53 protein-coding genes (2 of these 53 only partly in view) are annotated in these 56,500 nt (G+C 73.7%); 18 read left to right on the top strand and 35 right to left on the bottom strand.

Annotation, left to right across the window (positions count from 1 at the left end):
• Window positions 1-247, top strand: partial view of an ABC transporter permease subunit gene (locus tag DQ244_RS14995; RefSeq protein WP_113812276.1) — the end only. It extends 767 nt beyond the left edge of the window; 247 of the gene's 1,014 nt are visible here — the last part of the coding sequence; its start codon lies beyond the left edge, outside the window; the stop codon is at window positions 245-247.
• 4 nt (window positions 248-251) lie between these two features.
• Here the strand turns inward: DQ244_RS14995 and nusB are convergent, their stop codons facing one another.
• The 15 genes from nusB to DQ244_RS14920 form a co-directional block, all read right to left on the bottom strand.
• Window positions 252-659, bottom strand: a complete 408-nt coding sequence (nusB, locus tag DQ244_RS14990; RefSeq protein WP_113812275.1) for a transcription antitermination factor NusB — start codon at window positions 657-659, stop codon at window positions 252-254.
• Between the two features lie 16 nt (window positions 660-675).
• The gene (efp, locus tag DQ244_RS14985; protein WP_113812274.1) at window positions 676-1,236 is read right to left on the bottom strand and encodes an elongation factor P; all 561 of its coding nucleotides are present in this window, start codon (window positions 1,234-1,236) and stop codon (window positions 676-678) included.
• Window positions 1,237-2,349: a Xaa-Pro peptidase family protein gene (locus tag DQ244_RS14980; protein ID WP_113812273.1), complete on the bottom strand. Its 1,113-nt coding sequence runs from the start codon at window positions 2,347-2,349 to the stop codon at window positions 1,237-1,239.
• Window positions 2,346-2,780, bottom strand: coding sequence for a type II 3-dehydroquinate dehydratase (aroQ, locus tag DQ244_RS14975; protein ID WP_113812272.1), 435 nt, complete (start codon window positions 2,778-2,780; stop codon window positions 2,346-2,348). The genes DQ244_RS14980 and aroQ overlap by 4 nt, the downstream gene beginning before the upstream one ends.
• Window positions 2,777-3,838 carry a 3-dehydroquinate synthase gene (gene aroB, locus DQ244_RS14970; protein WP_113812271.1) on the bottom strand — a complete coding sequence of 354 codons (1,062 nt, stop codon included), beginning with the start codon at window positions 3,836-3,838 and terminating at the stop codon, window positions 2,777-2,779. The genes aroQ and aroB overlap by 4 nt, the downstream gene beginning before the upstream one ends.
• Complete coding sequence (locus tag DQ244_RS14965) at window positions 3,835-4,368, bottom strand: shikimate kinase (protein WP_113812270.1); 534 nt, start codon at window positions 4,366-4,368, stop codon at window positions 3,835-3,837. Before DQ244_RS14965 ends, aroB begins: the two co-directional genes overlap by 4 nt.
• Window positions 4,365-5,543, bottom strand: a complete 1,179-nt coding sequence (gene aroC, locus DQ244_RS14960) for a chorismate synthase (protein WP_113812269.1) — start codon at window positions 5,541-5,543, stop codon at window positions 4,365-4,367. Before aroC ends, DQ244_RS14965 begins: the two co-directional genes overlap by 4 nt.
• A gap of 45 nt (window positions 5,544-5,588) precedes the next feature.
• Window positions 5,589-6,242: a prepilin peptidase gene (locus tag DQ244_RS14955; protein ID WP_113812268.1), complete on the bottom strand. Its 654-nt coding sequence runs from the start codon at window positions 6,240-6,242 to the stop codon at window positions 5,589-5,591.
• A gap of 7 nt (window positions 6,243-6,249) precedes the next feature.
• On the bottom strand, window positions 6,250-7,053 hold the full coding sequence (locus DQ244_RS14950; RefSeq protein ID WP_113812267.1) for a shikimate dehydrogenase: 804 nt from the start codon (window positions 7,051-7,053) through the stop codon (window positions 6,250-6,252).
• Complete coding sequence (gene mltG / locus DQ244_RS14945) at window positions 7,050-8,765, bottom strand: endolytic transglycosylase MltG (protein WP_113812266.1); 1,716 nt, start codon at window positions 8,763-8,765, stop codon at window positions 7,050-7,052. Before mltG ends, DQ244_RS14950 begins: the two co-directional genes overlap by 4 nt.
• 71 nt (window positions 8,766-8,836) lie before the next feature.
• Window positions 8,837-9,352 carry a Holliday junction resolvase RuvX gene (gene ruvX, locus DQ244_RS14940; protein ID WP_233491539.1) on the bottom strand — a complete coding sequence of 172 codons (516 nt, stop codon included), beginning with the start codon at window positions 9,350-9,352 and terminating at the stop codon, window positions 8,837-8,839.
• A gap of 191 nt (window positions 9,353-9,543) precedes the next feature.
• The gene (alaS, locus tag DQ244_RS14935; protein ID WP_113812265.1) at window positions 9,544-12,234 is read right to left on the bottom strand and encodes an alanine--tRNA ligase; all 2,691 of its coding nucleotides are present in this window, start codon (window positions 12,232-12,234) and stop codon (window positions 9,544-9,546) included.
• Window positions 12,235-12,291: 57 nt separating this feature from the next.
• The gene (locus DQ244_RS14930) at window positions 12,292-12,576 is read right to left on the bottom strand and encodes a hypothetical protein (protein WP_113812264.1); all 285 of its coding nucleotides are present in this window, start codon (window positions 12,574-12,576) and stop codon (window positions 12,292-12,294) included.
• Window positions 12,576-13,001, bottom strand: coding sequence for a DUF948 domain-containing protein (locus DQ244_RS14925; RefSeq protein ID WP_113812263.1), 426 nt, complete (start codon window positions 12,999-13,001; stop codon window positions 12,576-12,578). The genes DQ244_RS14930 and DQ244_RS14925 overlap by 1 nt, the downstream gene beginning before the upstream one ends.
• 57 nt (window positions 13,002-13,058) lie before the next feature.
• On the bottom strand, window positions 13,059-14,399 hold the full coding sequence (locus DQ244_RS14920; protein ID WP_113812262.1) for a replication-associated recombination protein A: 1,341 nt from the start codon (window positions 14,397-14,399) through the stop codon (window positions 13,059-13,061).
• A 36-nt stretch (window positions 14,400-14,435) separates the two neighbouring features.
• Here DQ244_RS14920 and DQ244_RS14915 point away from each other — a divergent pair, with 36 nt between their 5' ends.
• Together DQ244_RS14915 and DQ244_RS14910 are read left to right on the top strand one after the other, a co-directional pair.
• Complete coding sequence (locus DQ244_RS14915; protein ID WP_113812261.1) at window positions 14,436-15,290, top strand: aldo/keto reductase; 855 nt, start codon at window positions 14,436-14,438, stop codon at window positions 15,288-15,290.
• 184 nt (window positions 15,291-15,474) lie between these two features.
• Window positions 15,475-16,344 carry a hypothetical protein gene (locus DQ244_RS14910; protein WP_113812260.1) on the top strand — a complete coding sequence of 290 codons (870 nt, stop codon included), beginning with the start codon at window positions 15,475-15,477 and terminating at the stop codon, window positions 16,342-16,344.
• Between the two features lie 12 nt (window positions 16,345-16,356).
• Here DQ244_RS14910 and DQ244_RS14905 read toward each other — a convergent pair whose 3' ends face one another.
• Window positions 16,357-17,886, bottom strand: a complete 1,530-nt coding sequence (locus DQ244_RS14905; RefSeq protein ID WP_113812259.1) for an APC family permease — start codon at window positions 17,884-17,886, stop codon at window positions 16,357-16,359.
• Window positions 17,887-18,337: 451 nt separating this feature from the next.
• Here DQ244_RS14905 and DQ244_RS14900 point away from each other — a divergent pair, with 451 nt between their 5' ends.
• From DQ244_RS14900 to DQ244_RS14885, 4 genes are all read left to right on the top strand, one after another.
• A complete protein-coding gene (locus DQ244_RS14900) occupies window positions 18,338-20,281 on the top strand; it encodes a primary-amine oxidase (RefSeq protein WP_113812258.1) in 1,944 nt (647 codons plus the stop codon).
• On the top strand, window positions 20,281-20,661 hold the full coding sequence (locus DQ244_RS14895) for a hypothetical protein (RefSeq protein ID WP_113812257.1): 381 nt from the start codon (window positions 20,281-20,283) through the stop codon (window positions 20,659-20,661). The genes DQ244_RS14900 and DQ244_RS14895 overlap by 1 nt, the downstream gene beginning before the upstream one ends.
• 119 nt (window positions 20,662-20,780) lie before the next feature.
• Window positions 20,781-21,131 carry a hypothetical protein gene (locus tag DQ244_RS14890; protein ID WP_147251535.1) on the top strand — a complete coding sequence of 117 codons (351 nt, stop codon included), beginning with the start codon at window positions 20,781-20,783 and terminating at the stop codon, window positions 21,129-21,131.
• A 105-nt stretch (window positions 21,132-21,236) separates the two neighbouring features.
• Window positions 21,237-22,721 (top strand): HNH endonuclease signature motif containing protein, encoded by a 1,485-nt coding sequence (locus tag DQ244_RS14885; protein ID WP_113812255.1) that lies wholly within the window; start codon window positions 21,237-21,239, stop codon window positions 22,719-22,721.
• Between the two features lie 18 nt (window positions 22,722-22,739).
• Here DQ244_RS14885 and DQ244_RS14880 read toward each other — a convergent pair whose 3' ends face one another.
• From DQ244_RS14880 to DQ244_RS14870, 3 genes are all read right to left on the bottom strand, one after another.
• Window positions 22,740-24,440, bottom strand: a complete 1,701-nt coding sequence (locus tag DQ244_RS14880) for an NAD(P)/FAD-dependent oxidoreductase (protein ID WP_113812254.1) — start codon at window positions 24,438-24,440, stop codon at window positions 22,740-22,742.
• Window positions 24,437-25,234, bottom strand: coding sequence for a carbon-nitrogen hydrolase family protein (locus tag DQ244_RS14875; RefSeq protein ID WP_113812253.1), 798 nt, complete (start codon window positions 25,232-25,234; stop codon window positions 24,437-24,439). The genes DQ244_RS14880 and DQ244_RS14875 overlap by 4 nt, the downstream gene beginning before the upstream one ends.
• Before the next feature lie 63 nt (window positions 25,235-25,297).
• Window positions 25,298-25,885, bottom strand: coding sequence for a helix-turn-helix domain-containing protein (locus DQ244_RS14870; protein ID WP_113812423.1), 588 nt, complete (start codon window positions 25,883-25,885; stop codon window positions 25,298-25,300).
• A 134-nt stretch (window positions 25,886-26,019) separates the two neighbouring features.
• On the opposite strand from DQ244_RS14870, the gene speB reads away from it, so the two are divergent.
• Window positions 26,020-26,970, top strand: coding sequence for an agmatinase (gene speB / locus DQ244_RS14865; RefSeq protein WP_113812252.1), 951 nt, complete (start codon window positions 26,020-26,022; stop codon window positions 26,968-26,970).
• A 9-nt stretch (window positions 26,971-26,979) separates the two neighbouring features.
• Here the strand turns inward: speB and DQ244_RS14860 are convergent, their stop codons facing one another.
• The 3 genes from DQ244_RS14860 to gabT all read right to left on the bottom strand — a co-directional run bounded on the left by DQ244_RS14860 (window position 26,980) and on the right by gabT (window position 32,055).
• Window positions 26,980-27,453 (bottom strand): Lrp/AsnC family transcriptional regulator, encoded by a 474-nt coding sequence (locus DQ244_RS14860; RefSeq protein WP_407060696.1) that lies wholly within the window; start codon window positions 27,451-27,453, stop codon window positions 26,980-26,982.
• A gap of 121 nt (window positions 27,454-27,574) precedes the next feature.
• On the bottom strand, window positions 27,575-30,703 hold the full coding sequence (locus tag DQ244_RS14855) for an NAD-glutamate dehydrogenase domain-containing protein (RefSeq protein ID WP_113812250.1): 3,129 nt from the start codon (window positions 30,701-30,703) through the stop codon (window positions 27,575-27,577).
• A complete protein-coding gene (gene gabT, locus DQ244_RS14850; RefSeq protein WP_113812249.1) occupies window positions 30,700-32,055 on the bottom strand; it encodes a 4-aminobutyrate--2-oxoglutarate transaminase in 1,356 nt (451 codons plus the stop codon). Before gabT ends, DQ244_RS14855 begins: the two co-directional genes overlap by 4 nt.
• Before the next feature lie 143 nt (window positions 32,056-32,198).
• Here gabT and DQ244_RS14845 point away from each other — a divergent pair, with 143 nt between their 5' ends.
• Entirely contained in the window at window positions 32,199-33,707 is a 1,509-nt protein-coding gene (locus DQ244_RS14845; protein WP_199580419.1) for a PucR family transcriptional regulator, read from the top strand.
• A gap of 57 nt (window positions 33,708-33,764) precedes the next feature.
• Here the strand turns inward: DQ244_RS14845 and DQ244_RS14840 are convergent, their stop codons facing one another.
• From DQ244_RS14840 to DQ244_RS14825, 4 genes are all read right to left on the bottom strand, one after another.
• Window positions 33,765-34,811, bottom strand: coding sequence for an LLM class flavin-dependent oxidoreductase (locus DQ244_RS14840; protein ID WP_113812248.1), 1,047 nt, complete (start codon window positions 34,809-34,811; stop codon window positions 33,765-33,767).
• Window positions 34,808-36,343 (bottom strand): APC family permease, encoded by a 1,536-nt coding sequence (locus DQ244_RS14835; RefSeq protein ID WP_199580418.1) that lies wholly within the window; start codon window positions 36,341-36,343, stop codon window positions 34,808-34,810. The genes DQ244_RS14840 and DQ244_RS14835 overlap by 4 nt, the downstream gene beginning before the upstream one ends.
• A 140-nt stretch (window positions 36,344-36,483) precedes the next feature.
• Window positions 36,484-37,197, bottom strand: coding sequence for a cache domain-containing protein (locus DQ244_RS14830; protein ID WP_113812247.1), 714 nt, complete (start codon window positions 37,195-37,197; stop codon window positions 36,484-36,486).
• A complete protein-coding gene (locus DQ244_RS14825) occupies window positions 37,194-37,970 on the bottom strand; it encodes a FadR/GntR family transcriptional regulator (RefSeq protein ID WP_113812246.1) in 777 nt (258 codons plus the stop codon). Before DQ244_RS14825 ends, DQ244_RS14830 begins: the two co-directional genes overlap by 4 nt.
• 128 nt (window positions 37,971-38,098) lie before the next feature.
• Here DQ244_RS14825 and DQ244_RS14820 point away from each other — a divergent pair, with 128 nt between their 5' ends.
• The 3 genes from DQ244_RS14820 to DQ244_RS14810 are packed head-to-tail and all read left to right on the top strand — an operon-like array spanning window position 38,099 to window position 41,490.
• Window positions 38,099-39,619 carry a (Fe-S)-binding protein gene (locus DQ244_RS14820; protein ID WP_199580417.1) on the top strand — a complete coding sequence of 507 codons (1,521 nt, stop codon included), beginning with the start codon at window positions 38,099-38,101 and terminating at the stop codon, window positions 39,617-39,619.
• A 1-nt stretch (window position 39,620) separates the two neighbouring features.
• Window positions 39,621-41,183, top strand: a complete 1,563-nt coding sequence (locus tag DQ244_RS14815) for an FAD-binding oxidoreductase (RefSeq protein WP_113812245.1) — start codon at window positions 39,621-39,623, stop codon at window positions 41,181-41,183.
• Window positions 41,170-41,490 (top strand): hypothetical protein, encoded by a 321-nt coding sequence (locus DQ244_RS14810; RefSeq protein ID WP_113812244.1) that lies wholly within the window; start codon window positions 41,170-41,172, stop codon window positions 41,488-41,490. Before DQ244_RS14815 ends, DQ244_RS14810 begins: the two co-directional genes overlap by 14 nt.
• 67 nt (window positions 41,491-41,557) lie before the next feature.
• On the opposite strand, the gene DQ244_RS14805 is transcribed toward DQ244_RS14810, so the two are convergent.
• The 3 genes from DQ244_RS14805 to DQ244_RS14795 all read right to left on the bottom strand — a co-directional run bounded on the left by DQ244_RS14805 (window position 41,558) and on the right by DQ244_RS14795 (window position 45,232).
• Entirely contained in the window at window positions 41,558-42,895 is a 1,338-nt protein-coding gene (locus tag DQ244_RS14805; protein WP_113812243.1) for an NAD-dependent succinate-semialdehyde dehydrogenase, read from the bottom strand.
• A 182-nt stretch (window positions 42,896-43,077) separates the two neighbouring features.
• Complete coding sequence (locus DQ244_RS14800; protein WP_113812242.1) at window positions 43,078-44,514, bottom strand: aldehyde dehydrogenase family protein; 1,437 nt, start codon at window positions 44,512-44,514, stop codon at window positions 43,078-43,080.
• A gap of 106 nt (window positions 44,515-44,620) precedes the next feature.
• Window positions 44,621-45,232, bottom strand: coding sequence for a TetR/AcrR family transcriptional regulator (locus DQ244_RS14795; protein WP_113812419.1), 612 nt, complete (start codon window positions 45,230-45,232; stop codon window positions 44,621-44,623).
• 128 nt (window positions 45,233-45,360) lie between these two features.
• Between DQ244_RS14795 and DQ244_RS19695 the strand changes: the two genes are divergently transcribed.
• The 3 genes from DQ244_RS19695 to DQ244_RS14785 are packed head-to-tail and all read left to right on the top strand — an operon-like array spanning window position 45,361 to window position 48,585.
• Window positions 45,361-45,528 (top strand): hypothetical protein, encoded by a 168-nt coding sequence (locus DQ244_RS19695; protein WP_199580416.1) that lies wholly within the window; start codon window positions 45,361-45,363, stop codon window positions 45,526-45,528.
• Window positions 45,525-46,970, top strand: coding sequence for a cytosine permease (locus DQ244_RS14790; protein ID WP_113812241.1), 1,446 nt, complete (start codon window positions 45,525-45,527; stop codon window positions 46,968-46,970). The genes DQ244_RS19695 and DQ244_RS14790 overlap by 4 nt, the downstream gene beginning before the upstream one ends.
• Complete coding sequence (locus tag DQ244_RS14785; RefSeq protein ID WP_113812240.1) at window positions 46,951-48,585, top strand: amidohydrolase; 1,635 nt, start codon at window positions 46,951-46,953, stop codon at window positions 48,583-48,585. Before DQ244_RS14790 ends, DQ244_RS14785 begins: the two co-directional genes overlap by 20 nt.
• Before the next feature lie 7 nt (window positions 48,586-48,592).
• On the opposite strand, the gene DQ244_RS14780 is transcribed toward DQ244_RS14785, so the two are convergent.
• Complete coding sequence (locus DQ244_RS14780) at window positions 48,593-49,684, bottom strand: alanine--glyoxylate aminotransferase family protein (protein WP_113812418.1); 1,092 nt, start codon at window positions 49,682-49,684, stop codon at window positions 48,593-48,595.
• Window positions 49,685-49,702: 18 nt separating this feature from the next.
• Between DQ244_RS14780 and DQ244_RS14775 the strand changes: the two genes are divergently transcribed.
• Entirely contained in the window at window positions 49,703-50,206 is a 504-nt protein-coding gene (locus tag DQ244_RS14775; RefSeq protein ID WP_113812239.1) for an ASCH domain-containing protein, read from the top strand.
• Here the strand turns inward: DQ244_RS14775 and aspS are convergent.
• From aspS to DQ244_RS14755, 4 genes are read right to left on the bottom strand one after another with little or no spacing between them, the layout of a single operon-like run.
• Entirely contained in the window at window positions 50,203-51,981 is a 1,779-nt protein-coding gene (aspS, locus tag DQ244_RS14770; protein ID WP_113812238.1) for an aspartate--tRNA ligase, read from the bottom strand. The genes DQ244_RS14775 and aspS overlap by 4 nt on opposite strands.
• A 28-nt stretch (window positions 51,982-52,009) precedes the next feature.
• Window positions 52,010-52,990 (bottom strand): aldo/keto reductase, encoded by a 981-nt coding sequence (locus tag DQ244_RS14765; protein WP_113812237.1) that lies wholly within the window; start codon window positions 52,988-52,990, stop codon window positions 52,010-52,012.
• An 8-nt stretch (window positions 52,991-52,998) separates the two neighbouring features.
• A complete protein-coding gene (gene hisS, locus DQ244_RS14760) occupies window positions 52,999-54,252 on the bottom strand; it encodes a histidine--tRNA ligase (RefSeq protein ID WP_233491518.1) in 1,254 nt (417 codons plus the stop codon).
• 9 nt (window positions 54,253-54,261) lie between these two features.
• A complete protein-coding gene (locus DQ244_RS14755) occupies window positions 54,262-54,945 on the bottom strand; it encodes an MBL fold metallo-hydrolase (protein WP_113812235.1) in 684 nt (227 codons plus the stop codon).
• A 150-nt stretch (window positions 54,946-55,095) separates the two neighbouring features.
• Between DQ244_RS14755 and DQ244_RS14750 the strand changes: the two genes are divergently transcribed.
• Complete coding sequence (locus DQ244_RS14750; RefSeq protein WP_113812234.1) at window positions 55,096-55,935, top strand: peptidylprolyl isomerase; 840 nt, start codon at window positions 55,096-55,098, stop codon at window positions 55,933-55,935.
• Between the two features lie 121 nt (window positions 55,936-56,056).
• Window positions 56,057-56,410 (top strand): hypothetical protein, encoded by a 354-nt coding sequence (locus DQ244_RS14745; protein WP_113812233.1) that lies wholly within the window; start codon window positions 56,057-56,059, stop codon window positions 56,408-56,410.
• A 43-nt stretch (window positions 56,411-56,453) separates the two neighbouring features.
• Here DQ244_RS14745 and DQ244_RS14740 read toward each other — a convergent pair whose 3' ends face one another.
• Window positions 56,454-56,500 carry the 3' portion of a bifunctional (p)ppGpp synthetase/guanosine-3',5'-bis(diphosphate) 3'-pyrophosphohydrolase gene (locus DQ244_RS14740; RefSeq protein ID WP_113812232.1) on the bottom strand. The gene runs 2,407 nt beyond the window's last position, so only the last 47 of its 2,454 coding nucleotides appear in the window; its start codon lies beyond the right edge, outside the window; its stop codon occupies window positions 56,454-56,456.

Here is a 56,500-nt window from a genome sequence, read left to right as displayed (position 1 = left end):
CGCGATCCTGGAGAGCGCGCTGCGGGGCTTCGTGGGGCTGTCGGCCGACCGCTGGAGCCTGCTGGTGAACGCCGTCGCCCTCGTGCTCCCGGGTGGGACCCGGATCTACGACTACTCGACCGACTTCGCCACCGAGCCGCCGTCCTACCTGGTCACCAACCTGCACGGTGGGCTGGTCGTCGGCCTGTACGTCGCGGTGGTCGTCGGGATCGGCACCTGGCTGTTCGCCCGCCGCGACCTGCACTGAGCCGCTAGGCCGTGGGCACCTCGGCGGCGAGGATCGCGCCCAGCACGCCGTTGACGTACTTCGGCGACTCGTCGGTGGACAGCGCCTTCGCCAGCTCCACGGCCTCGTCGATGACCACGGCGTCGGGCACGTCGTCGACCCACAGCAGCTCGTAGGTCGCCATCCGCAGGATCGCGCGGTCGACGTCGGGCAGCCGGTCCAGGGACCAGCCCGCGGTGTGGGTCTCGATCAGCTCGTCGATGCGGCCCGCGTGCTCCGCGACACCCTCGACCAGCCGGACGGAGTGCTCGGGCACCGGCGGGTTGCCGTCGGCGACCCGCTCGGCGAGCAGCTCCAGCCGCGCCCGGCCGCGGACGTCGGCCTCGTAGAGGACGTCGACCGCGCGCTTGCGGGCCTTCGTGCGTGCAGCCATGGAGTGGTCCGGGCGATCAGTTGACGCGGCCGAGGTACCGGCCGTCGCGGGTGTCGACCTTGAGCTTCTCGCCGGTGGAGATGAACAGCGGCACCTGGATCTGCGCGCCGGTCTCCAGGGTGGCGGGCTTGGTCCCGCCGGTGGAGCGGTCGCCCTGCAGGCCCGGGTCGGTGTGCTCGACGACGAGCTCCATGGTCACCGGCAGCTCGACGTAGAGCGCGGTGCCGTCGTGCATCGCGACGGTGACCTCGGTGTTGTCGAGGAGGTAGTCCGCGCCGCCGCCGACGGTCTGGGCCGGCACGTAGATCTGGTCGAACGTGTCGCCGTCCATGAAGACGAAGTCGGTGCCCTCCTTGTACAGGTAGGTCATGTTCCGCTTGTCGACGGTGGCGGTCTCGACCTTCGTGCCGGCGTTGAAGGTCTTGTCCACGACCTTGCCCGAGAGCACGTTCTTCAGCGTGGTGCGCACGAAGGCGCCGCCCTTGCCGGGCTTCACGTGCTGGAAGTCGGTGACGGTCCAGAGCTGGCCGTCCAGGTTGAGGACGATGCCGTTCTTCAGGTCGTTGGTGGTAGCCATCTAGAGAACCAGCAGTTCCTTGCTCGTGAGGGTCAACAACTCGGGCGCGTCGTCCGTGACGATCAGGGTGTCCTCGATCCGGACACCACCGTGCCCCGGGAGGTACACCCCCGGCTCGACGGTGACGGCCATGCCGGCGGCCAGACTACCCGCGCCCAGCTGACCGATGCCCGGCGCCTCGTGGATCTCCAGCCCGACGCCGTGCCCGAGACCGTGCGTGAAGTGCTCCCCGTGGCCGGCGGCGACGATGACGTCGCGGGCAGCGGAGTCCACGGCGACGACGTCCGCGCCGACCGCGAGGGCCGCCCGGCCGGCTGCCTGCGACTCGGCGACGAGGGCGTAGATCTCGCGCTGCCAGTCGGCGGCGTGCCCCAGCACGAGGGTGCGGGTCATGTCGGAGTGGTACCCGTCGACGGTCGCGCCGAAGTCCAGCTTGAGGAAGTCGCCGTCGGCCAGGACCGTCGCGTCGGGCCGGTGGTGCGGGATCGCGGAGTTCGCGCCGGTGGCGACGATCGTCTCGAACGACGGCGCCTCGGCCCCCAGCGCCAGCATCCGGGCGTCGAGCTCACGGCCCACCTGCAGCTCGGTGCGGCCGGGGCGGAGCGCCCCCTCGGCGGCGAGCTCGGCCAGCGCCTGGTCGGCGACCGCGCACGCCCGGCGCAGCGCCTCGATCTCGCCGTCGTCCTTGATCGCCCGCTGGGCCTCGACGGCGCGGCGGACCGAGGCCAGCTCCGGCACCGTGCCCCCGGCGGCGGCGTCGGTGAGCACCCGCTCCAGGCCGTGCAGCCCGTCGACCGTGAGGTCGTGGGACTCATAGCCGATCCGCCGGGCGGGCGGGCTACCTGGACGAGAGCGCACCGCCTCCCGGGCCAGCGCGGGCACGGTCGCCCGGTCGACGAGCAGCTCCACGTCGGGCACCTGCGTGCCGGCCTGGGTCGTGTAGCGGCCGTCGGTGCCGAACAGGTCCCCGCCGTCGGTGCGCACGAGAAGCGCCCCGTTGGAGCCGGTGAAGCCGGTCAGGTACCGCACGTTCACCAGGTTGGTGACCAGGACGGCGTCCAGCCCGCGCTCGGCGGCCGTGGCCCGCAGCGCGTCCCGGCGCGCCCTGCTCACGAGAGGCCCTTCAGCACCAGCCACTGCAGCGCCAGCACGTACCCACCGACCCCGAGCCCGGCGATGACGCCGTCGGCCGCACGGGAGACGTAGGAGTGCTGCCGAAACTCCTCGCGCCGGTGGATGTTGCTGATGTGCACCTCGACGACGGGCGCTGTCACCGCAGCGATCGCGTCGTGCAGCACCACGGAGGTGTGCGTCCAGCCGCCGGGGTTCACCACGACCGGGTCGCCGGAGTCGGTGGCCTCGTGGATCCAGCGGAGCAGCTGGCCCTCGTCGTCGGTCTGGCGCACCAGCACCTCGACGCCGAGCTCGCGGGCGGCGGTCTCCAACAGCTCCACCAGTTCCGCGTAGGTCGTCGTCCCGTAGATCTCGGGCTCGCGCGTGCCGAGCCGTCCGAGGTTGGCGCCGTTGAGGACGTGGATGGTCATGGGTGGTCTCCAGATACGGCGGCCCATGCGGCGTCGAGCCAGGCCTGGTCGGGGTCGGTCAGGATCCGGGGGCTGCCGAGCCCGTCGAGGACGACGAAGCGCAGCGACGCGCCGCGGGCCTTCTTGTCCACGCGCATCACCTGCTGCAGCCGGTCCCAGTCCCCGGAGTAGGTCGTGGGCAGCCCCATGGCCGCGACCAGGTCGCGGTGCCGGGCCACCTCGTCCGGGGTCAGCAGCCCGGCCTCGCCGGCGAGCGACGCGGCGAAGACCAGGCCGACGGCGACGGCCTCGCCGTGCCGCCAGCCGAAGTCCTCGATCCGCTCGATGGCGTGGCCGAGGGTGTGGCCGTAGTTGAGGAACTCGCGCACACCGGTGTCGAGCAGGTCCTCCCCCACCGCCCGGGCCTTGACCCGCACCGCGCGCTCGATGAGCTCCTCGGTGTCGGCGCGACCGGTGGGATCGGCGTCGAGCAGCTCGAGGATGCGGCCGTCGGTGATGAAGCCGCACTTGACGACCTCGGCCATGCCGGAGCGGAACTCCGCGTCGGGCAGGCCGGCCAGCAGGTCGGTGTCGGCGAGCACGGCGGCCGGTGGGTGGAAGGCGCCGACGAGGTTCTTGCCGGCCGCGGTGTTGATGCCGGTCTTGCCACCGACCGCGGCGTCGACCATGCCGAGCAGGCTGGTGGGCACCTGGACGACGCGGATGCCCCGGGTCCAGGTGGCGGCCAGGAAGCCGGCCAGGTCGGTGACCGCTCCCCCGCCGATGCCGACGACGGCGTCGGAGCGGGTCAGCCCGAGCCGGCCGAACTCCTCCCACACCTCGGCGGCGACCTGCGCGGTCTTCGCCGCCTCGCCGTCGGGGACGACGACCGCCTCGGCGGCGACCCCGGCGGTCTGCAGGACCTCGACGGCGGACCCCGCCGCCGCGGCCAGCGGCGCGGAGTGGACGACGACCACCTTCGGCGTGCCGGCCAGCACGAGCGAGAGCTCGGTCTGCGCGCCGGCGCCGATGACGACCTCGTAGGGCTGCTCCCCGGCCACGGGGACGCGGCGGGTCACCGGCCCACCTCCGGGGTCAGGACGGCGAGCACCTCGGCGACGACCTCCTCCGGTGTGCGCCCCGCGGTGTGCACCCGCTGGGTGGCCACCTCCGCGTACATGGGGGCGCGTTCCTCCAGCATGGTGCGCAGCATCGCGCGCGGGTTGACCGCCAGCAGCGGCCGGTCCCGGGAGAGCCCGACCCGGCGGGCGGCCGACGCGACGTCGACGTCCAGCCAGACCACGGCGCCGCCGGACCGGCCGTGGGCGACGAGCAGCTCCCGGGTCGCGGGACTGGTCACCGCGCCCCCGCCGAGCGCCAGCACGCCGGCGTGCTCGCCGAGCGCCCGGGCGACGGCCTTCTCCTCGAGCGCGCGGAAGTACGGCTCGCCCTGCTGCACGAACAGGTCGGCGATCGTCGTCCTGGTCTCGGCCTCGACGTCGCGGTCGGTGTCGCGGAACGGCAGCCCGTGGGCCTCGGCCACGGCGGTGCCGACCGTCGTCTTGCCCGCCGACGGCGGGCCGACGAGGACCAGGGCCGGACCGCTCACCGGTAGGGCAGCGCGTCGAGGTAGGCCTGGACGTTGCGCCGCGTCTCGGCGACGGAGTCGCCGCCGAACTTCTCGAGCACCGCGTCGGCGAGGACCAGCGCGACCATCGCCTCCATGACGACGCTGCCGCGGGGCACCGCGCACGCGTCGCTGCGCTGGTTGATCGCGACCGCGGCCTCGCCGGTGGCCACGTCGACGGTCTGCAGGGCGCGGGGCACGGTGCTGATCGGCTTCATGGCCGCCCGCACGCGCACGACCTCGCCGTTGGTCATGCCGCCCTCGATGCCGCCCGCGCGGTCGGTGAGGCGCTGGATGCGGCCGCCGGTGGTGACGATCTCGTCGTGCGCCACCGAGCCGCGGCGGCGGGCGGTCTCCAGCCCGTCGCCGACCTCGACGGCCTTCACCGACTGGACGCCCATGAGCGCTCCGGCCAGCCGCGCGTCGAGGCGGCGGTCCCAGTGCACGTGGCTGCCCAGACCCGGCGGCAGGCCGTGCACCACCACCTCGATGACGCCGCCGAGGGTGTCACCGGTCTTGCGGGCGTCGTCGATCTCGGCGGTCATCCGCTCGCTGGTGGCGGGGTCGGCGCAGCGCACCGGGTCCTCGTCCAGGCGCGGGTTGTCCTCCGGGCCGGGCACGATGCCGTCGGGGGCGACCACCGGGCCGATGCCGACCACGTGGCTGACCACGGCGGCGCCGACGGCCTGGCGGAGGAACGCCTGGGCGATCGCGCCCAGGGCGACCCGGGCCGCGGTCTCCCGGGCGCTGGCCCGCTCCAGGACCGGCCGGGCGTCGTCGAAGCCGTACTTCTGCATGCCGGCCAGGTCGGCGTGCCCGGGCCGCGGCCGGGTGAGCGGCGCGTTGCGGGCCTGACCGGCGAGCACCTCGGCGTCGACCGGGTCGGCGGCCATGACGGTCTGCCACTTGGGCCACTCGGTGTTGCCCACCTGGACGGCGATCGGCCCGCCCTGGGTGCGGCCGTGCCGGACGCCCCCGGTCAGGGTGACGACGTCCTGCTCGAAGGACATGCGGGCACCCCGGCCGTGCCCCAGCCGGCGGCGCGCCAGCTGGAGGTCGAGGTCGGAGGTCTGGACCTCGACCCCGGCCGGGAGTCCTTCGAGGATGGCGGTGAGCTGCTGGCCGTGCGACTCACCGGCGGTCAGCCAGCGCAACATGCGGGCGATTGTGCCGTACGGCTCCCCCGGGCCCGGGAGCACGGGTCACCCGGGCGGGACGGCGCCGATCGCGAGGGCAAGGACCGCACCGGCGAGCAGCGGCGGACCGAAGGGCACGGTGCTGCGCCAGCCCGCCCGGCCGGTCGTCACCAGCAGCACCGACACCGCCGCACCGACGAGCAGGCCGAGGAAGATCCCGGCCAGGAGGACGCCCCAGCCGAACCAGCCCAGGACCAGCCCCAGCAGGCCGAGGAGCTTGACGTCGCCGAAGCCGAGCGCGGCCGGTGAGACCGCGGCCGCGCCGGCCGGGACCGCGAAGGCGGCGGCCCCAGCGAGCGCCGCGCGGACCAGCGCCTCCCAGGTGCCGAGCACGGCGGCGTCCACGACCGCGGCCAGGACGAAGACGCCGGCCGCGGGCAGGAGCACCCGGTCGGGCAGCCGGTGGACGGCCAGGTCGACCCCGCCCAGGACGACGGCCGCGCCGGCCACCCAGAGCAGCCCGCCGGTGATCGGGCGGACGCCGCCGAACAGAGCGGCGGCGCAGAGCAGCCCCGCGGTGAGCGCGGTGACCACCACGTCGCGGCGCGGTGCGGCGGCGGCCCGGGCCGCGAGGCGACCGGCGGTCCGGGACAGCCACGGACCCAGCGCGAGCCCGAGCAGCACCGCGGCTCCGGCGAGCACCGGGCGGGAGACGTCCATGCCCGCGTCAGCGACCGGGGAGCGCCGCGTCCAGGGCCGCGCGCATCGCGGCGATCGGGGCCTGCATCCCGGTCATGAGCTCGACCTGCTCGGTGGCCTGCCAGAACAGGACCTCCAGGCCGCCGATCACGGTGCCGCCGGCCGCCGAGACGCGCTCCGCCAGCGGCGTCGGCCAGGGCGCGTAGAGGACGTCGAGCACGGTCTGCCCGGCCTGCCAGTCCAGCGCCGCGACGGCGGGCTGGCCGTCCACGGGCACGGTGCTGATCACGACCGGAGCGGCCACCCGGGCGCCGTCCAGCGACCGCACGGTGGCCGCCACCCCCAGGGTCTCGAGCACCCGGACGACGTCACCGGCACGACGCGGGTCGCGCACCACGACGTCCACCTCGCGCGCGCCGAGGGAGGCCAGCGCGACCGCGGCCGCGGTCGCCGTGCCACCGGCGCCCAGGATCACCGCGCGGGGAGCGGACTCCACGCCGGCCAGCTGCAGGGCCATGCCGATGCCGGCGACGTCGGTGTTGTGCGCGCGCCAGCCGGCATCGGTGCGGACCAGGGTGTTCGCCGCCCCCAGCAGGGCCGGCAGCGGCTCGACCCGGTCGGCGACCTCCACGGCCATCTGCTTGTTCGGCATGGTGACCGAGAAGCCCCGCCACTCGGGGCCGAGCCCGGCCAGCAGCTCGGCCAGGTCCTCGGGCCCGAGATCGAGGGCGTCGTAGGTCCAGTCCGTCAGCCCCAGCGCGGCGTAGGCCGCACGGTGCAGCAGCGGGGAGAGCGAGTGGGACACCGGCCGCCCGAGGACGGCGGCCCTCATCCCTCGGGGTTCTCCGCCAGCCACTGCCGGAACAGCAGCACGTTCCGGTCGTGCTCCGCCTTGGTCGCCGCGAACCGCGTGTCGCCGGTGTCGGGGTCGACGACCACGAAGAAGCGCCAGTCACCCTCGGCCGGGGCGAGCACCGCGCGCAGGGCGTCCTCGCCCGGGTTGCTGATGGCGCCCGGGGGGAGGCCGGTGTGGACGTAGGTGTTGTACTCCGACGGGTTGGCCCGGTCGGCGGCCGTCGTCGTGATGCCGCCCTTGCCGTTGGCGTAGTTGACCGTTGTGTCCAGCTGCAGCGGCATGCCGTCGGCGAGCCGGTTCTCCAGCACCCGGGCGACCTTCGCCATGTCCTCGGCGCCGGCGGCCTCGGCCTGCACGATGCTGGCCTTGGTGATCCAGGTGAGGCGCTCGGCCTCCGGGACGCCGAGGCCGTCGAAGGCCTGCTCGGCCCGCGCCACCATCGCGCTCAGCATGTCGACGGCGGTGTCACCGGGCTCGAAGTCGTAGGTCGCCGGGAAGAGGAAGCCCTCGAGCTTGCCGTCGGCGTAGGGCGGCAGGCCGATCGCGGCCGGGTCGCCGGCCGCGGCCTGGAGCTCCTCGAGCGGGGTGCCGGTGTCCCCCGCGAGGCGGGCCAGCACCTGCACGACGGTGAGACCCTCGCGCAGCGTGACGCGCGAGACCTGGCGGGACGCGGGGTCCAGCAGCAGGTCCAGGGCCGACGCGCCGCTCATCTGCAGCCGGAGCGTGTAGACACCGGGCTGGATGCCGGTGGCGTCGGGGTTGTCCTTGGCTGCGCTGACGAACGGGCCGGTGGAGGCGACGACGTCGGCCTCGTCGAGGGTCCGGGCGATGTCGCTGAGCGTGTCGCCGGAGTTGACCCGGATGTCGACGCTGCCGGTCCCCGCGCCGGAGTAGTCCTGGGCGGTCGGGTCCAGCAGGCCGAGCAGCCGCTGGCCGCCCAGCACGATGCCCGCGACGATGGCGCCGAGCACCAGGAGGGCGAGCAGCACCGCGAACGGACGACGGCGACGGCGACGGCGTGCCCGGTCGGTGCGCGGGTCGTACGGGGCGACCGGGATCTCGTCGTCGGTCAGCGGACCGTCGGTCTCCCCCGCCAGCTCGTCCTCGCCGGGGAAGAGGTCCTCGTGCCGGTCGTGATCCTGCTGGGCCTCGGGCTGCTGCTCGGGCAGCGCCACGGTGGCCGGGTGCTCGACGGCGGGCCCGGTGCGCCGGGACCGACGGAGACCGCGGCGCCGGGGGGACTCCTCGTCGACGTTCGCCCCGATCACGTCGAGGGCGCCGGTCTCCTCCTCCCACGACGCGGGGTGCGCGTCCGGGAGGTCGTCGGGGGCGGCGTCGCCGGGTCGGCCCCCGACCCGCGGCGTGGCCACGGTCGGGTCGTCGCCGGATCCGGCGGAGCCCTGGGCCATGCGGTCCCAGATGCCGGTCGGCATCGGGGGCAGCGGGCCCGAGGGGTGCTGCCGGCCGAAGCCGTGCGGGTCGGGGCGGCCGGTCTGCGGGTGGTCCGGGTGGTCGGTGGACCCGTAGGCCCACCAGTCCGGCTCCACGAGCGGTCCGGTCGCGTCCGCGCCGCGGTCGATCAGGCCGGATCCGGGACGGACCCCACCCCGGTCGGCGGGGCGCGGCGGACGGACGGGTGAGCCCGGCGGGTAGCTGCCGCCGGTGGGGGTGCCGGGACCGGTCCACATGGACGCGGGGACCCCACCGGTCGAGTCGTCGGAGGAGTGCCTCCCCCGACGCGGCGGCCCGCCGGGCGCGCTCACGCGGGCGACCGTCGGCTGTCGAGGTACTGCTGCAGGATGACCACGGCGGCCGCCTGGTCGATCACCGGGCGCGAGCGGCGGCTGTCGATGCCACCCTCGCGGAGGTGACTGGCTGCGGTCACGGTGGAGAGCCTCTCGTCGATCATCTGGACCGGCACATCCGCTATGCGGTCGGCCAGTTCCTGAGCGTAGTTGCCCGCATCGACGGCCGACGCGCTCGACGCACCTGACAGATGCCTCGGCTCTCCCACCACCACCTCGGTCACCTCGTGTTCCACGACCAGGGCCACGAGACGGTCCAGATCCGCGCCGCTCTTGGCCCGGTTGAGCGTCTCCAGCGGGCTGGCCAGGGTGCCGGTCGGGTCCGACAGCGCCACGCCCACGCGCACCGTGCCGACGTCGATGCCGAGCACCCGGCCGGGTGGCGCGCCCGCCCCGGACCGGCGCGGCGGCACCTTGAGGTGCTGCGGCCAGCCGCCGGACAGGTCGATCTCCGTCGTCTCGTGCTTCACCGGGGGGAAGCCCTGGCGGAGATCGATCTCGGTGGTCGGGTGGTAGGTCGGCTGCTCGCCGGTGGACGGCCGAGGCCGCGCCGGGGGCACGGCCGGCAGCGACCGGCGCTTCCTCCCGACGGGACCGGTGTCCCCCGGGTTCTGCCCGAAGTCGGACTCGGTACCGCGCTCGTCGGAGCTCCCCACGGTGCTCACCTCCCACTGGCGGCCGCAACCGCCTGTTCGCCGGCCTGCAGTCCCGCGGGGATCCCCGCGGGATCGGTGCCGCCCCCCTGGGCGACGTCGGACTTGCCGCCTCCACGGCCACCGACAGGGGCCGAAGCCGCCTTGAGGACGTCGTTGGCCGACAGCCCCTGAGCGACCGCGGCCGGGTTGAGCGCCGCCACCAGTGCCACCTTGCCACCGGACTCCGATGCCAGCAGCACGACCGACGGCTTGTCTGCGGCCAGACGGCCGCGGACGTCGAGGGCGAGCGTGCGGAGGTCGCCGCCCCCCAGGCCCGCCGGGGAGCCGGTGACGACGGCGACGCCGCCCACGTCCTTCGCGGAGCCGGCGAGCTGGCCCGCGGCGGCCAGCGTCTGCTGACCGCGCAGGTCCGCGAGCTCGCGGTCCAGGTCCCGGAGCCGGGCGACCATGCCGCTCACCCGCTCGACCAGCCCGTCCTGGGGCGCCTTGAGCAGCTCGGCCAGCTGGCGCACCAGGTCGCGCTCGCGGGCCAGGTAGCGGAAGCCCTCCAGGCCCACGACCGCCTCGACGCGCCGGGACCCCGAGCCCACCGAGGACTCACCGGTCAGCGCCAGCGTGCCGATCTGGGAGCTGCCGCGCACGTGCGTGCCACCGCAGAGCTCGCGCGACCAGGGGCCGCCGATCTCGACGACGCGCACCTGCTCGCCGTAGGTCTCGCCGAAGAGCGCGATCGCGCCGAACGCCTTCGCCTCGGGCAGCGTCATGTACGAGGCGGTCACCTTGTGGTCGGCCCGGACGGCGGCGTTGGCGACGTCCTCGATGTCGGTGCGCTGCTGGGCGGTGAGCGCGCCCTGCCAGGCGAAGTCCAGGCGCAGGTAGCCGGGCCGGTTGTAGGACCCGGACTGCAGGGCCTGCGGGCCGAGGACCTCGCGCAGCGCGGCGTGCACCACGTGGGTGCCCGAGTGCGCCTGGCAGGCCGACAGCCGCCACTCGTAGTCCACCTCGGCGGTGAGCTCCACGTCCTGGCGGAGCTCGCCCTCGAGCACGCGGATCTGGTGGGCCACGAGGCCCTTGACCGGGCGCTGCACGTCGATGACCTCGGCGCGGCCGCCGTCCCAGGTGAGGATCCCGGCGTCGGCCACCTGGCCACCGGACTCCGCGTAGAACGGGGTGCGGTCGAGGACCACGCGGACGATGTCGCCCTGCGCCGCAACCTCCGGCCCCTCCTCGTCGGCGACCAGCGCCAGCACCCGGGAATCGGTGCGCAGGGTGTCGTAGGCCCGCCAGTCGGTGGGGCCGTGCTCGGCCAGCAGCCGGCGGTAGGCCAGGACGTCGACCGACCCGGTGCGCTTGGCCCGGGCGTCGGCCCGGGCGCGGTCGCGCTGCTCCTTCATGAGGGCGCGGAAGCCGTCCTCGTCGACGGTCACGCCCTGCTCGGCGGCCATCTCCAAGGTCACGTCGATCGGGAAGCCGTAGGTGTCGTGCAGGGAGAAGGCCTGCGCGCCGCTCAGCGTGGGGGTGCCGGCCTGCTTGGCCGTGGCCACCGCGGTGTCGAACAGCGCCGTGCCGGAGGTGAGGGTGCGGCGGAAGGCCTCCTCCTCGGCGTAGGCGACGCTCGAGATCCGGGCGAAGTCGGTCTCCAGCTCGGGGTAGCTGGCCTTCATGGCCTCCTTGGAGACCGGCAGGAGCTCGGGCAGCGTGGCGTCGTCGACACCGAGCAGCTTCATCGAGCGGACGGCGCGGCGCAGCAGCCGGCGGAGGATGTAGCCGCGGCCCTCGTTGCCGGGGGTGACGCCGTCGCCGATGAGCATCAGCCCGCTGCGCACGTGGTCGGCGACCACGCGCAGCCGCACGTCGTTCGTGTGTCCTTCCCGCCCACCCGAGCCGTACGTGACCCCGGCGAGCTCGGCGGCCCGGCGCAGCACCGGCGCGACCTCGTCGATCTCGTACATGTTGTCGACGCCCTGCAGCAGGTAGGCCACGCGCTCGAGGCCCATGCCAGTGTCGATGTTCTTGTTGGGCAGCTCGCCGACGACCGTGAACTCCTCCTTGCTGCGGACGTCGGTGAGCTCGTACTGCATGAAGACGAGGTTCCAGATCTCCAGGAACCGGTCACCGGCGGTGTCGACCAGCGGGCCGCCGTCGGGGCCGAACTGCGGACCGCGGTCGAAGTAGATCTCCGAGCACGGACCACCGGGGCCGGGCGCCCCGGTGTGCCAGTAGTTGTCCTTCTTGCCCAGCCGCTGGATGCGCTCGGCCGGGAGGCCGGCGATGCGCTGCCAGGCCTCGGCGGCCTCGTCGTCGTCCAGGTAGACGGTGACCCAGAGGCGCTCCGGGTCGAACCCGAGCCCCCCGCCCTCGACGGACCCGGTGAGCAGCTCCCAGGCGTTCTGGATCGCGCCTTCCTTGAAGTAGTCGCCGAAGGAGAAGTTGCCGTTCATCTGGAAGAACGTGCCGTGGCGGGTGGTCTTGCCCACCTCCTCGATGTCGAGGGTGCGCACGCACTTCTGCACGCTCGTGGCCCGCGGGAACGGCGCGGGCTCGCGGCCGGTCAGGTACGGGATGAACGGCACCATGCCGGCCACGGTGAACAGCAGCGACGGGTCCGGGGAGACCAGCGAGGCGCTGGGGACGACGGTGTGGCCGCGCTGCTCGAAGTGCTGCAGGAAGCGGCGGCGGATCTCGGCGGTCTGCATCGGCGATCTACTCGGTTCTACGGGACCGGGGGCGGTGGGCGCCCCCGGCCGGGGGGATCAGGAGTCGGCGGCGTGCGCGCCGCGGCGCAGGGCGGCGGCGTCGCCCGCCTCGGGCAGCGGCGCGTCCAGGCCGGTGCCCGCGCGCAGCTCGAGCTCCCGCTCGGACATGGCGTCGCGGACGTCGGCGCCGAAGTCACCGATCGCGTCGGCGACGTCGCGCAGCCCGGCGGCGATGGAGGCGCCGATGCCGGCGGGGGTCATCTTCTCGGCCGCGGCGGACAGCTTGCGGACGACGAGCGCGCCGATGGTGATGCCCATGGCCAGCCAGAAGAGCCGGCGCATCAGGCGGCCCGCCGGGCGGAACGGCGGGCGCGGCGCTCGGCCTTGTCGCGGGCCGCGGCGTCGGCGAGGGCCTGCCCCTCGCGCTTCTTGCGGGTCGCGCTGCGCACGCCGTAGCTGAAGGCGGCCACCTTGATCAGCGGGCTGCCCAGGGTGGCGGCGACGACGCTGGTGAGGGCGGCGACGTTGCTCGAGACGTTGGCGGCGTTGCCGGTGATGTCGTCGACCCGCTCCAGGTTGCTGTTCACGTGCGCGACGGTCGTGCCGGCCTGGCTCAGGATCGGCGCGCTCTGCTCACGGACCTGGCGGATGGTCAGGGTGGTCTCGTCGAGCGTCCGGCCGAGCTTGAGCAGCGGGACGGCGACCAGCACCACCAGCAGCACCAGGGCCCCGGCTGCGACCAGCCCGGCGATCTCTCCTACGGACACGCGTGCTCCTGTTCTCAGGGGGTTCAGCGCCGGGAGCGGCTTTCCGGCCTCGTCACCCTAGTCGCGGGTGCGCGTGCGCCGGATGATCGCCCGCAGCTTGGCCAGCCGCTCCCCCAGCCGGGCCTCCGCCCCGCGGTTGGTCGGCCGGTAGTAGTCCTTGCCGACGAGGGCGTCCGGCAGGTACTGCTGCGGCACGACGCCGTCGGGGTGGGAGTGCGGGTAGACGTAGGTCTTCCCGTGCCCGAGCTTCTTCGCCCCGCCGTAGTGGGCGTCGCGCAGGCCGGGCGGCACCGGGCCGGCGAGCCCCGCCCGGACGTCGGCGACCGACTCCCCCATCGCCGCGGTGACCGCGTTCGACTTGGGCGCGGTCGCCAGGTGGACGACGGCCTGCGCCAGCGGGAAGTGGCCCTCGGGCATGCCGATGAAGGCGACCGCGTCGGCGACGGCGACGGCGGTGAGCAGCGCGGTGGGGTCGGCCATGCCGATGTCCTCGCTGGCGGAGATGACCAGCCGCCGGGCGATGAAGCGCGGGTCCTCCCCCGCCTCCACCATGCGGGCCAGGTAGTGGAGGGCGGCGTCGACGTCGCTGCCCCGGATCGACTTGATCAGCGCGCTGGCGACGTCGTAGTGCATGTCGCCCTGGCGGTCGTAGCGGACGGCCGCCTGCGCCACCGCCGTCTCCAGGGTCGCGAGGTCGATCTCGGTCGCGCCGACGGCCTTGGCCGCCCCCGCGCCGGACTCCAGCGCGGTCAGCGACTTGCGCCCGTCGCCGCCGGCGATGCGGATGAGGTGCTCCTCCGCCTCGTCGGTGAGCGTGAACTCGCCGTCCAGCCCGCGCTCGCTGGCCAGGGCGCGGCGCAGCAGCGTACGGACGTCGTCGTCGGTGAGCGGCTGCAGCGCGAGCACCAGGCTGCGGGAGAGCAGCGGGCTGACCACGGAGAAGAACGGGTTCTCGGTGGTCGCCGCGATGAGGCTCACGATCCGGTCCTCGACCGCGGACAGCAGGCTGTCCTGCTGGGTCTTGGAGAAGCGGTGCACCTCGTCGATGAACAGCACGGTGCGCCGGCCGGCGTACGTCAGCTCCTGCTTGGCGCTGGAGATGACCGCCCGGACCTCCTTGACGCCGGAGTCCAGGGCGGAGAGCTGCACGAACTGGCGCTTGGTGGCCAGCGAGATGACGTGGGCGAGCGTGGTCTTGCCGGTGCCGGGCGGGCCGTAGAGCACCAGCGACATCGGCTCGTCGGACTCGACCAGCCGGCGCAGCGGGGCGCGGTCGCCCAGCAGGTGCTGCTGCCCGACGACCTCCTCCAGCGAGCGGGGCCGCATGCGCACGGCCAGCGGCGCCCCCGGGTCGACGGCGGCGGGCCCGTCGTCCGGGGCGTCGAACAGGGAGGTCACGGTTCCTGACGCTACCTGCGGGGCACGACGTCACCCATGCAGCAGCGACGCATCGGGGACGTGACCGTGAGCTCCATCGGGCTGGGCGCGATGCCCCTGTCCACGAAGGATCCCCGCCCCGCCGACGACGACGCCGTCGCGGTGGTGCACGCGGCGCTCGACGCCGGCGTGACCCTGATCGACACCGCCGACGCCTACTCCCGCGACGAGGCCGAGTTCGGGCACAACGAGTCGCTGGTGGCCCGGGCGCTGGCGTCGGCCGGGTCGCCCGACGTCCTGGTGGCGACGAAGGGCGGGCACACCCGGCGCGGCACCGACTGGGACCTCGACGGGTCGCCTGCCTACCTGCGCGCGGCCTGCGAGGCGTCGCTGCGCCGGCTCGGCGTGGACGCCATCGGGCTGTACCAGTTCCACCGGCCCGACCCGTCGACGCCGTGGGAGGACTCGATGGGCGCGCTGCGGGAGCTGGCCGACGACGGGCTGGTGCGGATGGTCGGGATCTCCAACGCCGACATCGCCCAGATCGACGCCGCGCGGGCCATCGTGGGCGACGCCCTGGTCAGCGTGCAGAACCAGTTCTCCCCCGGCTGGCGGTCCTCCGCCGACGAGCTCGCGCACTGCGCCGCGACCGGGCTGGCCTTCCTGCCGTGGAGCCCCTTCGGCGGGGTGGGCGCGGCCGGCTCGCTGGACTCCACCGCCCCGGCGTTCGCGGAGGTGGCCGAGGAGCTCGGGGTGTCGGTCTACCAGGTGACGCTGGCCTGGCACCTCGCGCAGAGCGACACCGTCGTCCCCATCCCGGGCGCCTCGCGGCCGGCCTCGATCGTCGATTCCGCCGCCGCGGCCGACCTGCGCCTCTCCCCCGAGCAGCTCGCCCGCCTCGACCCGGTCTGACGCTCCCTCGGGATTGATCATCGGGTGTACGCACGATGTCCGCGTGGCGCGGGTGCGACGCGCCGGCCGCCCGTGCACGCATCCGATGATCGACGGGGAGAGGACGCCATCCACATGCGGTAGCCGCATCCACAAGTGACGGCGGCGCGCGCCGACGCCCCCGCCCACCCCGCAGCCTCACCAGATGGAGGAGATCCCGCTCGGCAGCTCGTACACCTGGTCGCAGGCGCGGGCCGCCGGCGTCACCCGGCGGCAGATCGCCGAGGACGGCGTCCGGCTGAGCCGGGGGCTCTACATCAGCAGCGCCGTCGAGAGCAGCCTGCCGCTGCGGTGCGCGGCCTGGGCCCGGGTCCTCCCACCTGACGCGGTCTTCGGTCTGGGCACCGCCGCTGCCCTGTACGGCCTGCGCGGCGAGCCCTCGGAGACGCACGTCGTCCTCACCCCCCGGCGGGTCCTGCCGCAGCGCGCAGGACTCGTCGCGCACTCCCGCGCACTGCAGACGGAGGACCGCGTGGACCTCGGCGGCGTGCCGGTCACGTCCGGGGCGCAGACGTTCCTCGACATGGCCGGGCTGCTGCACCCGGCCGATCTGCTGGTCCTCGGGGACGGGCTGATGCGCACCGGGCGGCTGCGTGCCGACGACCTGATCCGGCGGCTGGCCCGCGCCGACCGGGTGCGCGGCGTGGCACGAGCACGCGAGTGGGCACCGAGGCTCACGGAGCACGCGGGCTCACCGCGCGAGAGTCTCGTCCGGTACTGGCTCCTGACCAGCGACCTGCCGGAGCCCGAGGTCCAGGTGCCGCTGTGGGACCGACGCGGGCGCGAGGTCGCGCACGCCGACCTGGGGTACCCGCGGTGGAAGGTGGCGCTGGAGTACGAAGGCCGCCAGCACGCCGACATCGAGCAGTTCGGCCGCGACGTCGACCGCTACTCCCTGATGGCCGCAGACGGCTGGCTCGTGCTGAGGTTCGCCGCCCGTCACGGTCGGCGGGCCGTCGTCGAGCGGACCCGACGGGCGCTGCTCAGCCGCGGGTGGCGCGAACCCCGCGGCTGAGCAGTGGGAGCCCTACTCGTCGAAGACGAGCGACGGGGTGTCCTGGCGGAGCGTCTCGCCCCGGAAGAACGCCGGGTGCTTGGCCCGCCAGACGAACATCAGGACGACGCCGAGCAGCAGCAGCCCGATGCCGATGACGAACACGCTGCCCAGGCCGAACACCGACGAGCCGGTGCCGTACGCCGGGTCGAGGGTGTCGATCGCCGTCTGCACGAATACCGCGGTGAGCATGAGGGCGCCCAGCAGCGGGAGGATGCCCTTGAACACCAGGTCCCGAGCGCTGCGGGTGAGCTCCCGCCGGAAGTACCAGACGCAGGCGTAGGCGGTCAGGCCGTAGTAGAAGCAGATCATCAGGCCGAGCGCGTAGATGGTGTCGATGAGGACGTTCTCGCTGATGAGGGTCATCCCGACGTAGAAGATCGCGGTCCCCGCACCGGCGGTCAGGGTCGCCGTCGACGGCGTCAGGAAGCGCGGGTGCACGTTCCCGAACCGGCTCGGGATCGCGCCGTAGGTCCCCATCGCCAGCATCGTGCGGGCCGGCGGCAGGAACGTCGTCTGCAGGGAGGACGCGGAGCTGGCCACGACGGCCAGGAAGAGCAGGAACGCCAGACCGGCGCCCATCACCGGGTCGGCCAGCGCCGCGAAGACGTCGGCCCCGGTCTCCTCGTTGCCCAGGCCCGTGCCCTCCTCGCCGATACCGGCGTACATCTGCACCGCGATGGCCACGATCAGGTAGGTCATCACGATGACCGCCATGCACAGCAGCGCCGCGCGGCCGGGGGTGCGGGCGCTGCCGGCGGTCTCCTCGTTCACCGTGAGGCAGGTGTCCCAGCCCCAGTAGATGAACAGGGAGAGGGAGAGCCCCGCGGTGAACGCGCTGAACGAGTCGATGGCGGTGGGGTCCAGCCACGACAGCTCGAAGGGGATGCTGGCGGGCGCGGAGTCCATCTTGGTGAAGGCGAGGACCACGAAGAGCGCGAGGACCGCCAGCTGGAAGCCGACCAGCACGTACTGGACGCGCTTGGTGGTCTGCACGCCGCGGTAGGCGATCCAGGTGGCGAGCGCGACGAACGCGACGCAGGTGAGGACGTTGACCAGCTTGTTGCCGCCCAGCTCCCCCACCGCCACGGAGCCGGTGAGCTCCCCGAGCAGCAGGTAGAAGAAGGAGACGGCGACACCCGCCAGGCTGGAGAGCACGATGATCGTCGCCAGCAGGGCTCCCCAGCCGGCCATCCAGCCGACGTAGGGGTTGAAGGCCTTGGTCGCCCAGGTGAAGGACGTGCCGCAGTCGGGAGCGACGCGGTTCAGCTCCCGGTAGCCGTAGGCGACCAGCAGCATCGGCAGGAAGCCGGCCAGGAAGATCGCCGGCATCTGCAGGCCGACCTCGGTGACGGTGGGACCGAGAGTGACGGTCAGCGCGTAGACCGGCGCGATGCTCGAGATGCCGAGGACGACGCTGGCGGTCAGACCCACCGAGTTCTTCGACAGGCCCTTCGCCCGCAGGTCGGTGCGCCCCGTGGTGGCGCCCTGGTCCAGGGTCATGCAGTCCTCCTCGTCGCGCCGGTGCGGCGCGCGTCCGGTGCCGGCGTGTGCGCCGGGTCACAATGAAGCCAGCCAGTCGCCCGCCCGTGGGGGAAGACGCCGCCCCGTACACCGCCCGTCGACGGCGTCGACAGTTCGGCACGGAGGTCGGATCGCGGATCCCGGCGCTGGGAGGATGCACGACAACTGTTTCCTGCGCGTATCGCGTCGGGAAGATCGTTATCCGTCGGATACCTGCAACCGGGGTGCGGCGCGAGCGCGAGCGGCTCGCTGCTGCCGTCGTCGACGGCGCAACGGCCCCGGAACCGGGGATGTCGACCCTGGTGTCGAAGGTTTCCGTGGCATATGGTGCTCCGAACCACTGATTCCGTTGCAGTCCAGACGGGCCGAGCGCTCAGGCTGGACCCGCACGGCGGAGATCGCTGTACGACACCACCCCGGAGAACTCCTCATGACCGAGTCCGCGCCCTCGTGCCACAGCGCCGGCAGCTCCGCCGGCAGGTCCGCGACCGCCGGCACCCCGCACCCGCTGGACCCGCTGACCGCCGACGAGTTCCGCGCCGCCGCCGCGATCCTGCGCCGCGACAAGGCCGTCGACGAGCGCTGGCGGTTCGCCGCCATCGAGCTGCGCGAGCCGGCCAAGGACGTCGTCCGCTCCTTCCGGACCGGTGACCCCATCCGCCGCGACGCCCGGGTCACCCTGTGGAGCCGCGACGACGGTCTCACCTACAAGGCGGTCGTCTCCCTCACCGACGACACCGTGCTCTCCTGGGAGTCCGTGCCCGGCCAGCAGGCGAACATGACGGTGGACGAGTTCCACGAGGCGCACGAGGTCCTCATCCGGCACCCCGACGTCATCGCCGCCCTGAGCAAGCGCGGGATCACCGACCTGGACCTGGTCCTGATCGACACCTGGGCCTACGGGCACTCGCTGATCCCGCAGGAGTTCCAGGACCGGCGGGTCGGCTGGACCGACGTCTGGCGCCGCTCCCACCCGAACGGCAACCCGTTCACCAACCACGTCGCCGGGCTGCACTTCATCATCGACCTGAACTCGATGGAGCTGCTGCAGATCGAGGACAACGACCCGACGCCGCCCGGTGACGTGATGGGCGAGTACGTGCCCGCCCTGGTTCCCGGGCAGCAGCTGCGCACCGACGTCAAGCCGCTGGAGATCACCCAGCCCGAGGGCCCGTCGTTCACCCTCGACGGCCACGAGCTGCGCTGGCAGAAGTGGACGATGCGGCTGGGCTTCAACTACCGCGAGGGCCTGGTCATCCACCGGGTGGAGTACGACGGCCGCCCGATCGCCCACCGCATGTCCTTCGCCGAGATGGTCGTCCCCTACCGCGACCCCAGCCCCGACCACCACCGGCGGACCGCCTTCGACATCGGCGAGTGGGGCCTCGGCTTCATGACGACGTCGCTCAAGCTCGGCTGCGACTGCCTCGGCGACATCACCTACGTCGACGCCGTCCTGCACGACACCCGCGCCGAGCCGTACACCATCGAGAACGCCATCTGCCTCCACGAGGAGGACGACGGGGTGCTCTGGAAGCACGTCGACGACAACGCCGGGGCGGAGGTCCGCCGGTCGCGCCGCATGGTCGTCTCGTTCCACGCGACGGTGTCCAACTACGAGTACCTGACGTACTGGCGCTTCTACCAGGACGGCACGATCGAGTGCGAGGTGCGCGCCACCGGGATCATGGTGACCAGCGCCTACGACGAGACGCCGCCGGCGTACGGCACCGTCGTCGACGACCGCACCTACGCGCCGGTCCACCAGCACTTCGTCGTCGCCCGGCTCGACATGGAGGTCGACGGCCCGGAGAACACGCTCGTCGTCACCGAGAGCGAGGCGCTGCCGGTCTCGGAGGAGAACCCCTACGGCCTCGCCGTCGTCACCCGCAGCCGCCCGGTGGAGAGCGAGTCCGAGGGGCGGCTCGACGTCGACTTCGCCACCCAGCGCTCGTTCAAGGTGGTCAACCGGACCAAGCCGAACCGCCTCGGGACGGCGCCGGGCTACAAGCTGTACCCGACCTCGGCCATCCCCTCCCTGGCCGACCCGAGCGCGCCGTTCCGGCAGCGGGCGCAGGTCATCGACCACCCGGTCTGGGTCAGCCGCTTCGACGAGGAGGAGCGCTGGCCCTCCGGCGAGTTCTGCAACCAGAGCCGCGAGGACCTCGGCCTGCCGGAGTGGCAGAAGGCCGACCGCCCGCTGGTCGACACCGACATCGTGCTGTGGCACGTGTTCGGCATCCACCACGTGCCCCGGCCCGAGGACTGGCCGGTCATGCCGGTCGACGTCTTCTCCTTCGAGCTCAAGCCGGTCGGGTTCTTCGACCGGAACCCCGCGCTCGACGTGCCGCCGGCCCCGGGCCGCTGCCACTGATGGAGCCCCTGGGGGCGGCGGCCCTGCCGCGGTTCCTGTCGCGCAGCGCGGCGGGGGCCGCGGCGGGGTGCGCCGCCGTGCACGGGCTGGCGCTCGCGGCGGCACCGCACCCGGGTGCGGCAGCGACCCTGCTGCTGGTGGCGGCCTGCCTGCTCTGCGCGGTGCACCTGTTCCGGCTTCCGTCGCCGGCGGCGTGGGCGCTGCACGTCTTCCTGACGACGGCGATGCTGGCCGCCCACCCCCCGCTGGCGACCGCTCACCACGCGGCGTCCGGCCTGTCGGCATGGGCGGGGCCGGTGGCCGGGGTGCTGGCCGTGGCCGCCCTGCTGCTGGCTGCCGTGCGCGCTCTCGGCGCCCTGCGCGGACCCGTTCCGGCCTGAACGCCGACGCCCTGGCCGCTGCGGAGGGTCACCACCGCTTCCCGTCCGCACCGCGGGCGGCCTGAGGAAGAGCGGGTCTACGGCCTATGGAGCTGGAAGCGCGCCCCTACCCTGACGCCATGGTTGAGCGAGAGGTCGGCAAGCTGTCAGTCTGGCGCTGGTTCGGCCGCGACCGGGTCTCGCTCCACGACCTCGAGTACCTCGTGGCCGCCAGCTCACGGCATGACTGGCGAGAGACGGTCCTCCGGATGCGCCTGCCCGACTGGAAGAAGGCGGGCACGGTCAAGGGAAGCGATCCGTGCTTCGCCGTCGCCGCCGCCGAGCCAGGTCGCGCCTTCTGGCGCGAACTCGGTGAGGGAACGGAATGGCGGGACGAAGCCGCGCTCGAGGAGTTGCGGCGTACGTCGACCGTTCGAGAACTGAGCGCTGGGCGTTACTCCGAGCCGGTGCACCGACCTGCCCCGCGCTGAACGAGCGACGGTGCGGAGGTAGCCCCGAGGGGGCCGCCCCGGGGCGCGAGTGTCGACACGAGTTCGAGCACAGAAACTGTCGTACCTCGAACGTATGTTCGTCCCATGTCAGCAGCGGTGGCCGAGCGCTCGTCCCTCGAAGGTGCGCTGGTCGGCTGGCTGCTGGAGCAGGCGCCGACCAGTGCCAGGTTGCCCCTGGGAGTGCTGACAAAGGCGGAGAAGGCCGCCGAGCTGCAGCGGCTGCAGGCCCGCAAGGCCATGGACGCCGCCTACGAGGCCGAGCTCGTGCTGGGTCTGGCGGACGACACCCCCGACACCCTCGATCCGGCGCCGGACCAGCCCGGCGCCCGCAAGGGCTCGTGGGCACCGGACACCGAGCTCCCCGGGGTCTCGCAGTTCTTCACCAGCGAACTGGCGACGGTGCTCAACTGCGGCCGCGGCGCCGCCTCGCACCTGGCGCACCGGGCCTGGACCTACAGAGAGAACCTGCCCGCCACCTGGGCGGCACTGGCCGAAGGCAGGCTGGACGAGCCCCGCGCCAGGACGCTCGCCGACGTCCTGCAGCACACCTCACCGGCCCTGGCGCGGCAGGTCGAGGCGCGACTGCTGCCCGGAGCGACGGGCCTGTCCCGCGGGCGGCTCCGCGCCCGCGCGCTGGAACTCCTGCTGGAGCTGGACGCCGACGCCGTCGACACCCGCCGCAAGGAGGCCCGGCGGCAGGCCGACGTGCGCAGCTACCCCTCGCACCTGGAGGGCATGGCGACCCTGGCCGCCGAGCTGCCCGCCGACGAGGCCGCCGAAGGCATGGACCTGATCGACCAGCTGGCCCGGATGGCCAAGGCCGACGGTGACCCGCGGCCCATCGGCCAGATCCGCAGCGAGGTCTTCTCCCTGCTGATCCGCCGGCCGGCCGACCGCCTGCTCCCGGGCGTCACGGCGAACGTGACGGTCACTGCGGCCTTGGACGCGCTCGAGGGCACCTCCGCCACGCCGGGATCGGTCGACGGCCTGCCCATCACCGCGGCGCACGTCCGCGCGCTGCTGCAGCGGATCGGGGCGCTGGGCCAGCACACCCCCGAGGGCGGCTCCCTGCGCTTCGCGATCACCGATGCCGACGGGCGGCTGCTCGCCACCGCGACGCCGGAGCAGCTGGAGCGGCTGGCCCGCAGGGACTGCGCCACCCACGAGGACGACTGCGGGTGCGCCGTCCTGGGCCGGCCGGAGGCGAGCAGCGGCTACTCCCCCACCAGAACGCAGGAAGCGTTCGTCACCACCCGCGACCGGACCTGCCGCTTCCCGAACTGCGGGCAGCGAGCGGCCTGGGCGGACCTCGACCACGTCGTCCCCCACGGCTGCGGTGGTGCCACCGACTGCGCCAACCTGTGCTGCCTGTGCCGCAGCCACCACCGGCTGAAGACCTTCGCCCGCGGCTGGCGGTTCGAGATGACCGCCGACGGCGTGCTCCACGTCACCACCCCGTCCGGCGTTACCCGCACCACGCGCCCACCGGGGATGCGCAGCCCTGCACCGGAGCCGGAGGCGAAGGAGACGCCGACCGACACCGCGGATCCGGACCCGCCGCCCTTCTGACGCACCAGCGCCGAGAAGTCAGTCCTCGGGCAGCCGCACCGGCGCGAGCTCGTCGAACAGGTCGCCGGGGCCGGGGTTGTCCGGATGCGTGCGCCCACCGAGGTGGTTCACGACGCCCCACACCGCGTTGAGCGCCGTCTGCACCGCACCCTCCGCCCAGCCGGCGGTCCAGGAGATGTCGTCGCCGGCGAGGAACAGGCCGCGGTAGCGCTCCGGCAGGTCGTCCTGCACGAAGTGGGTGAACAGCCGCCGCTGGTACCGGTAGTGGCCGGGCAGGTTGGCCTTGAAGGCGCCCATGTAGTCGCGCTCGGACTCCCAGGACACCGTGACCGGCGAGGCGATGATGTGCCGACGCAGGTCGACGTCGGGGTAGATCTCGCGCAGCGAGCTGAGCATGACCTCCATGCGCTCGGTCGCCGACAGCGGCAGCCACTTGAGCGAGTCGTCGGCCCACGTGTAGCTGAGGCAGATCAGCCCCGGCTTCCCCTCGCCCTGGTCGAGCAGGTAGGTGCCGCGGGTCATCCGGTCGGTCAGCGTCATGCTCATCCGGTGCCGCCCGGTCGCGGGGTCGACGTCCTTCCAGAACGGCCGGTCGACCAGGCAGAACAGCTTCGTCGAGCCCATGTAGTGGGTGCGCTCGATCGCGGTCCAGTGGTCGATCGGGAACAGCGCCTCGTCGCAGGCGATCCGCGAGAGCAGGTTCCAGCTCTGCGCGGTGAACACCGCGGCCCGGAAGGTGCGGATGCCGCCGTCGGCATCGGTGACCGTGAGGTGGTTCGGCTCGGTGCGGTGCAGCCGGGTCACCGCGGGCAGCGGCCGGCCGCCGGGGTGCAGCGAGGCGAGGCTGGTGCCCGCCGGCCAGTGCGCCGGTGCCGCGGCCCCGCTCTCCCACAGCCGCACCGGCACCTGCTGGCAGCCGCCTTCGATGGACAGGTGGTCGTCGTCGGCCGCGGTGAAGACCACCCGCAGGATCTCCAGCATCGAGTTCGGGTAGTCGGTGTCCCAGCCCCCGGTGCCGAACCCGACCTGGCCGAACACCTCGCGGTGCCGGAACGAGGCGAACGCCGGCGACGCGGCGAGGAACCCGTAGAAGGTGGTGTCGTCGAGCCGCTCGACCAGGTCGTCCCAGATCGCCTTGATGGCCGTGACGTCGCGGTCGCGGATAGCGGCCTGCATCTCCTCCAGGCGCGCGCTGCTCACCAGCGTCTCGTGCCAGGCGTCGGCCACCTCGCGGTAGAGCGGCGGCAGGTCGTCGAGGGTGCGCGCGTAGTGCGTCTCGCCCTTGAGGTCGACGACGGTGCTGGGGGTGTCCACGTCGAGCGGGTTCGGGAAGCGCGTCGTCGACAGCCCCAGCCCGCGCACGTAGTGGAAGAAGCTGGTCGACGACGGCGGGAAGCGCATCGCGCCCATCTCGGCCACCACGCCGGGGTGCCCTTCGAACTCCAGCGAGCGCAGCCGCCCACCGATCTCGTGCGCCTCGTAGACGACCGGCCGCAGTCCCAGCTTCATCAGCTCGTGCGCGGTCACGATGCCCGACAGGCCACCACCGATGACCGCCACCTCGGTGCCGTGCTCCGCCTCGGGGACCTCGCCCAGCCCGGCGGGGTGGGCCAGCCAGTCGTCGTAGGCGAAGGGGAAGTCGGGGCCGAACATCGTCAGCGGGCGGGCCGGCCGCGCCTGGCCCGGCTCGTGGGCGTTGACCGGGATGGCGGAGGTCATGCGCGGTTCTCCGGGAGGTAGAGCTCGGGACGGCGGTCGGCCAGGTGGGTGTTCACCCGGCGGGAGGCGGTGAGGACGGCGGGGTCGACGTCGGCCACGACCAGCTCCTCGCCCCGCCCGGCCCGGGCGAGCTCGGTGCCGTCGGGGGCGATGACGCAGCTGGCGCCGCAGTAGACGAACTCGCCCTCGCTCCCGGTGCGGTTGGCGTAGGCCACGAAGAGCTGGCTCTCGTAGGCCCGGGCGGATACCAGCACGGTGCCGACGTGGCCGTAGGGATCCATCAGCCCGGTGGGGACGACGAGCAGCTCCGTGCCGGCCAGCGCGTGCGCCCGCACCGCCTCGGGGAACTCGACGTCGTAGCAGATCAGCACCCCCACGACGAGGCCGTCGAGCTCGAACTGCACCACGCCCACGTCACCGGGGACGAAGGCGTCGTGGTCGACGTCGCCGTACAGGTGGGCCTTGGCGTAGGAGGCCAACCGGGTCCCGTCGCGGTCGATCACCACGACGGTGTTGGCGATGCCGGCCGCACCCCGCACCGGGAGCCCGGCCGCGATCGCGAGGCCGTGCTCGGCGGCGATCGCGGCGACCCGGTCGGTCAGCGGACCGTGCTCGGGCTCCGCCAGCTCCGCCACCCGGTCGGCGCCGATCGCGTAGCCGGTCAGCGACATCTCGGGCGTGACGAGCAGCCGTGCCCCGGCGGCGGCCGCCCGACCGGCCGCGTCCGCGACAGCGGCCAGTGCGGCCTCGGGGTCCGGCGTGAGCGCGGGGCCCTGCAGCAGTGCGATGCGCACGGTCTCCTCCTGGGGTCGCAGGCAGCTTCACCGCGGGGTTGATCCCTTGTCAACCACCGTTTCCTAGACGGGTGCGCGACCGGCCGCGAGGGCGGGGGCGAAGACCCAGAGCACCCGCGTGGTGCCGGTCGTGCGCAGCGAGCGGAAGCCGTGCTCGAGGCCCGGCGAGAAGGTGAAGGCGTCCCCGGTGCCGAGCACCGTCGCCGCTCCGCCCACGGTCACCTCGAGATCGCCCTCCACGACGAAGACGAACTCGACCTCCGCCTCGAGGGCGTAGGACTCCTCCCCGCTGCCGCCACCCGGTGCGATCTCGGACAGGATCGCCTGCACCCGCCGCTCGCCCGAGGGCGTGAGCAGGTACTCCGCGAGCCCGCGCCCACCGAAGGCGATGGGGGGATAGCTCCCGGTCCGCACCGCCTCACCGCCGGACGGCGCCTCGAACAGGCTCGCCGGCGAGATGCCGAGCGCGGCGCAGACCCGCACGAGGGCCGCGACCGAGGCGCTGGTCTGGTCGCGCTCGAGCTTGCTGAGGAACCCCTTGGTCAGGCCGCTGGCGTCGGCCACGTCGGTGAGGGTGAGCCGGCGCGCCTGGCGGACGGCCTTGAGCCGGCCGCCGATCTGCGGCGTCCCCGCCTCGGGCACTGCCTCCATCGCCACCTCCCCGGTCTCCTGCGGACAGTAGTTGCCGACGGGTCGTTGACAAATGGGAAACACGAGTTGACAGTGACGATCGACCCGGACGGGGCATCCCCCGCCCTCGCACCGCCCGAAGCCAGGAGACGCCCGTGCAGGAGCAGCCGCCGATCGGCCCCGTCGACGCCACGCGGGTCCCCCGCTACGCCGGCCCGGCCACCTTCGCGCGGCTGCCGCGCCTGGACGAGGTGTCCCGTGCCGACGTCGCCGTCCTCGGCGTCCCGTTCGACACCGGCGTCAGCTACCGGCCGGGCGCCCGGTTCGGCCCCGGTCACGTGCGGGCCGGCTCCAAGCTGCTTCGCCCCTACAACCCGGCGCTCGACGCCACGCCCTTCGGCACCCAGCAGGTGGCCGACGCCGGCGACATCGGCGTCAACCCGTTCGACATCGGCGAGGCGATCGAGACCATCGACCGCGAGGTGACCGCGCTGCGCTCCGACGGTGCCCAGCTGCTCACCCTCGGCGGCGACCACACCATCGCCCTGCCCATCCTGCGGTCGCTCGCCCGCGACCACGGCCCGGTGGCGGTCCTGCACTTCGACGCCCACCTCGACACCTGGGACACCTACTTCGGCGCGCCGTACACGCACGGCACCCCGTTCCGCCGCGCCAGCGAGGAGGGGCTCATCGACATGGAGCGCTCGCTGCACATGGGCATCCGCGGCCCGCTGTACAGCAAGCAGGACCTCGAGGACGACGCCGTCCTGGGCTTCCAGGTGATCCGCTCCGACGACTACGAGGTCGACGGCGTGCGCAGCATCGTCGAGCGCATGCGGGCCCGGCTCGCCGGCGGGCCGGTCTACGTGTCGGTCGACATCGACGTCCTCGACCCCGCGCACGCCCCGGGCACCGGCACCCCGGAGGCCGGTGGCCTCACCAGCCGCGAGCTGCTCAACACCCTGCGCGGGCTGGTCGGCCTGGACATCGTCGGCGCCGACATCGTCGAGGTGGCCCCGGCCTACGACCACGCCGAGCTGACCGGCATCGCCGCGGCGCACGTCGGCTACGAGCTGCTGTCGGTCCTGGCCCTCAACCGGGCCTGAACCCGGGCGTCAGAGCCCGGCGTCGGCCTGCGTGGACCCCTGCGGACCGCGGGTGCCCCAGGCGTAGGTCTGCTTGGCCAGACCCAGGTAGAGGTGGGTCTCGGTGGACTCGACGCCGTCGACCGCACGGATGCGGGCGACGACGTCGAGCAGCTGGTCGTCGTCCTCGCAGACCACCTCGACCAGCAGGTCGACCGAGCCCGCGGTGATGACGACGTAGTCGACCTCGGAGAAGGCGGCGATCTTCTCGGCCGCGATCCGGGCGTCCTGGCTGGTGCGGACGCCGACCATCGCCTGGCGCGAGAAGCCGACCTGCAGCGGATCGGTGACGCCGACGATCTGCATGACGCCGGCGTCGAGCAGCCGCTGCACGCGCTGGCGGACGGCGGCCTCCGACAGGCCGACGGCCGCGGCGATCCGGGCGTAGGGGCGGCGCCCGTCCTCCTGCAGCTGCTCGATGATCGCCCGCGAGACGTCGTCCAGCACGAACTGCCGGCGCATCGTCACCCGGGCCTCCCGCCTCGATCTCGTGGTCCCGGCGGCTCCGGGCCCAGGCATCGTAACGACCGGCCCGGGCCCGGGGCGCCCTCCTTCCGGGGGAGCCTCAGCCGAGACCCGCCACGAGGCGGCGCAGCTCGGCCGTCACCACGCAGGCCCGGCCCAGGACGTCGTCGGAGGCGGATAGGGCCTGCTCCCGCACGGCGGTGAAGCGGCTCAGCGCCGCCGCGTGCCGCTCGGTGAAGGCGACCGCGTCCCCGCCGGCGTCCCGGATCAGTGCGCCCACGAGCGCCCACCGCAGCCGGTCGGCCTCGTCGCGCAGCGCCGCACGGGCCGCAACCGACCAGTGCGAGATGCCGGCCTGCTCCACGGTCCACGTCCGGACCCGCGCCATGCCCAGCAGCTCCTCCACCGCGGCGTCGGCCTCGACGACCCGGCTGACCGGCGCCCCGGTGGCCCGGACGACCCCGGCCAGGTCGACCAGGTCGGCCCGGACGGCGGCGAGCGCCAGCCGCTCCGCCAGCTCGGCGCCTGCTCCGGCGGCAGTCAGCTCGGCCCGCAGCGTGCGGGCGCGGTTCCCGGCGGCTCCCGGGCGGGCCAGCCAGCCCGCCGGGTCCAGCTCGTCGCCGACGGCGGCCAGCGCGGCCGCTGCCGCGGAGAGCGCCGCGGGCTCGGGGTGGTCGTGCAGCAGCCGGTCGGCCACCCGCTCGGTCACCGCCTGCAGCTCCGGCAGCGCCAGCCGCTCCACGGCCAGGGGCACCTCCGCGCCGACCAGGGCCCACACCGGGTCCAGGTCCAGCACCCGGGTGGCGACGGTGTACGCGCGCACCGCCACGGACGTGGGGACGCCGTGCCGCTCCTCCAGCCGGAGCAAGAAGCCCGGACCCACCCGGTTGACCAGGTCGTTGGCCAGCTGGGTGGCGGTGATCTCCCGGGCCAGCGGATGGGCGGCCACCCGGTCGGGCCAGCGCTGCCGCACCGCGCGGGGGAAGTACGCGGCGAGCACACCGGCCACCGACGGGTCCTCGGGCAGGTCGCTCGCCAGAAGCTCCTCGCGCACCAGGTTCTTGGAGTGCGCGAGCAGCACGGCGGCCTCCGGGCGGGTCAGACCGGCACCGGCCTGGCGCAGCCGCTCCACCTCGGCCTCCGAGGGCAGCACCTCGAGGTCGCGGTCCAGCCCGCGCCGCTCGAGGTCGCCGATCAGCTGGGCGTGCCGGTCGAGCAGGAACGGCGCCTGGGCCGCGCACACCGACAGCGCCCGGGCCTGCAGCGCGTTGTCGGCCAGCACCGCCTCGGCCACCTCGTCCTCGACCGCGCGCAGCACGGCGTCGCGGTCGGCGCGGGGCACGCCGGACAGCAGGATCTTGAGGTTGACCTCGCGGTCGGAGGTGTCGACGCCAGCGGAGTTGTCGATGAAGTCGGTGTTGAGCGCGACCCCGGCCCGGGCCGCGGCGATGCGGGCGCGCTGGGTCAGGCCCAGGTTGCCGCCCTCCCCCACCACCCGGCAGCGCAGCTCCTCGGCGGTCACGCGGACCGCGTCGTTGGCCCGGTCGCCCACCTGCGCGTCGGTCTCCGCCGCCGCCCGGACGTAGGTGCCGATGCCGCCGTTCCACAGCAGGTCGACCGGCGCCCGCAGCACCGCCCGCACCAGCTCGGCCGGCGACAGCTCCTCGGCGTCCACGCCCAGCCGGGCACGCACCTGCGGCGAGAGCGGCACGCTCTTGGCGTCCCGCCGGTGCACGCCACCCCCGGGCGACAACGCCGCGCGGTCGTAGTCGTCCCACGACGAGCCCGGCGCGGCGAACAGCCGCCGCCGCTCGGCCGCGGAGCGCACCGGGTCCGGATCGGGGTCGAGGAACACGTGCCGGTGGTCGAAGGCGGCCACGAGCCGCAGCTCGTCGGAGAGCAGCATCCCGTTGCCGAACACGTCGCCGGACATGTCGCCGATGCCCACGGCGGTCAGCGGTCCGTCGGGGTCGGTGCCCAGCTCGCGCAGGTGCCGGCGCACCGACACCCACGCGCCGCGCGCGGTGATGCCCATGGCCTTGTGGTCGTAGCCGCTCGAGCCCCCGGAGGCGAAGGCGTCGCCCAGCCAGAAACCGCGCCGCTCGGACACCTCGTTGGCCAGGTCGGAGAAGGTCGCCGTCCCCTTGTCCGCGGCCACCACCAGGTACGGGTCCGGGCCGTCGTGCACCACCGTGCGGGCGGGGTGGACCACGGCGTCGCCGTCGCGGTCGTCGGTGACGTCGAGCAGGGCGCCGACGAAGGTGCGGTAGGCGTCGGCCACCCGGGCCTGCACGGTCGCGCGGTCGAGCTCGCGCAGGTCGCCGCGGACGACGAAGGCGCCCTTGGCCCCGGCCGGCACGATCACCGCGTTCTTGACCATCTGCGCCTTGACCAGGCCGAGCACCTCGGTGCGGAAGTCCTCCGGGCGCTCGGACCAGCGCAGCCCGCCCCGGGCGACGCGGGCACCCCGCAGGTGCAGCCCCTCCATCCGCGGCGAGCAGACGAAGGTCTCCACCTCCGGCCGCGGTGCCGGCAGCAGGTCGAGCCCGGCGGAGGCGATCTTCAGGGCGAGGGCCGGCCGCGGCGCCCCGTGCTCGTCCACCTGGTACCGGTTGGTGCGCACGACGGCGGCGAGCACGTCGCGCAGACCGCGGAGGATGCGGTCCTCGTCCAGGCTGGTGGTGCGGCCGAGCAGCTCGGCCAGGTGGTCGGCCGCGGAGGCCGCCACCGCCGGGTCGGCGGCGTCGGGGTCGTGCCGGGCCGCGAAGGAGGCCAGCAGCGCCCGGGCGAACTCCGGGGCGGCGAGGACGGTCTGCTCGACGTAGCCCCGGGACAGGCCCAGGCCGACCTGCGCGAGGTAGCGGCAGGCGGCGCGGAGCACGGCGACGTCGCCCACCGGCAGGCCCGCCCCGACGGTCAGCCGGGAGAGCCCGTCGAGCTCGGTCTCCCCCGCCCACGCCGCGGCGAGCGCCTGCTCCAGGCGGGGCAGCGCGGTGGCCGCCGCCGTGCCGGCCGGGAGGAGCAGCTCCAGCCGGGTGGCAGGCGCGCCCTCGTCCCCCGGGACGGCGACGGCGTCGGCCACGCGCACGCCGAGCCGGTCGAACACGGGCACGACGTCGGCCAGCAGCGGACGCTCGGCGGGCCAGGTGACCAGACCGCCCACCCGGCCCTCGCCGGCCGCTGCCCCGGGGCGCAGGGTCAGCCGGCGGCGGGCGGTCGGGGCGCTCACCGCGCGACGTGCGCGTCGAACGCGGCGTCGAGGACGTCGAGCCCCTCGAGGAGCAGCTCCTGCCCGATGACGAGCGGGGGCAGGAAGCGCAGCACGTTGCCGAACGTGCCGGCGGTGAGGGTGATGACGCCCTCGGCGTGGCAGGCCTTGTTGACCGCGGCGGTCAGCGCGGCGTCGGGCTCGGTCGTCCCGGGCTTCACCACCTCGACGGCGAGCATGGCGCCGCGACCGCGGACGTCGCCGATCACGCCGGTGCGCTCCGCGAGCGCGTGCAGCCGTGGCAGCATGGTGGCCTCGATGGCCCGGGCGGCGCCGGCCAGGTCCTGCTCGCGCATGACGCGGATGCTGGCCAGCGCGGCGGCGCAGGAGACGGGGTTGCCGCCGTAGGTGCCGCCGAGGCCTCCGGTGTGGACGGCGTCCATCAGCTCGGCGCGACCGGTGAGCCCGGCCAGCGGCATGCCGGCGGCGATGCCCTTGGCCGTGGTGATCAGGTCGGGGACGACCTGCTCGTGCTCGGAGGCGAACCACGCGCCGGTGCGGCAGAAGCCGGTCTGCACCTCGTCGGCGATGAACACCGCGCCCGACCGGCGGCACCACTCGGCCAGCGCCGGCAGGAAGCCCGGCGCCGGGACGACGAAGCCGCCCTCGCCCTGGATGGGCTCGATGAGCACGGCGGCGACGTTCTGCGCGCCGATCTGCGTCTCGATCATCGAGAAGGCGCGCTCGGCGGCCTGCTCGCCGGTGAGGCCCGGCTCGTCCCGGAACGGGTAGGACATCGGCACCCGGTAGACCTCGCCGGCGAACGGCCCGAAACCGTGCTTGTAGGGCATGTTCTTCGCCGTCAGCGCCATCGTCAGGTTGGTGCGCCCGTGGTAGGCGTGGTCGAAGACGACGACGGCCGAGCGGCCGGTGGCGACCCGCGCGACCTTGACGGCGTTCTCCACGGCCTCCGCGCCGGTGTTGAACAGCGCCGAGCGCTTCTCGTGGTCGCCCGGGGTGAGCCGGTCGAGCTCCTCGGCGACGGCGACGTAGCCCTCGTAGGGACCGACCATGAAGCAGGTGTGCAGGAAGGAGGCGGCCTGCGCCTGGATGGCCGCGACGACCTCGGGCTGCGCGTGCCCGACGTTGGTGACGGCGATGCCCGAGCCCAGGTCGATGAGGGAGTTGCCGTCGACGTCGACGATCACCCCGCCGGCCGCCCGCTCGACGTAGACCGGGAGGGTGCTGCCCACGGCCGAGGTGACGGCGGCGGACCGCCGGGCGGCGAGCTCGCGTGAACGGGGGCCGGGCAGCTCGGTGACCAGTCGCCGCTCCTGGGCGACGGTCTCGGTGCCGGTGAGCAGGTCGGTCATCGCTGTCTCCTCGTGGGGCCGCCTCCCCCGACGGGGGATGTCCGCGTCCCCAAGGATCCGTGGCGCAGGTCTCCACCGGTACCTTCCGGAGTGGCACTCCCGGGTCGGCCGGGTGTCCAGATCGTCGTCGGAGGAGGGCCCGCGTGCCGGTCAGCGTCGCCACCCTGCTGGACACCACCTCCCTCGGCCTGGTCCTGCACACGCGCCGGGCGCCGGTCGACCGCCCCGTGTCCTGGGTGCACGTGAGCGAGCTGCCCGATCCCGCCCCCTTCCTCGAGGGCGGCGAGCTGCTGCTGACCACCGGCCTCGCGCTCGCCCCGGAGGACACCGCCGGCTACGTGCGCCGGCTCGCCGCGGCCGGGGTCGTCGGCCTGGGCCTGGGCACCGGCCTCAGCCACGCCGAGGTCCCCGCCGACCTGGTCGCCGCGGCCGACGAGCACGGCCTGGCCGTCCTCGAGGTGCCGCGGCAGACACCGTTCATCGCCCTGACCCGCACCGTGTCCAGCGCGCTCGCGGCCGAGGAGTACGCGGCGGTCAGCCGCACCTCGACCGTGCAGCGCGAGCTGACCCGCGCCGCGGTGGCCCCCGGCGCCCCCGGCACGGTCGTCGACCGGCTGGCCCGGCACCTCGGCGGCTGGGCGCTGCTGCTCGACGCCGCCGGGACGCCGCTGGAGTCCGCGCCCGCCTCGGCCCGGGGACGCGCCGGCGCCCTGACCGCCGCCGTCGACCGCCTCCGCACCGCCCGGCCCCCCGCCGGCGCGGCCCTCACCCAGCCCGGCGAGACCGTGCTGCTGCAGTCGCTGGGCACCGGGTCCCGGGTGCGCGGGTTCCTGGCCGTCGGGCGCCCCGGCCCCTTCCCCGCGGGTGACCGGCACGTGGTCAACGCGGCCGCCCTCCTGCTCACCCTGCGCCTGGAGCAGTCACGCGCGCTGGACAACGGCACCGCGGCGCTGCGGGCGGCCATCCTCCAGCTGCTGCTCGCCGGGCAGATCGGCGCGGCCGCCCCGGTCGTGGCGGCGCTGGGCGAGGAGCTCCCGGACGAGCCGGTGCTGACCCTCACCGTGCTCGGCAGCCCGGAGCAGCGGGCGACGGCGGTCGACGTGGTGTCCGACGCGGCCGCCGACGTCCGGCGGCCCGCGCTCGCCGCCGAGCTCGACGACGCCCTCGTCGTCCTGGTCCCGGCCGACGGGCCGCTCGCCGCGCGGCTGACCGTGCTGCCAGACCGCGTGCCCGGCGTCGTCGTCGGCAGCGCACCGCCGGTGCCGTGGGCCCGCCTGCGCGACGGGGTCCGGCAGGCCCGGCAGGCGGCCGAGCACGCGCGGGCCGCGGGCCGGCCGGCCACCGCGTTCACCGACCTCGCCGGGCAGGGGCTGTCGGCGCTGCTGGACCCGCAGGCGACGGCCGCCTTCGCCGAGGCGGCGCTGGCCCCGCTGGTGGCCGCCGACCGCGCCGGCCCGGGCGACCTGGTCGAGTCGCTGCGCATCTGGCTGGCCGCGCACGGCCAGTGGGAGCCGGCCGCGGCGCGCCTGGGCGTGCACCGGCACACGCTGCGCAAGCGGATCCGGCGGGCCGAGGAGCTGCTCGGCCGCGACCTGGACTCCCCCGGCGCCCGCGCCGAGCTGTGGCTGGCGCTGCACTCGCCGACCGGCTGACGACGCGACCGGCCCGGTCCACCGTGCGGTGGGCCGGGCCGGTTGCGCTCCGCCGCCTCAGGCGAAGGCGGGCATCACCTCGTCGTGCAGCAGCCGCAGCTGCTCCTCCACCGTCGCGACACCGGGGATCTCCCGACCCGTGAAGGTCTTGACGATCGAGGCGTCGGTGATGGCGGCCACGACGTGGTTGACCCCGGCCGGCTCGATCTCCTTGATCTTCGCGGTGACCTCCTCCGGGGTGCCGGCGAAGGAGAGCTTGTCCGCGAGCTCCGGGCTGGTCAGCTCGATGCCCCGGGCCAGGTCCCCGCCGCCGATCGCGTCGATGATCGGCTTGAGCTCCGCCGGGTCGACCCCGTTGCGCTCCAGCTGCTCGGCCGGCATGGAGGAGGCGTAGATGCCGACCATGCTGCGCGCCGCGTCCTTCGCGGCGGCGGAGTCGCGCCCGACCGCGAGGACCACCCAGGCGCCGAAGTCCAGCGTCGTCCAGTCCTTGCCGGCCCGCTCGGCGCCGATCCGCAGGTGCTCGGCGGCGTAGTCGTAGGCCTCGCGGGTGTAGCTGAGCGCGTGGTGGCAGCCGTCGGAGTGCTCGGCCGCCGCCTCGAACGACTTCGGCCCGCGCATCGCGCCCATCTTCACCGGCAGCCGCTCCTGGACCGGCCGGGCGAAGGTGAACAGCCCGTCGTAGGAGAAGAACTCCCCGTCGCGGGTGATCGCCCCCTCGTCGAGGAAGGTGCGGACCACGCCCACCGCCTCGATCACCCGGGACAGCGGCTTGGTCTTCGTCCAGTCCATCTTGTACTGGGCGAGCAGCCCGAAGTTGCCGCTGGAGAGGACCACCTCGGCGCGGCCGCCGGTGAGCTCGTCGAGGGTGGCCGCGGCCTGGGCGATGAGCGTCGGCTCCCGCAGGGTCACCGGCGAGACGCTGGGCCCCATGCGGACGCGCGAGGTCCTCGCCGCGGCCGCGGCGAAGAGCAGCCACAGGTCCTTGTGCCAGGTCTCGTCGGCGGCGTACACCGCGTAGAAGCCCAGCTCGTCGGCCAGCTGGATGGCGGCCAGCGACTCCTCGAGCGAGTAGTCGGGCAACATCGCGTAGCTGAACCTCATCGGATCTCCTCCCGGGCCGCGACGCCGGTGCCGCGGCGGATCTGCTGCAACTGGTGGGCCACCTCGCGGGCGTCGCCCTCGGGGATGTCGGCAGAATGCCGGTCCGGGCGGGCGATGACCAGGTACAGCAGCCCGGTCCCCGCGACGACGGCCAGCCCGATCGCGACGATCCACCGGTCGACGAAGGTCTCGGTACCGGGCGCGGGCTTGAGCAGCAGGATGATGGCGAAGACGCCGTACGCCAGGGCCAGGACGTTGACGACCAGGCCCGCGTTGCCGAGGTTCCACAGGCCGGCGGGCCGCCAGCCCTTGAGCCGCTGCCGCAGCGCCGCCAGCACCACGGCCTGGAACGACACGTAGATGCCGAGCACCGCGAAGGCGGTCACCCGGGCCAGGACGCCCTCCTGGAAGTAGACGAACAGCGCGATGAGCACCGGGACGACGCACACGACGAGCAGCGCGTTGGTCGGGACCGCGTGCCGCGACGAGACGTGGGACAGCCAGCCGCTGGCCGGGAGCATGCGGTCGCGGGCGAAGGCGTAGAGCAGCCGGCTGCCGGCCGCCTGGAGGGACAGCACGCAGGAGAGGAACGCGATGACGATGACGACCAGGAACACCTTCGACCCCGCCGTCCCGAGCGAGCTCTGCAGGATCGAGGGGATCGGGTCGGCGTCCTCCCCGGCGATGATCGCCGGCAGGTCGGGGGCGGCCAGCACGTAGCCGGCGTAGGAGAGGAAGCCGGAGACGCCGCCGACGAGGATGGTGAGGATCATCGCGCGCGGGATCTGCCGGGCGGGGTCGGCGACCTCCTCCGCCACGTCCCCGCAGGCCTCGAAGCCGTAGAAGAGGAACAACCCGGACAACGACGCGGCCAGGAAGACCCCGAGGTAGCCCTCGCCGCCGCCGGCACCCATCGAGTCGAAGAAGACCGAGAACGGCTGCTCGCGGCGGAACAGCAGGAGGAACAGGCCCAGCGCGATGACGCCGACCAGCTCGGCGGCCAGACCCAGCTGCGCGATCCGGGCGAGCGTGCGGGTGCCGCTGTAGTTGACGGCGAAGGCGATCACGAGCAGCGCCACCGCGGTGCCGAGCACCACGCCCGGCGTCGCCTTCATGTCGAAGAGGGCGGCGACGAAACCGCCGCCGAACTCGGCGACGGCGGTGATGGTCACGATGACCGCCCAGATGTAGATCCAGGAGACCAGCCAGGCGTAGCGCCGGTTCCACAGCCGCCGCGTCCACGGGTAGATGCCCCCGGCCAGCGGGTACTGCGACACCACCTCGCCGAAGACCAGCGAGACCAGCAGCTGGCCGGCGCCGACGATGACGATCCACCAGATCGACGGCGGCCCTCCGATGGAGAGGCTGTAGGCGAACAGGGAGTAGACCCCGACCAGCGGCGACAGGTAGGTGAAGCCGAGGGCCATGTTGGCCCACAGGCCCATGCTGCGCTCGAACTCCCCGGAGTACCCGAGAGCGGCGAGCTGGACGTCGTCGTCGTTGGCACCGGCATGCGTTCCGGGTGGCGTCACGGGGTTCTCCTCGGAGGCGCGGAGCGGGCGGATCGACGACGTCGATGTGCCCGCGGTCACAGGGTCCGGGAAAACCTATAGATGCAGAGTTCAGAGGACAAGAGGCTCCGGCGCGGGTTCCGCGCGGCCCGGTCGGCCGGTCAGCGCGCCGCGTCGGCGCCCTCGGCCACCAGGAGCCGCCACGGCGTGCCCGGGACCTCGACCGCGCCGGACGCCGGCGTGCCGGGCGGCAGCAGCTCCCCCACCAGCCGGCGGGGATCGGTGGACAGCACCACCCGGTCCTCGTCGTTGAGCAGCAGGAACGGCGCGGGTGGCCGGCCCAGGCCGTGCAGGAGGTGGGTCTCGAAGCGGCGCACCGGGACGTCGGCCCCGACCACGCCGACGAACTCGCCGTCGACCTCGACCGGCTCGGTCAGCGTGAGCAGGTACCGCCCGGTCCCGTGCACGTCGACGTAGGGCCCGACGACGTGCCGCCGCCCCGTGCGGCGCGGGACCTCGAACCACGCACTGGAGGTGTAGTCGTAGTAGCCCATGCTCGTCGGCCGCAGGTCGGGCTCCAGCGTGCGCAGCCGGCTGTCGCCCTGGTCGAGCTGCCACCACTCCAGCCGCAGCGGCAGCCGCCGCTCGGGGCGGGGCGCGACCACGAGGCCGAGGCCGACGGCGAGCTGCCCGCGCTCGAGGAGCAGATCGGGTACGTCGTCGGCGAGCACGGGCGCCCCGGTCGCGAACCCCTCCCGGGCCAGCGGCCGCAGGGCCGCCTCCCGCACCGCGGCCACGGTGGCGAAGACCCGTTCGACCACCCCAGCGACGGCACCGCCCACCCGCGCCGCCTCGTCGTCGGCCGGGCGGCTCACGAGACCTCCCGTCCGCCGAAGGCCCCGCCGGCCTCCATCGAACCGAGCAGCAGCTCGATCGACCACAGGGTGCGGGTCTCGATGTGCTGCTCGGTCAGCGCCCGGGCACGCGCCGGGTCACGGGCGTCGATCGCGTCCACGACGGCGCGGTGGCCGGCGACGATGGTGTCGAGCAGCTCGGGCGCGTGGGCCGGCGGCCAGGGCAGCTGCCCCAGCTCGAGGTGGAGGTCCATCTCCTGCATGGTGAGGCGCACCGACTGCGCGCAGGCGGCCAGCTCGATGTAGTACCGGCCCTCGGCCCGGCGCTGCTCGGTCACGGACCCGGAGCGCGCCAGGCGGTCGACGATGTCGCGCAGGCGGGCGATCTCGGTGCGCGACGCCCGGGACGCCGCGAGCCGCGCGGCGGCCGAGGCCACCGCGCCGTGGATGTCACCGAGCTCGCGCAGGTCGGTCGTCCCGAGCTCCGACAGGCGCTCCTCCGCCAGCTCGGCGAGGACGTCGTCGCGCGCCTGGACGAAGCTCCCGCCACCCCGGCCCCGGCGGGTCGCCACGAGCCCGAGCTTGCGGAGCTCGGCCAGCGCCTCGCGCAGCGTCATGGTCGAGACGTTGAGCATCGTGGCGAGGTCGGTCTCGGTCGGCAGCTGCTCGCCGTCGCCCAGGAGACCCAGCGCGATGGCGCTCCCGACCCGCCGCACGACGGCCTCGCTGCGCAGCGCGCCGTCGTCGAGCGGGGCGAAGACCGCCCGCCGGGCGTCACCGCTGAGCAGTTGCACGCTCGCCTCCTGGGACCGGGATGCCTCGGATTGTGGCACCACGGTCCCGGCGAGTTAACCGTTGATTCCATAGGTTTTGCCGGATACGGTGACGCCCGTCCCACCCATCCTGTGACGAGGAGCACGCAGTGACACAGGTAGAGCCCGATCGGGCGGCCGGGGCGACCCCTCCGGTCCCCGTCTCCATCGACGCCCTCTCGGAACCGTTCACCCCCGGCGCCCCGTCCAACGCGCCCGAGCTGGCGGACTACCCGGAGCTGCTCGCCGGCCCGGTCCCCCCGCCGGTGCAGGACCCGAAGACGGCCGCGTTCGTGGAGCAGTGGCGCAACACGTCGTACAACTGCTTCTCCTCGGGCCACAAGTTCTGCCGCGAGGTCTGCCCGGTCACCCAGGTCGAGCGCAACGAGTCGTGGACGCCCACCGCCTTCCACGCCAACGTCGTGGCCATGGAGCGCGGCGAGCTCGAGATCGCCGACATCGCCGCGGACTACGTCAACTGCACCCAGTGCGGTGCGTGCGAGCTGCGCTGCCCCAACACGCTCTTCACCGGTGACTTCTACCGGTTCCGCACCCGCACGGTCGACGTCGTCAAGGCGGTGCGCTCCCTCGCAGTGGAGAGCGGCGTGCACCAGCCGAACTGGCAGAGCTGGAACGAGCGCACCGACCTGCGCACGCACGAGCCGGTCCTCGGCGACACCCCGGTCAACCAGGACAAGGTGCGCGACTGGGCCGAGGGGCTCGACATCCCGATCGGCGGGGAGACGGTCCTCTTCGTCGACTGCGAGGCGGCCTTCTACCGGACCTCGGTGCCGCGCGCGGTCGCGCAGATGCTGCAGATGGGCGGCTACGAGTTCGGCCTCATGGAGGACCAGTGGTGCTGCGGCGGCCCGGCCGCCGAGATGGGCTACGCCGAGCAGGCCCAGCGCTTCGCCCGGCACAACCTGGACAACTGGCGGAAGACCGGCACCAAGCGGCTGCTGGTGCTCGACCCGCACGACTACATCAGCTTCACCGAGGACTACCCGAAGTACTTCGGCGAGGAGTTCGACATCGAGGTCGTCCTCGTCATCGAGGTGCTCGCCCAGCTGCTGCGCGCGGGCAAGCTGACCCCCTCGGTCCCGGTCGACCGCGCGATCACCTACCACGACCCGTGCCGGCTCAACAAGCGCAAGGGCATCTGGGCCGAGCCGCGGGAGCTGCTGCGCGCCATCCCGGGCCTGCACTTCTCGGACGTCGACCGGGTCACCCAGTGGTCCTACTGCTCCGGCGGTGGTGGCGGTCTGCCGATCGAGAAGCCGGAGCTCACCGCCAAGATCAGCGCGATGCGGCTGGAGCGGGCCGCCGAGCTCGACGTCGACACCCTCGTCAGCGCCTGCCCGTGGTCGGAGCGGCCGCTGTCGGAGGCCGGCGACGCCGAGGACATCGACGTGGTCGACCTGCACGAGCTGTTCGCCCAGTCGCTCGGCATCACCGTCGGCGGCTCGCGCGGGGAGGTCGGCGACCGCCGGCTGGCCCAGGAGCGCACCGGCGTCCCCGGCCGCGCGCGGCGCGAGCGCGGCAGCAGCCGCGGCGGCTGCGGCGGAGGCGGCGGGGGCTGCGGCGGCGGGTGCGGGAACGGCTCCGGCGGCTGCGGGTGCGGAGGGCACTGACATGACGATCACCGAGCCGATCGGCACCGCGCCGTTCACCACCGAGCCCCTCAGCGACGACCGCCTGGACGCCCTGGTGCGGGCGCTGCGACCGGTCCTCGCCGACGACCAGATCCTCCTGGCCAAGACCGACCGCTACAACCGCGCCCGCGTCCCGGCACCCTTCCCGGTGCACCGGTGGTCCGAGCGCGTGCCCGACGTCGTGGTCATGCCGACCTCCACCGAGCAGGTGGCAGCGGTCGTGAAGATCGCCAACGAGATGCGGATCCCCGTCGTCCCGCGCGACGGCGGGACCGGCCTGACCGACGGGGCGGTGCCGCACCGCCGCGGCATCGTCGTCGACGTCAAGAAGATGAACCAGATCTTCGAGCTCGACCTGCTCAACCGCACGGTCACCGTCGGGACCGGCATCAGCATGATGAAGCTCAACGAGCGCCTGGCCAAGCACGGGCTGTTCTACCCGGACGACCCGGCGAGCTACCCGTGCTCGCTGGTGGGCGGGCGCATCGGCACCAGCGGCTGGTCGCTCATCGGCTCCCGGTACGGGCACACCCGCGACCTGGTGCTGAGCTTCGACCACGTGCTGCCCACCGGCGACGTCCTGCACGTCGGCGACGGCATCGGCCGGAAGATCAGCAAGTCCTCGAGCGGCTACCAGCTCAAGCACCTGTTCATGGGCCACCAGGGCACGCTGGGCATCGCGACCAAGGCGACGCTCAAGCTCTTCCCCAAGCCCGAGGCCGAGCTCTCGCCGTTCTGGGCGTTCGACAACTACGAGGACGCGCACGCCTGCACCGGGGCGCTGGCCCGGGCGGGGGTGGCGACCTTCGCCGGCGCCGTCCTCTTCGACGAGCACAAGGTCGCCTACCTGCGCCGCGACGACGAGGCCTACATCCCGCAGCCCGCCGACGTCCGCGCGCTGGTCTGCTCGGTCATGTACGGCTACGAGGACGAGGTCCGGGCCGGCGGCAAGCGGCTGTTCCGCATCGCCAAGGAGCACGGCGCGCGCTACCTCGGCGACGAGATCTCCGAGGGCGACTGGGCGGCCCGGCACGACCGGTACGCCACCCCGCTGCACGGGCGGACCAAGGACGGCCAGGTCATCCCGATGTCGTGGCACTGCGAGGACGCCGCGGTCAACTTCACCAGCGTTCCGGCGGTCAGCCGCGCCTGGCACGAGATCCTGGCCGACCTCCGCCGGAAGTCCGACGTCTTCGACGACTGGGGGATGTTCGCCTACACGTCGGCGAACACGGGGGTCGACTACCTGACCGAGATCGACGTCGGCATCTGGGAGCAGCGCCTGGACGACAAGGCCTGGGCGGCGTGGGTGGACGCCAAGCGGGCCATCGGCGCGGTGGCCCTCGCCCACGGCGGCTCGATGAGCGCCTGCCACGGCTCCTGCCGCGAGGGCGAGGTCGACCTGGTGCCGCAGGAGCTCGGCCGCGGCTTCGACGTGATGCTCGACGTGAAGCGGTCGCTGGACCCGAACAACATCATGAACCCCGGCAAGTACCTGCTGGACCGCGCGTACGGGAGGGACACGACCGATGAGAACCGATGACCAGCCGACCGGTCCGGCCGCGACCGCGCCGTACCGGTTCGCCGAGCAGCACACCCCGCCGGAGCCGGTGCGGGTGAGCGAGGTGGCGCAGACGACCTTCGAGCACGTCTACGAGGTCGATCCGCGGCTCATGGAGGTGCACGTCCTGCAGCAGGTGTTCCCCAACTGGGACACGCTCCGGATCATGCGCAGCCGGGGGGACCACCTCGCCTGGATGCACGCGCACTTCGCCGAGAAGGTCGTCGCCGGCTCGGAGATCCTGGCCGAGATCGAGCGCGAGCAGGCTCCGACGCCGCCGCCGCGGTAGCTCGATCCCGTCGAACGCGGCGAGGCCCCGGTCCAGGTGGACCGGGGCCTCGTCGTTCCGGGCGGCGTCAGCCCACCGTGCGGATGAGCTTCTTGTTCACGAACTCGTCCATGCCCAGCCGGCCCAGCTCGCGGCCGAAGCCGGAGCGCTTCGTCCCCCCGAACGGCAGCTCCGGGCCCTCGGCGCCGACCCCGTTGATGAACACCATGCCGGTGTCCAGCGCGTCGGCGACCCGCAGGGCCTGCTCCGGATCGGTGGTGAACACGTAGGAGCCGAGGCCGTACGGCGTGTCGTTGGCCAGCTCGATCGCCGCCGCCTCGTCGGCGACGCGGTACACCTGGGCCACGGGGCCGAACAGCTCCTGGGAGTAGACCTCGTTGTCCGGGCGCACGTCGGTGAGGACCCCGGCCGGGAAGTAAGCGCCGTCGCGCTCGCCGGTGACCGCCAGCCGGGCACCCTGGGCCACCGCCCGGTCCACCTGCTCGCCGAGGTTCGCCGCGGCCCGCGGCGAGGAGAGCGGAGCCGCCGGGCCCGCCGCCAGCAGCAGCTCCGAGAACGCCGCGACGAAGTCGTCGTACAGCGCGTCGAGGACGATGATCCGCTTCGCCGCGTTGCAGGCCTGGCCGGTGTTCTCCATGCGCGCCGCCACGGCCGCTTCCGCGGTCGCCCTGACGTCGTCGGTGCTGAGGACGATGAACGGGTCGGACCCACCGAGCTCGAGCACCACCTTCTTCAGGTGGCGGCCGGCGATGGAGGCCACGGCCTCGCCGGCCCGCTCCGACCCGGTCAGCGAGACACCGCGCACGCTGGGTGCGGCGATGATCGTCTCGACCTGCTCGTTGCTGGCGTAGATGTTGACGTACACGCCCTCGGGCGCCCCGGCGTCGCGGAAGATCTGCGCGATGGCGGCGGCCGATTCCGGGCACTGCGGCGCGTGCTTGAGCAGCACGGTGTTGCCGGTGACCAGGTTCGGGGCCGCGAAGCGGGCGACCTGGTAGTAGGGGAAGTTCCACGGCATGATGCCGAGGATCGTGCCGACGGAGGCGCGCCGGATCAGGGCGGTGCCCTCCCCCGAGGTCACCTCGATCTGCTCGTCGGCGAGGAACTCCTCGGCGTTGTCGGCGTAGTACTGGAAGATCGAGGCGGCGTACTCCACCTCGCCGACGCCCTCCTCGTGCGGCTTGCCCATCTCGCGCTCGATGATCCGCGCCAGCTCGTCGGCCCGCTCCAGGTGGAGCTCGCCCACCCGCCGCACGACCGCGGCCCGCTCGGCCGGCGTCGTGCGGCCCCAGCTCCGGTGCGCCTCCGCGGCAGCAGCCACGGCCTGGGCGATCTCCTCGTCGGTCGCGACGGGGAAGGTCGCGACGGTCTCCCCGGTCCGCGGATCCAGCACTGCGTAGTCCATGGTGTTCCTCTCCGTCGGTGTTCCTCGGTGGTCCAGGTGCGGCTGGTGGGAAGTCTCCTCGCCTCCCCCTGCGGCGAACCCTGCCAGGGCCGCCACTGCTGCGACGAGGCCCCGGTCCGATCGGACCGGGGCCTCGCTGCGTCCCGGCCACCCCGAGATCATCAGAGGCGGCCGGGGAGCCTTCAGACGGCGATGCCGGTCAGGACCAGCACGCGCTCCTCGGTGAGGTCCTCCATCGCGGCGTGCACGCCCTCGCGGCCGGTGCCGGAGTCCTTCAGCCCGCCGTAGGGCATCTGGTCGGCGCGGTAGCTCGGCACGTCGCCGATGATCACCCCGCCGACCTCGAGCTCCTGGGCGGCCCGGAACGCCAGCTGCAGGTCGCGGGTGAACACGCCCGCCTGCAGGCCGAACCGGCTGTCGTTGACCCGGGCGAACGCCTCGTCCACGGAGTCCACCGTCTCCAGCACGACGACCGGGCCGAAGACCTCCTCGCAGGAGACCTTCACGTGGGCCGGGACGTCAGCGAGCACGGTCGGTGCGTACGAGGAGCCCTCCCGGGTGCCACCGGTGAGCACCGTGGCGCCGGCGGCGACGGCCTCATCCACCCAGCTCTCGACCCGGCGGGCCGCCTGCTCGTCGATCAGCGGGCCCACGTCGGTGGCAGCGTCGGTCGGGTCACCGGTGACCAGCTTGCCGACCGTCTCGACCACGCGGTCGGCCAGCGCGCCGGCGACGTCGCGGTGGGCGAAGACCCGCTGCACGGAGACGCAGGACTGCCCGGCCTGGTACATCGCGAAGGTCGCGATGCGGGTCGCGGCCCAGTCCAGGGCTGCGTCGTCCTGGTCGGGGGCGACGACGACCGCCGCGTTCCCGCCGAGCTCCAGCGTCACGTGCTTGCGCGGGGCGGACTCGCGGATGGACCAACCCACCGGCACCGACCCGGTGAAGGAGACGACCGGGAGCCGGGGGTCGCGCACGAGCTCGGCGGCGACCTCGTTGGGCACCGGCAGCACCGACCAGGAGCCGGCCGGCAGGTCGGTCTCGGCGAGGATCTCCCCGAGCAGCAGCGCGCTCAGCGGCGTGGCCGGGGCGGGCTTGAGCACGATCGGGGCGCCGACCGCGATCGCGGGGGCCACCTTGTGGGCCACCAGGTTCAGCGGGAAGTTGAACGGCGCGATGCCCAGGACCGGGCCGCGCGGGGCTCGCCGGACCAGCGCCATGCGGCCGGTCGCCGCCGGGTCGGTGTCCAGGCGCTGCAGCGACCCCGACCAGCGGCGGGCCTCCTCGGCCCCCCACCGGAACGTCGAGACGGCGCGGGTGACCTCCAGCCGCGACCACTTGAGCGGCTTGCCCGACTCCGCCGTGATCAGCGCGGCGATCTCCTCGGACCGCTCGGCGAGCCGGCGGGACACGTGGTCGAGAGCCGCGGCGCGCACGTGCGCGGGCGTGGCGGCGCAGACGGCGCGGGCACCGTCGGCCGCGGCGACGGCGGCCTCCACGTCCTCGGCGGTGGCGTTGGTCGTGCGGCCCGCGAGGGCGCCGTCGAAGGGTGAGCGCACCTCCAGCACGTCGGTGCCGGTCGCCGCCCGGCCCGCGATCCAGTACGGGGTGGTGGTCATGGGTCCTCCTCGGGGTCTGCGGCTGCAGCCTGCACCGCGTCGACCGGGCCCGGGTATGGACGAACTGTCCATGCTGCGCGGAGGCACGCTCCCGTCCGGCACGCCTTCAGCCGACCGGGTCCTCCCGGAGCAGCGCGGCCAGGCCGCGCTCGAAACCGTCGTCGTCCACCGCGGTGAGGTCGGGAGAACCGGCGAGAGCGGCAGCCAGGGACGGGTAGCGCTCCGCGTACTCCCCCGGCGGCCGGATGAAGCCCGCGGTGAAGGGGACGAGCGCGGACCCCAGGACGAGGTAGTCGATCGACGCGAGCAGCTGGAGGGCCCGCTCGGGCGACCAGCCCGCACGCAGCAGCGCGGCCAGTGCCGCGTCGTAGGCGTGGAGCGCCTGGGCGGTCTCCACCGCCTCCCGCGCGACGAGCGACAGCACCTCGGGGTGGGCCCGGAAGGCCTGGCGGTAGCTGCGGGCGAACGCCGTGATCCCCCGGCGCCAGTCCGGGTCGTCCAGGCAGCCCGTGTCGATCTCCTCGTCGATGAGCTCGACGACGGCGTCCAGGATCTCGTCCTTGGACCGGACGTGGTTGTAGAGCGACGGCGACCGGACGCCGAGCCGTGCGGCGAGGTGTCGCACGGTGAGCGCTCCGACACCTTCCTCGTCGATGATCGCCAGCGCCGTGCGCGCGATGTCCTCGCGCGTGAGCACGAGGTCCGACCGCCGTCCCACGTCCACCTCCGGATCTGCCCGCGACCGCGATCGGCCGGCCCTCTTCCCACGACGCCGGTGTGACGCTAGTCTCCGCCGTTAACTAGCGCCGCTAGTTAACCGGGCACCACCCCTTCGGGAGGACCACGATGACCGACGACTTCGAGCGAGAGCTGCAGGCACGGCTGGCGGTGATCGAGGACCCGGGGTACGTCGACCCTGCCCGGGCCGACCTGCCGGCCCGGGACATCGTCCTGCTCGTGGTGCTCGGGGCCCTGCTGGTCCTCGCGATGATCGTGTGGAGCTACCCGGCATGAGCGAGGGACTGCGCACCCAGCCCGCCTCCGCGCCGGTCGGCGGCGACGCCGGCACCAGCGACCTGCCCACGCTCGCCTCCGAGCGGATCTGGGGCTTCTGGTCGTTCACCTCGGTCAACATCGGGCTGGCCATCGCCACGTGGGCGTTCCTGAGCGGAGGCACCCTCGCCGTCTTCGTCGGCGCCGAGACCGCCATCGCCGCGAGCGTCATCGGCAACCTCATAGGCGTCGTCCTCGTGTCGCTGACGACCTGCATCCCGTCGGCCAAGTACGGCCTGGAGCAGTACACGGCGCTGCGCAGCGTCTTCGGGGGCAACGGCTCGCGCGCCCTCGTCCTGGTGCTCTTCCCCCTGGCGGCCGCCGGCTGGAACGCGATCCTCGCGATCATGTTCGGCCGGGCCATCGTGAACGTCAGCAACTCGACCTTCGGCACCGACTTCGGCCCCGAGGGCGGGATGGTGATCGCCGCGGCGCTGTTCGCGATCCTGATCTCCTGGCTGCTGCTGGTGAAGGGGCCGGTCAGCATCGAGTGGGTCAACAAGTTCGTCGCGCCCGCCCTCGTGGTCGTCATCGTGGTCATGCTCGTGGCGCTCCTCACCGAGCACTCGTGGGCCGACCTGCTCGCCGCCGAGCCCCTGGCCCCCTTCGGCGACCCCGGGCTCGACTGGATGATCGCGCTCGAGCTGAGCCTCGGTGTGGGCTTCTCCTGGTGGACGATCATGGGCAACCTCGCCCGGCTCACCACCACGCAGCGGGCGGCGTTCTGGCCCAACCTGCTGGGGCTCTTCCTGGCCAGCGTCGTGGCCGGCGTGGTCGGCTCGTTCGCCGCCCTGGTCCTCGGTGACTCCGACCCGACGGTGTGGATGGTGCCGCTCGGCGGAGCCGTGCTCGGCGTCATCGCGCTGGTGTTCGTCGGCTTCGCCAACGTGACCAGCATGGTCGGGCAGACCTACTCGGGCAGCCTGGCGATCCGCCGGGCGGGCGGCGCGCCCACCCGTCGGCTCCCGTGGCCGGTGCTCGCCGCCCTGCTGTTCGCCCCCGCGGCGGCCGTCGTCTTCTGGCCCGGTGCCATCTACGACAACTACTTCAAGTTCCTGGCCTGGGTGTCGCTGGTCCTCGCCCCGCTGTGCGCCGTCTACTTCGTCGACTTCTTCCTGCTCCGGAAGCGGACCCTGCACGTCCGGGGCCTGTACGAGCCCGAAGGGGTCTCCCGCTACAGCTTCTGGCGGGGGGTCAACCCGTTCGCCTTCCTGGCCGTGGCGGCCGGAGCGGCGACCTACTACGTGCTGCTCGACCCGATCACCTTCGAGTCCGCGGCCGCGTTCCGCTACACCACGGCGACGCTGCCGGCCTTCCTCGTCACCGGCGTCGTCCACTACGTCCTGACCCGCCTCGTCGTCGCCCCGTCCGGAAAGGGTGGCTATGACCACCGCGCACGCTGACCGCACCACGATCTACCGCGGCGCCGCCGTCTTCACCGGGGCGGACTCCCCGCCCGCCGAGGCCCTCGTCGTCCGGGGCGACCGGCTGCTGCACGTGGGCTCGGAGGTCGGCGCGCGGGAGGCCGCGGGCGCCGGTGCCGAGGTGGTGGAGCTGTCCGGCGGGCTCGTCGTCCCGGGCTTCGTCGACGCCCACACGCACGTCCTCATGACCGGGGACGCGCTCACCCGGGTGCACCTGCGGGACGCCCCCGACCTCGGGACGATCCAGCGGCGGATCGCCGACTGGGCCGCGGCGAACCCGGAGGCGCCTCGCGTCCTGGGCCAGGGCTGGCTGTTCTCCGCGGTGCCGGACGGCCGCCCGACGCGGGCGATGCTCGACGCGGTCTGCCCGGACCGGCCCGTCTACCTCGACGCGAACGACTACCACTCCGTGTGGGTCAACAGCCGGGCGCTCGAGGAGCTCGGCATCACGCGGGACACCGCGGACCCGGTCGGGGGGACGATCGCCCGGGACCCGGTCACCGGAGAGCCCACCGGGCACATCGACGAGACGGCGATGAGCGAGATCGTCTGGCCCTTCCTGGCGGCGCAGCGCACCGACGCGGACCGGGACCGGCACTTCGACGCGGCCATGACTGCGTACGCGTCCAACGGGATCACCGGCGTGATCGACATGGCCGTGGACGAGCACGGGCTGGCGGCGATGGCGCGCGCCCAGGCTGCCGGCCGCCTCCCGGTCCGCATCGTCGGGCACTGGTTCATGGACCGTCCCGGGGACACCGCGCAGCACCTCGCCCAGGTGGCGACGGCCGCCCGCCTGGCGCAGGAGCACCGCTCCCCCCGGCTGCGGATGGCCGGCGTGAAGTTCGTGGTGGACGGCGTCATCGACGGGTGCACGGCCGCGCTCACCGCGCCGTACGCCAACGGCGCCGCCCCCGAGCCGATCTGGGACCTCGAGACCCTCGCGCCCGCGGTGGTGGCGGCCGACGCCGCCGGGCTGCAGATCGCCGTCCACGCCATCGGCGACCAGGCCGCGCGCATCGCGCTGGACGCGCTCGAGGCCGCCGTCGACCGGAACGGGGACCGGCCGCGGCGGCACCGGATCGAGCACCTGGAGTACGTCGACCCGGCCGACGTGCCGCGCCTGGGCCGGCTCGGCATCACCGCCTCGATGCAGCCGGTCCACGCCGACCCCGCCGTCCAGGACAACTGGCGCGCGATGCTCGGTGACGACCGGGTGGAGCGCGGCTACGCCTGGCCGGAGTTCGCCGAGACCGGGGCGCGGCTGGCGTTCGGCACCGACGCGCCCACGGCTCCGCACTCGCCGCTGCGCAACCTGTACATCGCCGCGACCCGCCGCTCGGCCCTCGACCCCTCGCTGCCGCCGAACATCCCCCGCTTCGCGCTCCCGCTGGCCGACGCCCTCCGCCACGCGACCTACGACGCGGCCTGGTCGTGCACCGCCGAGCACGAGCGCGGGGTCCTCTCCCCCGGCCGGCTGGCCGACTTCGCCGTCCTCGACCGGAACCCCTTCGTCGACGGCGTCGACTCGCTGCTCGAGGCGCGGGTGACGCGCACCGTCACCGGCGGGGTGCCCACCTACTGCGGCGGGTGAGGCGCGGTCAGCGACCCAGGACGTCTTCCAGGGCGGCCAGGACGAGCGCCACCCTGTCGGGGGCGGCGTTGGGGCCCATCAGCCCGATCCGCCAGACGGTCGAGGCGTAGGCCCCGGCACCCGTGCCGATCTCCAGGTCGTAGCGCTCCAGCAGCTCCTTGCGCACGGCCGCCGGGTCGACGCCGTCGGGCACCTTGACCGTGGTGAGCTCGGGCAGCCGGTGCCCCTCGGCGGCGAAGAGCTCCAGGCCCATCGCCTCGAGGCCCTCGTGGAGCAGCCGGCCGGCCTCGGCGTGCCGGGCGTGGACGGCGTCCAGCCCCTCCTCGAGGATCCGGCCGAGCCCGGCGTGCAGCGACACGACCATGCCGGTCGGTGCCGTGTGGTGGTAGGTGCGGCCACCGGACCCGGCGGCCTCGCCGGCGTAGCCGCCGAGCATGCCCAGGTCGAGGTACCAGCTCTGCGGCTTCTCGATCCGGCGCTCCCAGGCGCGGTCGGAGATCGTGAAGGGCGCGAGCCCCGGCGGCACGCCCAGGCACTTCTGCGAACCGGCGTAGGCGAGGTCCACGCCCCACTCGTCCAGCCGCACCGGGATGCCGCCGAGCGAGGTGACGCAGTCGGCGAGCAGCAGCGCGTCGCCCTTGCCCGCGGCCAGCGGCTCCAGGTCCGAGCGCACACCGGTGGAGGTCTCGGCGTGCACGGCGGCGATCAGCTTCGGGGACGGGTGCGCGGCCAGCACGCGCTCGGCGTCGACCGGCTGCCCCCACTCGTGCTCGACGGCGACGACCTCGGCCCCGCACCGGGCGGCGACGTCGGTCATCCGCTGCCCGAACAGCCCGTTCACCGCGACGACGACGACGTCGCCCGGGCCCACGGTGTTGACGAACGCCGCCTCCATGCCCGCCGACCCCGTCGCCGACAGCGGCAGGGTGCGCCGGTTCGCCGTGCCGAACACCTGGCGGAGCCGGTCGGAGGTCTCGTCCAGCACCTCCAGGAACAGCGGATCGAGGTGCCCGAGCAGCGGGAGACCGAGCGCGGCGGTCGCCTCCGGATAGGGATTGGACGGGCCGGGACCGAGCAGGGTGCGTGCGCGCAGCGGCATGACCAGCAAACTACCGGCGTGACTGCTGACCAGCCGGGTGAGCTCGACCGCGACGCGGCCTCGGCCCTGTGGCGCGACTACGTCGCCTCGCTCCCCTCCCCGCCCCTCGACGAACCCGCCGTGGAGCGCTTCGGCGACAGCGCCGCGCTGGCCGACGAGCTCATCGGCCTCGTGCTCGCCGGCACGAAGCGGGCGACCGCGGGCCTGGTCGCGGACTTCGCCGCGAACGGCGAGCCGCTGCCCCGGATCGGCGGCCACTGGGTCGCCTGCGACGGCGCCGGGGTGCCGCGGTGCGTGCTGCGGTCGACCGAGCTCCGCCTCGGCCCGCTGGACAGCGTCGACGTGGCGTTCGCCTGGGACGAGGGCGAGGGCGACCGCTCCCGCGCCGGGTGGCTGGACGGGCACGAGCGGTACTTCCGCCGCACGCAGGCCGCGCGCGGGCAGGAGTGGACCGACGACCTCGAGGTGGTCTTCGAACGCTTCCGCGTCGTCTGGCCCCCCGAGGTCGCCGACCGGGACTAGCCCTTCGTCGGGTCGGAGGCCCCCGGCGCCCCGGGCTGACCGGGCAGCGCCGGCTCCTCGGGCTTCGCGTCGATGCCGGCCTCCTTGCGCTGGGCCTCGGTGATCGGCGTCGGCGCGCCGGTGAGCGGGTCGAACCCGGCACCGGTCTTCGGGAAGGCGATGACCTCGCGGATCGACTCGACGCCGGACAGCAGCGCCGACAGGCGGTCCCAGCCCAGCGCGGCACCGGCGTGCGGCGGCGGGCCGTAGGCGAACGCCTCGAGGAAGAAGCCGAAGCGCTCGCGGGCCTCCTCGCGGGACATGCCGAGGGTCTCGAACACCCGCTCCTGCAGGTCGGCGTCGTGGATGCGGACCGAGCCGCTCATGACCTCGTTGCCGTTGATCACCATGTCGTAGGCGTCGGACAGCGCCGCGCCCTTGTCCTCGGCGAACCGGTCGCGCCACTCGGGCGTGGGCGAGGTGAACGGGTGGTGCATGAAGGTCCAGTCGCCGTCCTCGGTCTCCTCGAACATCGGGAAGTCGACGACGAAGAGGAACGACCACGAGCCGGGCTCGATCAGCTCCAGGCGCTTGGCGATCTCGTTGCGGGCCGCGCCGAGCAGCTCCTGCGACGAGCGGCGCTGACCGGCGGCGAAGAAGACGCAGTCGCCGGGCGCAGCACCCACGGCCTCGACCAGGCCCTCGCGCTCGGCGTCGGAGATGTTCTTGGCCACCGGGCCGCCGAGCGTGCCGTCCTCGGCGATGGTCACGTAGGCCAGGCCCTTGGCACCGCGCGACTTGGCCCAGTCCTGCCAGGCGTCGAACGCGCGCCGCGGCTGCGAACCACCGCCGGGCATGACGACGGCGCCGACGTAGGGCGACTGGAACACCCGGAACGGGGTGGCGGCGAAGTACTCGGTCAGCTCGGTCAGCTCGATGCCGAAGCGCAGGTCGGGCTTGTCGGAGCCGAAGCGGTCCATCGCCTCGCGGTAGGTCATCCGCGGGATCTCGGGCACCTCGTAGGAGGCCAGCTCGCGCCACAGGTTGCGGACGACGTCCTCGGCGACGGCCAGCACGTCGTCGCGCTCGACGAAGCTCATCTCGAAGTCGAGCTGGGTGAACTCCGGCTGCCGGTCGGCGCGGAAGTCCTCGTCGCGGAAGGCGCGGGCGATCTGGTAGTACCGCTCCAGCCCGCCGATCATGAGCAGCTGCTTGAACAGCTGCGGCGACTGCGGCAGCGCGTACCACTTGCCCTGCTGCAGGCGGACCGGCACCAGGAAGTCGCGGGCGCCCTCGGGGGTGGACCGGGTCAGGATGGGCGTCTCGACCTCGGTGAAGCCGTGCCCGGCCATGACGCTGCGGGCGATCCGGCTGATCTCCGAGCGCAGGCGCATGGCCTTGGCCGGGCCCTGCCGGCGCAGGTCGAGGTAGCGGTACCTGTACCGGACGTCGTCGGACGCCGCCTGGTCGGTCTCGATCGGGAACGGCAGCGGCGCCGAGGCCGACAGCACCTGGAGCGAGGAGGTGGCGACCTCGATCTCGCCGGTGGGCAGCTCCGGGTTCTCGTTGCCCTCCGGGCGGGTGCGCACCTCACCGGTCACGAGCACGCAGTACTCGTTGCGCAGGTGGTGGGCCTCCTCCTCGCGGACGACGACCTGCACGTACCCGGAGGCGTCGCGCAGGTCGAGGAAGACCACGCCGCCGTGGTCGCGGCGGCGGGCGACCCAGCCGGCGAGGGTGACGGTGGTTCCGGCGTCGGATGCGCGGAGCGCGCCGGCGTCGTGGGTGCGAAGCACAGGAGGAGCCTTTCGAAAGGGCGGTGGGTTACCAGCGGTCGTGCACGTGCGCGCGGATGCGCTCGTCGTACAGCCGCTCGAGGTCGGAGAGCTCGGTGTCGGTGAGCGCCGGGAGCGCTGCCGCGTCGACGTTCCCGCCGACGTGCCCGACCTTGCTGGCGCCGGGGATGACCGAGGTGACGCCGGGCTGGTCGATGACCCAGCGCAGGGCGACCTGGCTGGGAACCCGATTGCCGGCGATGTCGACGAAGTCGCGGGCGGCGGCCACCCCGACGTCGTAGGGCACGCCCGCGAACGTCTCGCCGACGTCGAAGGCCTCGCCGTTGCGGTTGAAGTTCCGGTGGTCGTCGGCGGCGAACTCGGTGTGCTCGCTGAACCGGCCGGTGAGCAGGCCGCTGGCCAGCGGGACGCGGGCGAGGATGCCGACCCCGGCGCGCTGGGCGGCGGGCAGCAGCTCCTCCAGCGGCTTGCGCCGGAAGACGTTGAGGATGACCTGGATCGTGGCCACGCCCTCGTGCTGCAGCGCGGTCAGCCCCTCCTCGACCGTCTCCACCGAGACGCCGTACGCGGCGATGGCGCCGTCCGCGACGAACGAGTCCAGCGCGTCGTAGACCCGCTGGTCGGAGTAGACCGCGGGCGGCGGGCAGTGCAGCTGGACCAGGTCGAGGGTGTCGACGCCGAGGTTGCGGCGGGACCGGTCGATCCACGCGCGCAGGTTCTCGGGCGTGTACTGGTCGGCCTCGAACGGATCGGCCCGGCGCCCGGCCTTGGTCGCGACGAACGGCCGCTTGGACCGCGTCGCGAGCGCCTTGCGGATCCGCTCCTCGGAACGGCCGTCGCCGTAGACGTCGGCGGTGTCGAGCAGGGTCACCCCGGCGTCGAGCGCCGTCTCCAGGATCGTCAGCGCCGTCTCGTCGTCGACGCTGCCCCAGTCGCCGCCCAGCTGCCAGGTGCCCAGGCCGATCACGCTGACGTCGGCCCCGGTCCGCCCGAGCGGTCGCTGCTCCATCGAGGAACTCACCTCTCCACACTCGCACGCAGCCGGTCGAACAGCTCACCCACGGGGACGGCGACCTGCTCGCCGGTGCGCAGATCCTTGAGCTGACCGACCCCCTCGGCCAGGTCGCGCTCGCCGATGACGAGCACGTGCGAGGCCCCGGAGCGGTCGGCCGCCTTCATCGAGCCCTTGAGCCCGCGGTCGCCGTAGACGGTGTCGGCGGAGACCCCGGCCTGGCGCAGCTGCCCGACCAGCGTCACGGCGAGCCGCTTGGCCTCGGCCCCCAGCGGGACGACGAACGCCTGCACGCCCGGGGTCGCCCCGACGTCGAGGCCCTCGGCCTGCACCGCGAGCAGCGTCCGGTCGACGCCGACGGCGTAGCCGATGCCCGAGAGGTCCGGGCCGCCGAGCGCGGCCGACAGCCCGTCGTAGCGGCCGCCACCACCGATCGCCGACTGCGCGCCCAGGCCGGAGTGGATGAACTCGAACGTCGTCTTCGTGTAGTAGTCCAGCCCGCGCACGAGCCGAGGCGCCTCGGTCCAGGTGACGCCGAGGTCGGTCAGGTGCTGGCGGACGGCGTCGTAGTGCGCCTTGGTCGAGTCCGAGAGGTGGTCGACCATCAGCGGGGCGTCGCCGAGCTGGGCCTGCACCTCGGGCCGCTTGTCGTCGAGCACGCGCAGCGGGTTGATGGCCGCGCGGCGCCGGGTCTCCTCGTCGAGGTCCAGCTTGTCCAGGTAGGCCACGAGCAGCTCGCGGTACTGCGGCCGGCAGGTGGCATCGCCGAGCGAGGTCAGGAGCAGCTCGAAGTCGGTGAGCCCGAGGTCGCGGAAGCCCTGCACGCCCAGGGCGACGACCTCGGCGTCCAGCGCCGGGTCGTCGGTGCCGAGGGCCTCCATGTCGACCTGGGTGAAGTGCCGGTAGCGGCCGGCCTGCGGGCGCTCGTAGCGGAAGGCCGAGCCGACCGTCCAGAGCTTCACCGGCAACGCGCCGTCGTGCAGGCGGTGCTCGATGAACGCGCGCATCAGGCCGGCGGTGAGCTCCGGGCGCAGGGTCAGCGAACGGCCTCCCCTGTCCTCGAAGGTGTACATCTCCTTGGTCACGACGTCGGTGGACTCACCGACGCCGCGGGAGAAGACGGCGGTGTCCTCGAACACCGGCGTCTCGACGTAGCCGTAGCCCGCCCGCCGCAGCGGCGCGGTCAGGGTGTCGCGGACGGCGAGGAAGCGCGCGGAGTCCGGGGGCAGGGTGTCGAACGTGCCCTTGGGGGCGGTCATGCCGGCCATTCAGAGACCACGGCCCTTCGGTGCGGAGGCGGCTTCGGCCAGGTAGGGGTTGGTCGCGCGCTCGCGGCCGATCGTCGTCGCCGGGCCGTGGCCGGGCAGCACGACCGTCTCGTCGTCCAGCGGCAGGACGACGTCGCGCAGCGAGCGCAGCATGTCGTCCCACGAGCCGCCGGGCAGGTCGACCCGGCCCACGGAGCCGGCGAACAGCACGTCGCCGGCCAGCAGTCCGGGGGCCTCGCCGAGGTCGACGGAGAACATGACCGAGCCCTGCGTGTGCCCCGGCGCGTGCCGCACGGTCAGGTCGACCCCGGCCAGGGAGAGCACGGCGCCGTCGTCCAGCGACTTCACGTCCGACGGGTCGGGCAGCCGGACGCCGGTGATCAGCGGGGCGAGCTGGGGGCCGTGCCACTTCGCGGGGTCGGACAGCATCCCGAAGTCCTTCGGGTGCAGGTACGCGGGGATGTCGTAGCCGTCGCAGACCGGCAGCACGGAGAACGTGTGGTCCAGGTGCCCGTGGGTGAGCACGACGGCGACCGGCTTGAGGCCGTCCTCGGCCAGCATGCGGGCCAGGGGCTCGACGGCGTCCATGCCGGGGTCGACGACGACGCACTCCTGCCCCGGCCCGGAGGCGACGGCGTAGCAGTTGGTGCCGAACGCGCCGGCGGGGAACGAGCGGATGAGCACCCGTGCAGGTTACGCGGGCGTGCCGACGCTCCCCGGTGCTGCCAGGGAGCGCCCAGCCCCGCCACCTAGACTCCGTCCCCGAACAGCGGATCTCGGCCGTTCTCCCGGCCGCGCGTCCCGCACCCCCGCATGCCCGAGGAGTTCGCACCCGTGTCCACGAACAAGCAGCGGCGCCAGGCCGCGCAGCGCCACCTCCAGCGCCAGCTGGAGCGCCGCGCCGACCAGGCGAAGAAGCGCCGTCGCAACCTGGGCATCCTCCTCACCGCGCTCGCCGCCGTCGTGGTCGTCGGCGCCGCGCTGCTGATCACCGGCGTCCTCGGTGGCGACGACGAGCCCGACGACCAGGCCGCCGCCCCCTCCTCCTCGCCGGCGGCGACGTCGCCCGCGGCGCGCACGACGAACCCCGACGGCACGGTCAGCTGCGAGTACGTGCCCGACGAGAGCGGCAACCCCGACCTCAAGGACGTCGGCCTCCCGCCCACGCCCGAGGCGACGCCGACGCAGGGCACCGCGACCCTGCTGATGGCCACCGACCAGGGCGACCTGACGCTGACCCTGGACCGCGCCAAGGCGCCGTGCGCGGCGGCGAGCTTCGTGCACCTCACCGACGTCGGCTTCTACGACGACACCCCCTGCCACCGGCTGGTGACCCAGGAATCGTTCGGTCTGCTGCAGTGCGGTGACCCGACCGGCAAGGGCTCGGGCGGGCCGTCCTACAAGTACGCCGAGGAGGTCACGCCGGAGACGACCTACCCGCGCGGGACCATCGCGATGGCCAAGACCGCCGCACCCGGCTCCACCGGCGGGCAGTTCTTCCTCACCTACACCGACGTCACGCTGCCGCCGCAGTACACGGTGGTCGGCACCATCGACGAGGCCGGCCTGGCCGTGCTCGAGAAGGTCGCCGCGGGCGGCGTGCAGGGCGTCGAGGGCCCCGGCGACGGCGCCCCGAACATCCCGGTCCAGATCACCGACATGTCCGTCGTCTGACCTGAATCGCCCCTCACGAGAGCGCCGGTTCCCCTCGGGGACCGGCGCTCTCGTCGCTCCGGGGGGTGAAGCGCTCCCCACACCGCGGGGCCATTGCAAGATCCGTTACGGTGCTGGCCCCATGTCCACCGTCACCGTCTACCGCGAGTACGGCGCCCCGCTCGTCAGCCGCATGCAGGTGTTCGTCGACGGGAACCGGGTGGCCGCCCTCCGCAGCGAGAGCAGCGTCGACATCACGATGGAAGAGGGGCGATACACGGTCCACGTCGCCCTGTGGCCGCAGGCCAGCGCGCCCCTCGATCTCGATCTCTCCGCCGACGACCGGGTGACGCTGCGAGCCCGGGTGGGTCTGCGTGCGAACACGTTCGCCGCCCTCTTCCGCCGCCCTGACCGAGCTCTGGATCTCGATGTGGTGGCCGGTCGCCCACGGATGCCCGCCGGACGCACCGAGCAGATCGACATCCGGCGCGACTGAGAGCCCCACGACGTTCCCAGCCCTCAGGGTCGCACCGCGGGACCTAGGCGGTGACGCGCTCGACGTCGAAGACGCCGTCCACGTTGCGCA

Source organism: Blastococcus sp. TBT05-19, assembly GCF_003319095.1.
Taxonomy (GTDB): Bacteria; Actinomycetota; Actinomycetes; order Mycobacteriales; family Geodermatophilaceae; genus Blastococcus.
The sequence above is the reverse complement of the archived record's forward strand: the minus strand, read 5'-3'. Positions and strand labels throughout refer to the sequence as shown.

Coding starts and splice junctions, on each gene's coding strand:
- nusB (WP_113812275.1), bottom strand. CDS start 659: ATGGCTGCACGCACGAAGGCCCGCAAGCGCGCGGTCGACGTCCTCTAC.
- efp (WP_113812274.1), bottom strand. CDS start 1,236: ATGGCTACCACCAACGACCTGAAGAACGGCATCGTCCTCAACCTGGAC.
- aroQ (WP_113812272.1), bottom strand. CDS start 2,780: ATGACCATCCACGTCCTCAACGGCGCCAACCTCGGACGGCTCGGCACG.
- aroC (WP_113812269.1), bottom strand. CDS start 5,543: ATGTTGCGCTGGCTGACCGCCGGTGAGTCGCACGGCCAGCAGCTCACC.
- DQ244_RS14955 (WP_113812268.1), bottom strand. CDS start 6,242: ATGGACGTCTCCCGCCCGGTGCTCGCCGGAGCCGCGGTGCTGCTCGGG.
- DQ244_RS14950 (WP_113812267.1), bottom strand. CDS start 7,053: ATGAGGGCCGCCGTCCTCGGGCGGCCGGTGTCCCACTCGCTCTCCCCG.
- mltG (WP_113812266.1), bottom strand. CDS start 8,765: ATGTGGACCGGTCCCGGCACCCCCACCGGCGGCAGCTACCCGCCGGGC.
- alaS (WP_113812265.1), bottom strand. CDS start 12,234: ATGCAGACCGCCGAGATCCGCCGCCGCTTCCTGCAGCACTTCGAGCAG.
- DQ244_RS14930 (WP_113812264.1), bottom strand. CDS start 12,576: ATGCGCCGGCTCTTCTGGCTGGCCATGGGCATCACCATCGGCGCGCTC.
- DQ244_RS14915 (WP_113812261.1), top strand. CDS start 14,436: ATGCAGCAGCGACGCATCGGGGACGTGACCGTGAGCTCCATCGGGCTG.
- DQ244_RS14910 (WP_113812260.1), top strand. CDS start 15,475: ATGGAGGAGATCCCGCTCGGCAGCTCGTACACCTGGTCGCAGGCGCGG.
- DQ244_RS14905 (WP_113812259.1), bottom strand. CDS start 17,886: ATGACCCTGGACCAGGGCGCCACCACGGGGCGCACCGACCTGCGGGCG.
- DQ244_RS14900 (WP_113812258.1), top strand. CDS start 18,338: ATGACCGAGTCCGCGCCCTCGTGCCACAGCGCCGGCAGCTCCGCCGGC.
- DQ244_RS14895 (WP_113812257.1), top strand. CDS start 20,281: ATGGAGCCCCTGGGGGCGGCGGCCCTGCCGCGGTTCCTGTCGCGCAGC.
- DQ244_RS14890 (WP_147251535.1), top strand. CDS start 20,781: ATGGTTGAGCGAGAGGTCGGCAAGCTGTCAGTCTGGCGCTGGTTCGGC.
- DQ244_RS14885 (WP_113812255.1), top strand. CDS start 21,237: ATGTCAGCAGCGGTGGCCGAGCGCTCGTCCCTCGAAGGTGCGCTGGTC.
- DQ244_RS14880 (WP_113812254.1), bottom strand. CDS start 24,440: ATGACCTCCGCCATCCCGGTCAACGCCCACGAGCCGGGCCAGGCGCGG.
- DQ244_RS14870 (WP_113812423.1), bottom strand. CDS start 25,885: ATGGAGGCAGTGCCCGAGGCGGGGACGCCGCAGATCGGCGGCCGGCTC.
- gabT (WP_113812249.1), bottom strand. CDS start 32,055: ATGACCGACCTGCTCACCGGCACCGAGACCGTCGCCCAGGAGCGGCGA.
- DQ244_RS14840 (WP_113812248.1), bottom strand. CDS start 34,811: ATGAGGTTCAGCTACGCGATGTTGCCCGACTACTCGCTCGAGGAGTCG.
- DQ244_RS14815 (WP_113812245.1), top strand. CDS start 39,621: ATGACGATCACCGAGCCGATCGGCACCGCGCCGTTCACCACCGAGCCC.
- DQ244_RS14810 (WP_113812244.1), top strand. CDS start 41,170: ATGAGAACCGATGACCAGCCGACCGGTCCGGCCGCGACCGCGCCGTAC.
- DQ244_RS14805 (WP_113812243.1), bottom strand. CDS start 42,895: ATGGACTACGCAGTGCTGGATCCGCGGACCGGGGAGACCGTCGCGACC.
- DQ244_RS14800 (WP_113812242.1), bottom strand. CDS start 44,514: ATGACCACCACCCCGTACTGGATCGCGGGCCGGGCGGCGACCGGCACC.
- DQ244_RS19695 (WP_199580416.1), top strand. CDS start 45,361: ATGACCGACGACTTCGAGCGAGAGCTGCAGGCACGGCTGGCGGTGATC.
- DQ244_RS14790 (WP_113812241.1), top strand. CDS start 45,525: ATGAGCGAGGGACTGCGCACCCAGCCCGCCTCCGCGCCGGTCGGCGGC.
- DQ244_RS14785 (WP_113812240.1), top strand. CDS start 46,951: ATGACCACCGCGCACGCTGACCGCACCACGATCTACCGCGGCGCCGCC.
- DQ244_RS14780 (WP_113812418.1), bottom strand. CDS start 49,684: ATGCCGCTGCGCGCACGCACCCTGCTCGGTCCCGGCCCGTCCAATCCC.
- DQ244_RS14765 (WP_113812237.1), bottom strand. CDS start 52,990: ATGGAGCAGCGACCGCTCGGGCGGACCGGGGCCGACGTCAGCGTGATC.
- hisS (WP_233491518.1), bottom strand. CDS start 54,252: ATGACCGCCCCCAAGGGCACGTTCGACACCCTGCCCCCGGACTCCGCG.
- DQ244_RS14745 (WP_113812233.1), top strand. CDS start 56,057: ATGTCCACCGTCACCGTCTACCGCGAGTACGGCGCCCCGCTCGTCAGC.